The sequence below is a fragment of the Paraburkholderia sp. BL21I4N1 genome, assembly GCF_002973525.1.
Taxonomy (GTDB): Bacteria; Pseudomonadota; Gammaproteobacteria; order Burkholderiales; family Burkholderiaceae; genus Paraburkholderia.
On the sequence record NZ_PVEN01000011.1, the window covers coordinates 1 to 56,604 of the forward strand.

Annotated in this window: 54 protein-coding genes (1 of these 54 only partly in view); 27 read left to right on the forward strand and 27 right to left on the reverse strand. The window is 63.1% G+C overall.

The window, feature by feature from the left end; translation table 11 throughout:
* The coding region (locus B0G83_RS38920; protein WP_219849045.1) for a hypothetical protein at window positions 1-238 on the forward strand (238 nt) is incomplete at its 5' end.
* A gap of 120 nt (window positions 239-358) precedes the next feature.
* On the opposite strand, the gene B0G83_RS24565 is transcribed toward B0G83_RS38920, so the two are convergent.
* Window positions 359-1,630, reverse strand: coding sequence for an SGNH/GDSL hydrolase family protein (locus tag B0G83_RS24565; protein ID WP_105510008.1), 1,272 nt, complete (start codon window positions 1,628-1,630; stop codon window positions 359-361).
* A 183-nt stretch (window positions 1,631-1,813) separates the two neighbouring features.
* A complete protein-coding gene (locus tag B0G83_RS24570; RefSeq protein WP_105510009.1) occupies window positions 1,814-3,427 on the reverse strand; it encodes an NAD(P)/FAD-dependent oxidoreductase in 1,614 nt (537 codons plus the stop codon).
* Between the two features lie 216 nt (window positions 3,428-3,643).
* Between B0G83_RS24570 and paaA the strand changes: the two genes are divergently transcribed.
* From paaA to B0G83_RS24610, 8 genes are all read left to right on the forward strand, one after another.
* Window positions 3,644-4,642 carry a 1,2-phenylacetyl-CoA epoxidase subunit PaaA gene (gene paaA, locus B0G83_RS24575; protein WP_105510010.1) on the forward strand — a complete coding sequence of 333 codons (999 nt, stop codon included), beginning with the start codon at window positions 3,644-3,646 and terminating at the stop codon, window positions 4,640-4,642.
* A gap of 39 nt (window positions 4,643-4,681) precedes the next feature.
* Window positions 4,682-4,966, forward strand: a complete 285-nt coding sequence (gene paaB, locus B0G83_RS24580; RefSeq protein ID WP_105510011.1) for a 1,2-phenylacetyl-CoA epoxidase subunit PaaB — start codon at window positions 4,682-4,684, stop codon at window positions 4,964-4,966.
* Between the two features lie 8 nt (window positions 4,967-4,974).
* A complete protein-coding gene (paaC, locus tag B0G83_RS24585) occupies window positions 4,975-5,778 on the forward strand; it encodes a 1,2-phenylacetyl-CoA epoxidase subunit PaaC (protein ID WP_105510012.1) in 804 nt (267 codons plus the stop codon).
* Between the two features lie 42 nt (window positions 5,779-5,820).
* Window positions 5,821-6,363 (forward strand): 1,2-phenylacetyl-CoA epoxidase subunit PaaD, encoded by a 543-nt coding sequence (paaD, locus tag B0G83_RS24590; protein WP_105510013.1) that lies wholly within the window; start codon window positions 5,821-5,823, stop codon window positions 6,361-6,363.
* 1 nt (window position 6,364) lies between these two features.
* Window positions 6,365-7,453, forward strand: a complete 1,089-nt coding sequence (gene paaE, locus B0G83_RS24595; protein WP_105510014.1) for a 1,2-phenylacetyl-CoA epoxidase subunit PaaE — start codon at window positions 6,365-6,367, stop codon at window positions 7,451-7,453.
* A gap of 144 nt (window positions 7,454-7,597) precedes the next feature.
* The gene (locus B0G83_RS24600; RefSeq protein WP_105510015.1) at window positions 7,598-8,410 is read left to right on the forward strand and encodes a DUF1835 domain-containing protein; all 813 of its coding nucleotides are present in this window, start codon (window positions 7,598-7,600) and stop codon (window positions 8,408-8,410) included.
* 14 nt (window positions 8,411-8,424) lie between these two features.
* Window positions 8,425-9,033, forward strand: coding sequence for a TetR/AcrR family transcriptional regulator (locus B0G83_RS24605; RefSeq protein ID WP_105510016.1), 609 nt, complete (start codon window positions 8,425-8,427; stop codon window positions 9,031-9,033).
* 241 nt (window positions 9,034-9,274) lie between these two features.
* Window positions 9,275-9,943, forward strand: coding sequence for a GNAT family N-acetyltransferase (locus tag B0G83_RS24610; RefSeq protein ID WP_105510017.1), 669 nt, complete (start codon window positions 9,275-9,277; stop codon window positions 9,941-9,943).
* Between the two features lie 120 nt (window positions 9,944-10,063).
* Here B0G83_RS24610 and B0G83_RS24615 read toward each other — a convergent pair whose 3' ends face one another.
* Window positions 10,064-10,561 (reverse strand): Lrp/AsnC family transcriptional regulator, encoded by a 498-nt coding sequence (locus B0G83_RS24615; RefSeq protein ID WP_105510018.1) that lies wholly within the window; start codon window positions 10,559-10,561, stop codon window positions 10,064-10,066.
* 178 nt (window positions 10,562-10,739) lie between these two features.
* Here B0G83_RS24615 and hppD point away from each other — a divergent pair, with 178 nt between their 5' ends.
* On the forward strand, window positions 10,740-11,837 hold the full coding sequence (gene hppD, locus B0G83_RS24620) for a 4-hydroxyphenylpyruvate dioxygenase (protein ID WP_105510019.1): 1,098 nt from the start codon (window positions 10,740-10,742) through the stop codon (window positions 11,835-11,837).
* Window positions 11,838-12,001: 164 nt separating this feature from the next.
* Here hppD and B0G83_RS24625 read toward each other — a convergent pair whose 3' ends face one another.
* Window positions 12,002-12,199 (reverse strand): hypothetical protein, encoded by a 198-nt coding sequence (locus tag B0G83_RS24625; protein WP_105510020.1) that lies wholly within the window; start codon window positions 12,197-12,199, stop codon window positions 12,002-12,004.
* A 357-nt stretch (window positions 12,200-12,556) separates the two neighbouring features.
* On the opposite strand from B0G83_RS24625, the gene B0G83_RS24630 reads away from it, so the two are divergent.
* Complete coding sequence (locus B0G83_RS24630; protein ID WP_105510021.1) at window positions 12,557-16,156, forward strand: indolepyruvate ferredoxin oxidoreductase family protein; 3,600 nt, start codon at window positions 12,557-12,559, stop codon at window positions 16,154-16,156.
* A 79-nt stretch (window positions 16,157-16,235) separates the two neighbouring features.
* Here the strand turns inward: B0G83_RS24630 and B0G83_RS24635 are convergent, their stop codons facing one another.
* Both B0G83_RS24635 and B0G83_RS24640 read right to left on the reverse strand, forming a co-directional pair.
* Window positions 16,236-18,518 (reverse strand): NADP-dependent malic enzyme, encoded by a 2,283-nt coding sequence (locus B0G83_RS24635; RefSeq protein ID WP_105510022.1) that lies wholly within the window; start codon window positions 18,516-18,518, stop codon window positions 16,236-16,238.
* A 290-nt stretch (window positions 18,519-18,808) separates the two neighbouring features.
* A complete protein-coding gene (locus tag B0G83_RS24640) occupies window positions 18,809-20,050 on the reverse strand; it encodes an MFS transporter (RefSeq protein ID WP_105510210.1) in 1,242 nt (413 codons plus the stop codon).
* 421 nt (window positions 20,051-20,471) lie between these two features.
* Here B0G83_RS24640 and B0G83_RS24645 point away from each other — a divergent pair, with 421 nt between their 5' ends.
* Entirely contained in the window at window positions 20,472-21,158 is a 687-nt protein-coding gene (locus B0G83_RS24645) for an orotate phosphoribosyltransferase (RefSeq protein ID WP_105510023.1), read from the forward strand.
* Window positions 21,159-21,279: 121 nt separating this feature from the next.
* Here the strand turns inward: B0G83_RS24645 and B0G83_RS24650 are convergent, their stop codons facing one another.
* Window positions 21,280-21,969 carry a response regulator gene (locus tag B0G83_RS24650; protein WP_105510024.1) on the reverse strand — a complete coding sequence of 230 codons (690 nt, stop codon included), beginning with the start codon at window positions 21,967-21,969 and terminating at the stop codon, window positions 21,280-21,282.
* 264 nt (window positions 21,970-22,233) lie between these two features.
* On the opposite strand from B0G83_RS24650, the gene B0G83_RS24655 reads away from it, so the two are divergent.
* The 6 genes from B0G83_RS24655 (at window position 22,234) to B0G83_RS24680 (ending at window position 29,117) form a co-directional block, all read left to right on the forward strand.
* Window positions 22,234-22,836, forward strand: coding sequence for a YbhB/YbcL family Raf kinase inhibitor-like protein (locus B0G83_RS24655; RefSeq protein WP_105510025.1), 603 nt, complete (start codon window positions 22,234-22,236; stop codon window positions 22,834-22,836).
* A gap of 290 nt (window positions 22,837-23,126) precedes the next feature.
* Window positions 23,127-23,702, forward strand: coding sequence for a flavodoxin family protein (locus tag B0G83_RS24660; protein ID WP_105510026.1), 576 nt, complete (start codon window positions 23,127-23,129; stop codon window positions 23,700-23,702).
* A gap of 281 nt (window positions 23,703-23,983) precedes the next feature.
* Window positions 23,984-24,931, forward strand: a complete 948-nt coding sequence (gene argC / locus B0G83_RS24665; protein ID WP_105510027.1) for an N-acetyl-gamma-glutamyl-phosphate reductase — start codon at window positions 23,984-23,986, stop codon at window positions 24,929-24,931.
* Between the two features lie 497 nt (window positions 24,932-25,428).
* Complete coding sequence (locus B0G83_RS24670) at window positions 25,429-26,781, forward strand: DUF2957 domain-containing protein (RefSeq protein WP_105510028.1); 1,353 nt, start codon at window positions 25,429-25,431, stop codon at window positions 26,779-26,781.
* 94 nt (window positions 26,782-26,875) lie between these two features.
* On the forward strand, window positions 26,876-28,120 hold the full coding sequence (locus B0G83_RS24675; protein ID WP_105510029.1) for a DUF2957 domain-containing protein: 1,245 nt from the start codon (window positions 26,876-26,878) through the stop codon (window positions 28,118-28,120).
* A gap of 172 nt (window positions 28,121-28,292) precedes the next feature.
* Window positions 28,293-29,117 (forward strand): OmpW family protein, encoded by an 825-nt coding sequence (locus B0G83_RS24680; protein ID WP_105510030.1) that lies wholly within the window; start codon window positions 28,293-28,295, stop codon window positions 29,115-29,117.
* Window positions 29,118-29,399: 282 nt separating this feature from the next.
* Here B0G83_RS24680 and B0G83_RS24685 read toward each other — a convergent pair whose 3' ends face one another.
* Window positions 29,400-30,035: a LysE family translocator gene (locus B0G83_RS24685; RefSeq protein ID WP_105510031.1), complete on the reverse strand. Its 636-nt coding sequence runs from the start codon at window positions 30,033-30,035 to the stop codon at window positions 29,400-29,402.
* A 143-nt stretch (window positions 30,036-30,178) separates the two neighbouring features.
* Window positions 30,179-31,048, reverse strand: a complete 870-nt coding sequence (locus tag B0G83_RS24690; protein WP_105510032.1) for an NAD(P)-dependent oxidoreductase — start codon at window positions 31,046-31,048, stop codon at window positions 30,179-30,181.
* Between the two features lie 94 nt (window positions 31,049-31,142).
* Here B0G83_RS24690 and B0G83_RS24695 point away from each other — a divergent pair, with 94 nt between their 5' ends.
* Together B0G83_RS24695 and B0G83_RS24700 are read left to right on the forward strand one after the other, a co-directional pair.
* Window positions 31,143-31,898 carry a Mut7-C RNAse domain-containing protein gene (locus tag B0G83_RS24695; protein WP_105510033.1) on the forward strand — a complete coding sequence of 252 codons (756 nt, stop codon included), beginning with the start codon at window positions 31,143-31,145 and terminating at the stop codon, window positions 31,896-31,898.
* 114 nt (window positions 31,899-32,012) lie between these two features.
* The gene (locus B0G83_RS24700) at window positions 32,013-32,291 is read left to right on the forward strand and encodes a hypothetical protein (protein WP_105510034.1); all 279 of its coding nucleotides are present in this window, start codon (window positions 32,013-32,015) and stop codon (window positions 32,289-32,291) included.
* Window positions 32,292-32,460: 169 nt separating this feature from the next.
* On the opposite strand, the gene B0G83_RS24705 is transcribed toward B0G83_RS24700, so the two are convergent.
* From B0G83_RS24705 to B0G83_RS24720, 4 genes are all read right to left on the reverse strand, one after another.
* Window positions 32,461-32,673: a hypothetical protein gene (locus B0G83_RS24705; RefSeq protein WP_035554660.1), complete on the reverse strand. Its 213-nt coding sequence runs from the start codon at window positions 32,671-32,673 to the stop codon at window positions 32,461-32,463.
* A 224-nt stretch (window positions 32,674-32,897) separates the two neighbouring features.
* A complete protein-coding gene (locus B0G83_RS24710) occupies window positions 32,898-33,650 on the reverse strand; it encodes an IclR family transcriptional regulator C-terminal domain-containing protein (protein WP_105510035.1) in 753 nt (250 codons plus the stop codon).
* Window positions 33,651-33,808: 158 nt separating this feature from the next.
* The gene (locus B0G83_RS24715; RefSeq protein WP_105510036.1) at window positions 33,809-34,987 is read right to left on the reverse strand and encodes an SDR family oxidoreductase; all 1,179 of its coding nucleotides are present in this window, start codon (window positions 34,985-34,987) and stop codon (window positions 33,809-33,811) included.
* A 66-nt stretch (window positions 34,988-35,053) separates the two neighbouring features.
* On the reverse strand, window positions 35,054-35,827 hold the full coding sequence (locus tag B0G83_RS24720; protein WP_258168196.1) for a MipA/OmpV family protein: 774 nt from the start codon (window positions 35,825-35,827) through the stop codon (window positions 35,054-35,056).
* A 173-nt stretch (window positions 35,828-36,000) separates the two neighbouring features.
* On the opposite strand from B0G83_RS24720, the gene B0G83_RS24725 reads away from it, so the two are divergent.
* The 3 genes from B0G83_RS24725 to B0G83_RS24735 all read left to right on the forward strand — a co-directional run bounded on the left by B0G83_RS24725 (window position 36,001) and on the right by B0G83_RS24735 (window position 39,091).
* On the forward strand, window positions 36,001-36,726 hold the full coding sequence (locus B0G83_RS24725; protein WP_105510037.1) for a response regulator: 726 nt from the start codon (window positions 36,001-36,003) through the stop codon (window positions 36,724-36,726).
* Window positions 36,727-38,073 (forward strand): ATP-binding protein, encoded by a 1,347-nt coding sequence (locus tag B0G83_RS24730; protein ID WP_105510038.1) that lies wholly within the window; start codon window positions 36,727-36,729, stop codon window positions 38,071-38,073.
* Between the two features lie 85 nt (window positions 38,074-38,158).
* On the forward strand, window positions 38,159-39,091 hold the full coding sequence (locus tag B0G83_RS24735) for a DMT family transporter (RefSeq protein WP_105510212.1): 933 nt from the start codon (window positions 38,159-38,161) through the stop codon (window positions 39,089-39,091).
* A 6-nt stretch (window positions 39,092-39,097) separates the two neighbouring features.
* On the opposite strand, the gene B0G83_RS24740 is transcribed toward B0G83_RS24735, so the two are convergent.
* The 6 genes from B0G83_RS24740 to B0G83_RS24770 all read right to left on the reverse strand — a co-directional run bounded on the left by B0G83_RS24740 (window position 39,098) and on the right by B0G83_RS24770 (window position 45,534).
* On the reverse strand, window positions 39,098-39,355 hold the full coding sequence (locus B0G83_RS24740) for a hypothetical protein (protein WP_105510039.1): 258 nt from the start codon (window positions 39,353-39,355) through the stop codon (window positions 39,098-39,100).
* 839 nt (window positions 39,356-40,194) lie between these two features.
* Complete coding sequence (locus B0G83_RS24750) at window positions 40,195-40,893, reverse strand: DUF2242 domain-containing protein (RefSeq protein ID WP_105510041.1); 699 nt, start codon at window positions 40,891-40,893, stop codon at window positions 40,195-40,197.
* A gap of 235 nt (window positions 40,894-41,128) precedes the next feature.
* Window positions 41,129-41,749 carry a lytic transglycosylase domain-containing protein gene (locus B0G83_RS24755; RefSeq protein ID WP_105510042.1) on the reverse strand — a complete coding sequence of 207 codons (621 nt, stop codon included), beginning with the start codon at window positions 41,747-41,749 and terminating at the stop codon, window positions 41,129-41,131.
* A 114-nt stretch (window positions 41,750-41,863) separates the two neighbouring features.
* Entirely contained in the window at window positions 41,864-43,168 is a 1,305-nt protein-coding gene (locus B0G83_RS24760; RefSeq protein WP_258168198.1) for a cytochrome-c peroxidase, read from the reverse strand.
* 23 nt (window positions 43,169-43,191) lie between these two features.
* On the reverse strand, window positions 43,192-44,421 hold the full coding sequence (locus tag B0G83_RS24765) for an alkaline phosphatase family protein (protein WP_258168199.1): 1,230 nt from the start codon (window positions 44,419-44,421) through the stop codon (window positions 43,192-43,194).
* Window positions 44,422-44,568: 147 nt separating this feature from the next.
* A complete protein-coding gene (locus B0G83_RS24770; protein WP_105510043.1) occupies window positions 44,569-45,534 on the reverse strand; it encodes a YafY family protein in 966 nt (321 codons plus the stop codon).
* Between the two features lie 121 nt (window positions 45,535-45,655).
* Here B0G83_RS24770 and B0G83_RS24775 point away from each other — a divergent pair, with 121 nt between their 5' ends.
* Together B0G83_RS24775 and B0G83_RS24780 are read left to right on the forward strand one after the other, a co-directional pair.
* Window positions 45,656-46,303, forward strand: coding sequence for a glutathione S-transferase family protein (locus B0G83_RS24775; RefSeq protein WP_105510044.1), 648 nt, complete (start codon window positions 45,656-45,658; stop codon window positions 46,301-46,303).
* A 155-nt stretch (window positions 46,304-46,458) separates the two neighbouring features.
* The gene (locus B0G83_RS24780) at window positions 46,459-46,719 is read left to right on the forward strand and encodes a DUF6723 family protein (RefSeq protein WP_105510045.1); all 261 of its coding nucleotides are present in this window, start codon (window positions 46,459-46,461) and stop codon (window positions 46,717-46,719) included.
* A gap of 179 nt (window positions 46,720-46,898) precedes the next feature.
* On the opposite strand, the gene glmS is transcribed toward B0G83_RS24780, so the two are convergent.
* From glmS to B0G83_RS24805, 5 genes are all read right to left on the reverse strand, one after another.
* Window positions 46,899-48,716: a glutamine--fructose-6-phosphate transaminase (isomerizing) gene (gene glmS / locus B0G83_RS24785; protein ID WP_105510046.1), complete on the reverse strand. Its 1,818-nt coding sequence runs from the start codon at window positions 48,714-48,716 to the stop codon at window positions 46,899-46,901.
* A 60-nt stretch (window positions 48,717-48,776) separates the two neighbouring features.
* Window positions 48,777-50,138 (reverse strand): bifunctional UDP-N-acetylglucosamine diphosphorylase/glucosamine-1-phosphate N-acetyltransferase GlmU, encoded by a 1,362-nt coding sequence (gene glmU, locus B0G83_RS24790; RefSeq protein WP_105510047.1) that lies wholly within the window; start codon window positions 50,136-50,138, stop codon window positions 48,777-48,779.
* A gap of 114 nt (window positions 50,139-50,252) precedes the next feature.
* Window positions 50,253-51,227: a tRNA 2-thiocytidine(32) synthetase TtcA gene (gene ttcA / locus B0G83_RS24795; protein ID WP_105510048.1), complete on the reverse strand. Its 975-nt coding sequence runs from the start codon at window positions 51,225-51,227 to the stop codon at window positions 50,253-50,255.
* 2 nt (window positions 51,228-51,229) lie between these two features.
* On the reverse strand, window positions 51,230-51,625 hold the full coding sequence (locus B0G83_RS24800; RefSeq protein WP_035554606.1) for a dihydroneopterin aldolase: 396 nt from the start codon (window positions 51,623-51,625) through the stop codon (window positions 51,230-51,232).
* A 45-nt stretch (window positions 51,626-51,670) separates the two neighbouring features.
* Window positions 51,671-52,489, reverse strand: a complete 819-nt coding sequence (locus tag B0G83_RS24805) for an SDR family oxidoreductase (protein WP_105510049.1) — start codon at window positions 52,487-52,489, stop codon at window positions 51,671-51,673.
* Window positions 52,490-52,502: 13 nt separating this feature from the next.
* Here B0G83_RS24805 and B0G83_RS24810 point away from each other — a divergent pair, with 13 nt between their 5' ends.
* Entirely contained in the window at window positions 52,503-53,708 is a 1,206-nt protein-coding gene (locus B0G83_RS24810) for a class I SAM-dependent methyltransferase (protein WP_105510050.1), read from the forward strand.
* Window positions 53,709-53,739: 31 nt separating this feature from the next.
* Window positions 53,740-53,934 (forward strand): DUF2905 domain-containing protein, encoded by a 195-nt coding sequence (locus B0G83_RS24815; RefSeq protein WP_105510051.1) that lies wholly within the window; start codon window positions 53,740-53,742, stop codon window positions 53,932-53,934.
* A gap of 10 nt (window positions 53,935-53,944) precedes the next feature.
* Here B0G83_RS24815 and B0G83_RS24820 read toward each other — a convergent pair whose 3' ends face one another.
* The 3 genes in view from B0G83_RS24820 to B0G83_RS24830 are tightly spaced (at most 29 nt apart) and all read right to left on the reverse strand, a layout consistent with a single transcriptional unit that may run on beyond the window.
* Window positions 53,945-55,177, reverse strand: coding sequence for a multifunctional CCA addition/repair protein (locus B0G83_RS24820; RefSeq protein WP_105510215.1), 1,233 nt, complete (start codon window positions 55,175-55,177; stop codon window positions 53,945-53,947).
* The gene (locus B0G83_RS24825; protein WP_105510052.1) at window positions 55,174-55,827 is read right to left on the reverse strand and encodes a glutathione S-transferase family protein; all 654 of its coding nucleotides are present in this window, start codon (window positions 55,825-55,827) and stop codon (window positions 55,174-55,176) included. Before B0G83_RS24825 ends, B0G83_RS24820 begins: the two co-directional genes overlap by 4 nt.
* A gap of 29 nt (window positions 55,828-55,856) precedes the next feature.
* A protein-coding gene (locus B0G83_RS24830) for a complex I NDUFA9 subunit family protein (RefSeq protein WP_105510053.1) crosses the window boundary here: on the reverse strand, window positions 55,857-56,604 show its 3' portion. The gene runs 206 nt beyond the window's last position; 748 of the gene's 954 nt are visible here — the last part of the coding sequence; its start codon lies beyond the right edge, outside the window; it ends in the stop codon at window positions 55,857-55,859.

Sequence of the window (56,604 nt, forward strand, 5' to 3'; positions counted from 1 at the left end):
CTTTCGCTTTGCGGCAGATCCCGAAAGATCCGCCTCGCGTCTCGCATCAAGCGCCCACACTTATCGGCTGTTAATTTTTAAAGATCGATTACGCACTCACTACCGGAGCCGCACCCGCGTCGTCAACCTCACAACTACCGGCACTGCTTCGTTCTGCGTCGCTGCATCTGCAGCAGAGAAACGAGATTATGAAGGCTCTTTTTCGTTTCGTCAACAACATTTTTTCGCTTTCGCTTAAAACCTTGTCGACGCTACGGCCGCTGGTTTCTACCGCGGCGCTCGTTCACAAACGAGGAGGCGAATCTTAGGTGAATCTTCGCCATATGACAAGGGCTCGGTGGAAATATTTTCCCGCAGCTCATTTGCGCGTGGAATTTACTACTGCGTCCATCGGCACGGCGTCCGCCATTGCTGCATAGCCAGCGTCACTGGGATGGATGTGGTCGCCACTGTCGAAATTGCGCCGCAAGCGATCCGGCTGCGCCGGATCACGCAATGCGGCGTCAAAATCCACGACACCGTCGAAAGCGTGGCTGGTCCGGATCCATTGGTTGACGGCGAGTCGGATGCTCTCCCGCTGCGCCGGCAGCGATGCCGGCGTCAATGTCGCGCCAAACACCTTCACGCCAGCGTGCCGCGCCGCGGCAATCACCCGCTGGTACCCCGCGATCAGATCGGCTGCGGTCACCGAGGTGTGCGGGAAATCGCAGTCGAGGCCGCTGCGGGCCGGCATCGAGGCGAAATTGATGTCGTTGATGCCAATCAGCAGGATAGCCGTCTTGACGCCCGGCCGCCCGAGCACATCGCGCTCGAAGCGTCTGGCGAGCGCATCCCCGTAGCAAGGCGAATCGCTCAGCAGCCGATTGCCGCTGATACCGAGATTGACGATCGCCGTCGACCGGTCGCCGCTGCCGGCCAGCCGGCGCGCCAATGCGTCCGGCCAGCGATGATTCTGGTTCAGGCTGGAGCGCATGCCGTCGGTGATCGAGTCGCCGATGGCGGCGACCGCGGCCGATGACGGCGCTGCTTCCACCGACAACCCCGTCACCCACACATACTGGGTGAACCGGCCACGAAACGCTTCGGCGGAAGCCTCGGCTGCGTGATTGCCCGGCGTGGAAACGTAATTGACCTGACTCGATACGCGATGCCACGCCACGATCCGCTGCTCCGGCCCCATAAACGCACTGATCGCGTACGGCGCACCTTCGACAACGTCGATCGTGACCGGATCGCTATCCAGTTCACCGCCAGCCGGGATGCTCACCGTAGATTTCCCGCCGAAGGTCACACGCGCGCCATCACTTGCAACGGCCGCCGCGCCGCCTGCCGAGCGGGCGATACGCAAGTCTTCGATCACGAGCGGTGTCTTGCCGTACTCGTTGCTCAGGTGGATTCGCGCGACGCGTCCCGACAGCGTCGGATACACGATCTGGCGCACCGTGCGCCCGGCGACTTCCGGTGCACGATACAAAGGTGGCAAGTCCGCACCTTGAGGAATCGGCTGCAGCGCGGTCGCCCAGGCGGCGACCCAGTGCGCGGAAGCATCGGCGGCGGAAACGGGGGAGGAAACAGCGAATTGGGCAAGCAGCGCCGCGCCGCATGCGGCAGCCAGAGTGCGAAGGGTCATTCGGATGGTCGGTTCGAGACGAAACGCCTATTGTGCCCGAACGCCCGGCCAATCGCGGCGGGCCGTGAGCGCACTGGGTGCCGGGCGTCGGGCCTCGTGCCCCAAACGCCTACTGCCTCTCCCATCCCGCGACCAACTCGCCGTCAGCGTCCCCTCGCCCGCGATATCAGCCCCGCCCTCCCCTCAAACCCCCGCCATCTTCAGCGCCACCGCCTCAGCCACCTCGATCCCATCGATAGCGGCCGAATAGATCCCGCCGGCATACCCCGCCCCCTCGCCCGCCGGATACAAGCCCTCGACGTTCATGCTCTGATAATCATCCCGTCGACGCACCCGGATCGGCGACGACGTTCTCGTCTCCACCCCCGTCAGCACGGCGTCATGCATTGCAAAGCCGGCGATCTTCTTGTCCATCTGCGGCAACGCTTCGCGAATGGCTTCGATCACATAGTCAGGCAAAGCGGTACTGAGGTCCGTGGGATGCACGCCCGGCTTGTACGACGGCACGACCGAACCCAACGACGTAGACGGCCGCCCGGCGATGAAATCGCCGACCAGTTGACCCGGCGCCATATAGTTACGGCCGCCGAGCTCGAACGCCCGCTCTTCCCACTTACGCTGGAAAGCGATGCCGGCGAGCGGCCCGCCCGGATAGTCCTCCGGCGTGATGCCGACGACAATCCCCGCGTTCGCATTGCGCTCCGCCCGCGAATACTGGCTCATACCGTTGGTCACTACGCGCCCCGGCTCTGAAGTGGCAGCCACCACCGTGCCGCCCGGGCACATGCAGAAGCTGTACACCGCGCGCCCGTTGCTGCTGTGATGCACGACCTTATAGTCGGCGGCACCCAGCTGCTTATGGCCGGCGAACTTGCCGAACCGGCTGCGATCGATCAGCCCCTGCGGATGCTCGATCCGGAACCCGAGCGAAAACGGCTTCGCTTCTATATAGACGCCACGGTCGTTCAGCATCTGGAAGGTATCGCGCGCGCTGTGCCCAACGGCCAGCACCACGTGGTCGCAACGCAGCGTCTCGCCGGTCGACAGTTTCAGCGCGCGCACCTTGCCCTGATCGATCTCGATATCGTCGACGCGAGTCTCGAACCGTACTTCGCCGCCGAGTTCGTGAATGGTGGCGCGCATCTTTTCGACCATGCTGACAAGCCGGAACGTGCCGATATGCGGCCGGCTCAGAAACAGAATGTCTTCCGGCGCGCCAGCCTTGACGAATTCGTCGAGCACCTTGCGGCCGTAATGCTTCGGGTCCTTGATCTGGCTGTATAACTTGCCGTCCGAGAAGGTGCCGGCGCCGCCCTCGCCGAACTGCACGTTCGACTCCGGATTGAGCACCGACTTGCGCCACAGCCCGAACGTGTCTTTGGTGCGCTCGCGCACGGCCTTGCCGCGCTCGAGAATAATCGGCCGGAAGCCCATTTGCGCGAGGATCAGCCCGGCGAACAGCCCGCACGGCCCCATGCCGATCACCACCGGCCGCGGCACGCTCAGTTGCGCCGGCGCCTTGGCGACGAACCGGTACGCCATGTCGGGCGTGACGCCGCAATGCGGCACGTCGGCGAGCCGCTTGAGCGCGGCGGCTTCATCCGTCACCTCGACGTCGACGATGTAGGTGAGCTTGATGTCGGCGCGTTTGCGCGCGTCGTGCGCGCGGCGAAACACGGTGTAGCGGACGAGCCCGTCAGCGCCCACACCGAGTTCCGCAAGGCGCGCGCGGACGGCGGCTTCGAGGTCGCTTTCGGGGTGATCGAGCGGGAGTTTGATTTCGCTTAGACGTAACATAAATACCGGGGGATGCAGGAAGGCCGCAAATCGCGGCCAATTCGCAATTTTATAGGTTAAGTGTCGGCACGGGGCATCGGCTCCGTCGAAACGCCATCCGTCATGGAAATCTTGCCCCCTATCAACACTGTCAGTCCGTCTCAAAAAATTTATTAACCGACCGGTCGGTTGGCTTATACTGTGCGGACACAGACAACTTCCGCAGAGAGCGTCCCCATGTACACGCAATCCCTGGATATTCCCGGCAATGTCGCCCCGCTGGATGCGGGCGCGAGTTCGCCCGAACAGGTGCAATTCGATGCGGTCATGGCCGCCGACGGCAAGATCGAGGCACAAGACTGGATGCCCGAGGCTTACCGCAAAACGCTGGTGCGGCAGATATCGCAGCACGCGCATTCGGAAATCGTCGGCATGCTGCCGGAAGGCAACTGGATCACGCGCGCGCCCAGCCTGAAGCGCAAGGCGATTCTGCTCGCCAAGGTACAGGACGAAGCCGGCCACGGTCTGTATCTCTATAGCGCGGCGGAAACGCTCGGTGTCTCCCGCGATCAGTTGATCGCGGCGCTGCACTCGGGCAAAGCCAAATATTCGAGCATCTTCAATTACCCGACGCCCACTTGGGCGGACGTCGGCGTGATCGGCTGGCTGGTGGACGGCGCCGCGATCATGAACCAGATTCCGCTTTGCCGCTGCACGTACGGTCCGTACGCCCGCGCAATGATCCGCATCTGCAAGGAGGAGTCATTCCATCAGCGCCAGGGTTTCGACGCGTTGATGTCGATGATGGCCGGCACGCAAGCGCAGCGCGAACTGGTTCAGCAGGCGGTGAACCGTTGGTGGTGGCCGGTGCTGATGATGTTCGGCCCGAGCGACAAGGACTCGATCCACAGCAATCAGTCGTCGAAATGGGGCATCAAGCGGATTTCGAACGACGATCTGCGGCAAAAATTCGTCGACGCCACCGTCGACCAGGCCAAGGTACTCGGCGTCACACTGCCGGACCCGGACCTGAAGTGGAACGAAGCGCGCGGCCAGCACGACTACGGCGACATCGACTGGGAAGAATTCTGGCGCGTCGTCAACGGCGACGGCCCGTGCAACCGTGAGCGTCTCGCCACCCGCGTCAAAGCCCACGATGACGGCGCATGGGTCCGCGAAGCCGCCCTCGCCCACGCCGAAAAACAGCGCCAACGCGCGCAACAGCACGCCGCCTGATTCGCGCGGCCCGCCAGACAAAGCATCAGGAGATCAGCAATGAACAAGGAATGGCCGATTTGGGAAGTCTTCGTGCGCAGCAAGCAGGGGCTCGACCATAAACACTGCGGCAGCCTGCACGCCGCCGACGCGCCGATGGCGCTGCGCATGGCGCGCGACGTCTACACGCGCCGCCAGGAAGGCGTGAGCATCTGGGTCGTGCCGTCTTCGGCGATCACGGCGTCTTCGCCGGCAGACAAGGCGGAGCTGTTCGAACCGGCCGGCGACAAGATTTACCGCCATCCGACGTTCTATACGCTCCCCGACGAAGTCAACCACATGTAAGCGCGGCCATGGACATCACGCCTCAACATCTCCAATACGTGCTGCGCCTCGCGGATACCGCGCTGATTCTCGGTCAGCGCAATACCGAGTGGTGCGGCCACGGCCCGATCCTCGAAGAGGACATCGCGCTGTCGAACATGAGCCTCGATCTGATCGGCCAGGCGCGTCTGTTGTACACGCACGCCGCGTCGCTCGAACAGCAACTCACCGGCAAGACCCGCACGGAAGACGACTACGCGTACTTCCGCGCCGAGCGCGAATTCGCCAACTACACGCTCGCCGAGCTGCCGCATGTCGGCCCGCTGTGCGGCACCGCGCAAGCCGAGAAGGATTACGCAGTCACGATCGTGCGCAATTTCCTGTACTCGACGCTGATGGCGCATTTGTGGACGGCGCTGACCGCGTCCCCGGACGAGCAACTGGCCGCGATCGCATCGAAGTCGATCAAGGAAACCAGCTACCACGTACATCATGCGCGCGAGTGGTTGATCCGTTTCGGCGACGGCACCGACGAATCGCACCGCCGCGCGCAAGCCGCTCTCGACTACCTGATGCCCTACACCCGCGAGTTTTTCAGCGCGGACGCCGTGGAGGAGACGATCTCGGCGGCCGGCATCGGCCCGTTGACGTCGGACCTCGCGGCCGCCTGGCTCGACGACGTGCGCGCCACGCTCGATGAAGCCACGCTAAGCCTGCCCGAAGCGGTCAAGCACATCACGACCGGCAAGCACGGCGAGCATTCCGAGCACATGGGATTCGTGCTGGCCGAAATGCAGAGCCTCGCGCGCCAGCATCCCGGCGGCACGTGGTAACGGGACATAACCCAAGCGTCTTAACCCAACGGTGAAGCGACGATGACGACCTCGACCGCCACGCACAGCGCCGACGCCACGCTCGAACACGCGTGGGCCGTGCTCGAAACGGTGCCCGATCCGGAAATCCCGGTGGTGTCGATCCGCGAACTCGGCATTCTGCGCGACGTGCGGCGTGCCGCCGACGGCACGCTCGAAGTCGTCATCACGCCGACCTATTCGGGCTGCCCCGCGATGTCGCAGATTGCCGAGGACGTCGCGCATGCGTTGGACGTCGCGGAACTGAAGCCGTACCGGATCGCCACCGTGCTCGCGCCGGCCTGGACCACCGACTGGATGACCGCCGACGCCCGCGAAAAACTGCGCGCCTACGGCATCGCGCCGCCCACCGGCAACTGCGGTTCAGCTGCGGCGCCGCAGGAAAAAGTCATGCGTTTCGTGCCGCGCGCGCTGCCCGCGCCGGCGTGTCCGCGCTGCGGCTCGGCGCATACGGAGCGTCTGGCGCAATTCGGCTCGACCGCCTGCAAAGCCCTATACCGCTGCATCGATTGCCGCGAACCCTTCGACTACTTCAAACCATACTGATATGGCCACCCCGCAATTTCATTCGCTGCGTATCCGCGAAGTACGGCCCGAAACCGCCGACGCGGTCTCGGTCGCCTTCGAAGTCCCCGTCGAACTGCGCGATCACTATCGCTTCACGCAGGGCCAGTTCGTCACGCTGAAAACGCATTTCGACGGTGAGGAAACGCGCCGCTCGTATTCGATCTGCGTCGGCGTCACCGATTACGACCGCGACGGCGAACTGCGCATCGGCATCAAGCGTGTACGGGGCGGACGTTTCTCGAACTTCGCGTTCGACACGCTTCAGCCCGGACATACGATCGACGTCATGACGCCGGACGGCCGTTTTTTCACGCATCTGAACGCGGATCAGGGCCAGCAGTACCTGGCATTTTCGGGCGGCTCGGGCATCACGCCCGTGCTGGCCATCATCAAGACGACGCTTGAAGTCGAGCCGCGCAGCACGTTCACGCTGGTGTACGGCAACCGCAGCGTCGATCAGATCATGTTCGCGGAAGAGCTCGAGGATCTGAAGAACCGCTTCATGAACCGCTTCGTGCTGTATCACGTGCTGTCCGACGATCTGCAGGACGTCGAGCTGTTCAACGGCGTGCTCGACCAGCAGAAGTGCGCGGCGTTCATCGAGAATCTGCTGCCCGCCGACGCGATCGACGAAGCCTTCATCTGCGGTCCCGCACCGATGATGGACGCCGCCGAAGCCGCCTTGAAAGCCGCCGGCGTGCCGCAGGAAAAGGTTCACGTGGAGCGCTTCGGTTCGCCGCTGCCGCAAGCGGGCGTAGCGGCGGTCGACATCACCGAAGACACACCGGCCGCCGACCTGGAGATCGTCCTCGACGGCAAACGGCGCAAGCTGCGTCTGCCGTACCAGGGCATCAGCGTGCTGGATGTCGGGTTGAAAGCCGGCCTCGCGCTGCCTTACGCGTGCAAGGGCGGCGTCTGCTGCACCTGCCGCGCCAAGGTGCTGGAAGGCGAAGTGAAGATGGACAAGAACTACACGCTCGAAGAGCAGGAAATCCGCGACGGTTTCGTGCTGACCTGCCAATGCCATCCGATCAGCGATCGCGTGGTGGTGAGCTACGACGAACGGTAAAGCGCGCACGGCACGCGGGCGAGCACGACGCCCGCAATCCTTTGAGCCGTTCCACGATCCGCTTACACTAGGGGCCGCTCACGATCGGACACCTGTTCCGGGCGTTGAGCGGCCCCTTTTTGTCCACTGCCGAAGCCACTGCCGATGAGCACGATCCACCTCACCAACGGCGACGTCGCCGCCGAGTCACTGCGCACCGCGCTGCAGCAAGCGGGGCGCGACGATCGCGTGCATGCGTTGCGCGACGATCTGGCGGTCGGCCCGCTACGCGGCATCGACGACACGCCCGACGTGCGCGCGGACTTCTGGGAACGGGTCAGCGCGGACACGAAGCGCGATTTTCTGCGCGAATTCCGCGAACAGGGTTCGGCGCTGGACGCGATTGCGCGCGGCGAAGCGAACCTGGTCGTCTGGCACGGCGACAGCGCCGCCGATCAGTTGATGCTGCGTCGCGTCTGCTATTACCTGCGCAATCATCCGCAGCGGCTGAACGAAGTGCGTCTGTCGATTCGCGACCTCACCGATCCGGGCGCATGGGCGCACAGCCGCAAGGATCATGCGACGTCCGTCGGCATGTTCGCGCCCGACGTACTGCAAGCGCGTCTCCCGGACGCGGCGCCGATTTCCGTGCTGCGTATCAGCCGACTCGCGCTCGAATGGCAGGAAGCCAAACACGCGAACGGCGAAACCCGGCGCTGGCGCGACAACACGTTCACGAGCGGCCATTTCGCCGATCTGGACGCGCTGATTCTCGAACACATCGCCGACGGCTGGCAGCCCGCCGCGCACGTCGCCGCCGAACTGATGGCCGCCGAACTGGGCTTTCTGGTCAGCGACAGCATGGTGCTGTGGCGCTTGCGCGAGTTGTCCGCGACCCGGCGCATCAGGCTGCGTGGCGATGCGAACACCTGGCGCACGCTGGAATTGTGCGCGGTGCTCACTCCCTGTCCACATTAATAAAACCAACGACCATGGCCCGCACCCGAGCCCCCGACCACGAAACCCAGCGCGAACAGATTCTCGAACTCGCTGCGGCGAAATTCGCCCAGACCAGCTATCCGAGCACGTCGATGGCGGATCTGGCCGCCGCGAGCGGCACGTCGAAAGCGCGCCTGTACCACTACTACGCGAGCAAGGAAGCGATCCTGTTCGATCTGCTCGACCGCTACACGAAGCGGCTGATGCTGATCATCGCCGAGGTGGAAGGCGCCAGCCAACGCCGCGGCCTGACGGAGCGGGAAACCTTCGCCGAACTGATTCGCGCGTTTCTGTCCGAATACGAAACTTCGCATAGCCGGCACGTGGCGCTGTTAAACGACGTGAAGTATCTGGTCGACACCCAGCGCGAGGTCGTCCTGAACCGCCAACGCGACGTGGTCGCGGCGTTTGCGCGGCAATTGGCACGCGCATACCCGGAGCGCGCCACGCGCGACAACCAGACCGCGCTGACGATGATGGTGTTCGGCATGATCAACTGGACCTTCACCTGGCTCAAGCCGGACGGCCGGATGGGCTACAGCGAATTCGCCGAGCAGGTGGTCAACATGGTGGACCACGGATTGAACTCGACACCGGCCTGATGCCGCAGAGCAACAATATTCATACGAAATAAAGACTCGGTCGTCGTGCCATTGCGACATTCCGTCACGAACGCTCGTTCATTTTATTTTTTGTTGTAAATCAATACCCTAAAATAGGGCGCAATATTTTTAGGCACTTAACTCAAAACGAAATACGGGTTTTCCCTAGTCCCAAGGTCGGCTTTCCGTTAAAATGATTTTTGCGGTGCACCACGCCGCTTGATCCAAGGAGAAACCGACCATGAACATGATTACACCCCGCGTTGCAGAGCCGATCGTTCCGCACGATCCGTTGTCGCAACCTGCCGGTCGTGCGCCTGCTCTGGTCCGTGAACTCACCGCAGTCGACCGCGAGCGGCTGCTGACCCACTTTCTCGCGCTCGGCGAAGACGACCGCCTGCTGCGCTTCGGCCAGATCGTGCCGAACCACGTGATCGAAAACTACGTCCGCGCGATCGACTTCACGCGCGACACGGTCTTCGGCGTGTTCAACAGCCAGTTGCAACTCACCGGCGTCGGCCATCTGGCGTATCTGCCGGCCGAAGGCGACAAGCGCACCGCCGAATTCGGCGTCTCGGTGCTGGAAAGCGTGCGCGGCCAGGGTATCGGCTCGAAGCTGTTCGAGCGCGCCGCCATTCGTAGCCGCAATACGCACGTCACCACGCTGTACATGCACTGTCTGTCGCGCAACTCGACCATGATGCACATCGCGAAAAAAGCCGGCATGAAGATCGAATACGCGTACGGCGAGGCCGACGCTTATCTGACGCTGACGCCGGCGGATCAATCGAGCATCATCGCCGAGATGCTGCAGGAACAGGCCGCCGTGTTCGACTACGCCATGAAGCGTCAAGCGCGTCAGGCGTCGAAACTGTTCGAGTCGTTTATGCCGACCGCCGCCGCGGCCTGAGCCGCAAACGCTTCGGCGCAATGACAGAGGGCAGCCCTACGGCTGCCCTTTTTGTTTGCCTGCGCCGTTCTCCGCGCACGGGCGACGGTACGGCGCCGTGCCGTGCTTACAACGCCGTGCTTACAAAATAGGCAGCGCCGTCGTCTCCTTGATCGTGTCGAGCGAGAAGCTCGTTTTCACGTCGATCACCGACGGATGGTGCAGCAGTTGATCCTGCATGAAGCGGGAAAAGTGCGCCATATCCGCCACCTGCACGCGCAGCAGATAGTCCATATCGCCTGTCATCGCGTGGCAGGCGACCACTTCAGGCCAGGTCTGCACGGCTGCACGAAACTGATCCGCGTGCGTGACGTCGCCACGTGGACGAGGCCCTGGCCCGCCGCGCTTCTCCAGCCGAACGTTCACGTACGCGAGCAGGTCTAGCCCGAGCCGCTGTGCATCCAGCAACGCGACATAGCCGCGGATCACGCCACACTCCTCCAGCCGGCGAATCCGCCGCAGACAAGGACTCGGCGACAGATTCACGCACTCGGCGATTTCCTGATTCGACAACCGGCCATTCTCCTGAAGGATTCCCAGAATGCGCCTGTCGATGGCGTCCATCTCAATATTGGCCATTTTCTGCCTTCTACGTCAGTTATTGCGCTAGAAAATAGCGCCAGCGTATCCACACCTGTTTTATTTCGCAAGTTTTCGCCGGGATGACGCCTTTACACTGACGTCATCCGAATCGCGCTCAAATCCCTTCCCCACTCGCACAACGCGCCGGCGCACTTCAGGAATCAGGAGACAGACCATGCAGGTTTCAACTTGGGACAATCCCGTCGGCACCGACGGCTTCGAATTCATCGAATACACCGCCCCGGATCCGGTCGCGCTCGGCAAGCTGTTCGAACAGATGGGCTTCACCGCCGTCGCGCGGCATCGCCATAAAAACGTGACGCTGTATCGCCAGGGCGAGATCAACTTTATCGTCAACGGTGAACAGGGTTCGTTCGCGCAACGCTTCACACGCCTGCACGGTCCGTCGATCTGCGCGATCGCGTTCCGTGTTCAGGACGCCGCCCAGGCCTACCAGCAGGCGCTCGAAAAAGGCGCCTGGGGTTTCGACAACAAGACCGGTCCGATGGAACTGAATATTCCGGCGATCAAGGGTATCGGCGACTCGCTGATCTATTTCGTCGACCGTTGGCGCGGCAAGAACGGCGCGGAAGCGGGCAGCATCGGCAACATCGATATTTACGACGTCGACTTCGAACCGATTCCGGGCGCGAACCCGAATCCGGTCGGTCACGGCCTCACCTACATCGACCACCTGACGCACAACGTCCATCGCGGCCGCATGCAGGAATGGGCGGAGTTCTACGAGCGCCTATTCAACTTCCGCGAAGTGCGTTACTTCGACATCGAAGGCAAGGTGACGGGCGTGAAGTCGAAGGCAATGACGTCGCCGTGCGGCAAGATCCGGATTCCGATCAACGAGGAAGGCTCGGAAACGGCCGGTCAGATTCAGGAATATCTCGACGCGTATCGCGGTGAAGGCATTCAGCACATCGCGCTCGGCAGCAATGACATCTACCGCACGGTGGATGGTCTGCGCGCCGCGAACATCTCGCTGCTCGACACGATCGACACGTACTACGAGCTGGTCAATCGCCGCGTGCCGAACCACGGCGAACCGCTCGACGAACTGCGCAAGCGCAAGATACTGATCGACGGCGCGCCGGACGACCTGCTGCTGCAGATTTTCACCGAAAACCAGATCGGCCCGATCTTCTTCGAGATCATTCAGCGCAAGGGCAACCAGGGCTTCGGCGAAGGCAACTTCAAGGCACTGTTTGAATCGATCGAGCTGGATCAGATTCGCCGCGGCGTGGTGCAGGACAAGGTCTGACAGCCAAGTTGGGCTTGATGTGAGCCAGCGCGCAAGCCGCGCGCGGCCGACAAATTAGAAAGGGCGGGGATCTTGCGATCCCCGCCCTTTTTATCTGCACCGTCGTCTTAACTCGAACAACGGCTAGTTATCCAACGACATCGACACACCGCCCAGGCGGTGCATCACGAATTCTGGTCTTCCTCGTCGTCCTTGGCGCGCGTAACGCGTTCCATGGCGATGCTCGCGGGCGCCACTTGCGTCGTACGGGTCACCGCGTTCGACAACGCCCCCGCACTGCCCGTGCTCGAGCGGACCGGCGCGCTCATGGCAAAAAAAGCAGCCGATACCATCAGGAAGGTCTGGATGTTTCTCGTGTTCATGCGTACTCCTTTTCTAACTGCCCTGCTGTCGTGAAGCTCCACCGAATGTGGAGCGTTGCGCTGACATTACTCGCAGGTGGGGTGTTAGACAGGCATTTCAACTACGGTTCCGCGAATTTGTAGCTTTTACAGCTTGTTACATGGCTGGCGTCAAAGATTGCCACGCGTCGCAATGCCCAACGCATCAAAGCGCTGAATTCCTTGCAGCGCAGCATTTTTGGCGCACTGCGGCGGGTTTTCACCAGTGCTACCATCACTTAAAACACGTCAATATGGCGACCCCGGGCACAAGCATTCAAAAGATGCCGAGGCCCAAAAAGTTTTGGTGATCCCAAACTGGTTGGAGGAGTACACATAATGAATGCCCCGCTAGACGCAGGTCAGCGAGCCTCGCTCGAAGCTGCCTTGTCTTCCGTCACGCTCGACGACAAATACACCCTCGAACGCGGCCGCGCGTATATGAGCGGCATCCAGGCGCTGGTGCGTCTGCCGATGCTGCAGCAGGAACGCGACCGCGCAGCCGGACTCAATACAGCCGGTTTCATCTCCGGCTACCGTGGATCGCCGCTCGGCGGACTCGACCAATCCCTGTGGAAAGCGAAGCAACATCTCGCCGCGCATCAGGTCGTTTTCCAGCCCGGCGTCAACGAAGACCTCGCGGCGACCGCCGTCTGGGGTTCGCAGCAGGTCAATCTGTATCCCAGCGCCAAATACGACGGCGTGTTCTCGATGTGGTACGGCAAGGGCCCCGGCGTCGACCGTTCCGGCGACGTCTTCAAGCACGGCAATTCGGCCGGCTCCGCGCAGCACGGCGGTGTGCTGGTGCTGGCCGGCGACGACCACGCCGCCAAGTCCTCCACCCTCGCGCACCAGTCCGAACATATCTTCAAGGCTTGCGGCCTGCCGGTGCTGTTCCCGTCGAACGTGCAGGAATATCTCGACTTCGGGCTGCACGGCTGGGCAATGAGCCGCTACTCGGGCCTGTGGGTCGCGATGAAGTGCGTGACCGACGTGGTCGAATCGTCGGCGTCGGTCGATATCGATCCGCACCGCACCAAAATCATCCTGCCGGAAGACTTCGCGATGCCCGAAGGCGGCCTGAATATCCGCTGGCCGGATTCGCCGCTGGTGCAGGAAGCGCGTCTGCTTGACTACAAGTGGTACGCGGCGCTCGCCTACGTGCGCGCGAACAAACTGGACCGCGTCGAAATCGATTCGCCGCATGCGCGCTTCGGCATCATGACCGGCGGCAAGGCGTATCTGGACGTGCGTCAGGCGCTGACCGACCTCGGTCTCGACGACGAAACCTGCTCGCGCATCGGCATCCGGCTTTATAAGGTCGGCTGCGTGTGGCCGCTCGAGGCGCAAGGCGCGCACGCCTTCGCGAAGGGTCTCGACGAAATTCTGGTGGTCGAGGAAAAGCGCCAGATTCTCGAATACGCGATCAAGGAAGAACTGTACAACTGGCCGGATGCCCAGCGTCCGCGGGTGTTCGGCAAGTTCGACGAGAAAGACGGCGCCGGCGGCGAATGGTCGGTGCCGATGGGCAACTGGCTGCTGCCCGCGCATTACGAACTGTCGCCCGCGATCATCGCCAAGGCGATCGCCACGCGGCTGGACAAGTTCGATCTGCCGTCGGACGTGCGCGCGCGCATCGCGTCGCGCATCGCGGTGATCGAAGCGAAGGAAAAAGCGCTGGCCCGTCCGCGCGTCGAAGCCGAACGCAAGCCGTGGTTCTGCTCGGGCTGCCCGCACAACACGTCGACCAATGTGCCGGAAGGTTCGCGCGCCATGGCCGGTATCGGCTGCCATTACATGACGGTCTGGATGGACCGCAGCACCAGCACCTTCAGCCAGATGGGCGGCGAAGGCGTGGCGTGGGTCGGTCAGTCGCCCTTCACGAACGACAAGCACGTGTTCGCCAATCTCGGCGACGGCACCTACTTCCACTCGGGGCTGCTGGCAATTCGCGCGGCGATCGCGTCGAAGGTGAACATCACCTACAAGATTCTCTATAACGACGCAGTGGCCATGACTGGCGGCCAGCCGGTAGACGGCGTACTGACCGTGCCGCAGATCACGCACCAACTCGCCGCCGAGGGCGCGACCAAGATCGTGATCGTCACCGACGAGCCGGAGAAGTATTCGGCCAACGTCGGTCTGGCGCCGGGTATCGACATTCATCATCGCGACAAGCTCGATGAAATCCAGCGTCAGTTGCGCGAAGTGTCGGGCACCACGATCCTGATCTACGACCAGACCTGCGCGACCGAAAAGCGCCGCCGCCGCAAACGCGGCACGTATCCGGATCCGGCCCGCCGCGTGGTGATCAACGACGCCGTCTGCGAAGGCTGCGGCGATTGTTCGGTGAAGTCGAACTGCCTGTCGGTCGAACCGCTCGACACCGAATTCGGTACCAAGCGCCAGATCAACCAGTCGACCTGCAACAAAGACTTCTCGTGCGTGAACGGCTTCTGCCCGAGCTTCGTTTCCGTGGAAGGCGGTCAGTTGCGCAAGCCGAAGGCCGCCTCGGGCGCCACCGGCGACACCATGCCGCCGGTGCCGGAACCCGAACTGCCGTCCACGGAACGTCCGTACGGCGTGCTGGTGACGGGCGTCGGCGGGACGGGCGTGGTCACGATCGGCGCGTTGCTCGGCATGGCCGCGCATCTGGAGAACAAGGGCGTCACGGTGCTTGACGTTACCGGCCTCGCGCAGAAGGGCGGTGCCGTCATGAGCCACGTGCAGATCGCGAAGCATCCGGCCGACATCCACGCCACTCGCATCGCGATGGGCGAAGCGAGTCTCGTGATCGGCTGCGACGCGATCGTCACGGCCAGCGACGAATGCGTGTCGCGCATGCAGGTGGGCCGCACGCGCGTCGTGCTGAACAGCGCACACACGCCGACCGCCGACCTGATCAAGAACCCGAACTGGCGCTTCCCGGGCAGCAGCACGGAAGCCGACGTGCGCGCCGGTGCGGGCGAAGACGGTGTCGATACGGTCGACGCGAATCACTTCGCGCTCGCGCTGCTCGGCGACGCGATTTACACGAACCCGTTCGTGCTCGGCTATGCATGGCAACGCGGCTGGGTGCCGTTGACGTATCAGTCGCTGATGCGCGCCATCGAACTCAACAACGTGCAGGTCGACAAGAACCGCGCGGCTTTCGAGTGGGGCCGTCGCGCCGCGCACGATCTGGCTGCCGTGCGTAAGCTCGTGCAGGCGCAAGGCAACGGCGCGAAGGCGGAAACGGCGAGCAGCAAGATCATCTCGCTGCACACGCCGAAGGCGCTCGACACGCTGATCGACAAGCGCGCCGATTACCTCGCGGCATGGCAGAACGCCGCGTATGCGGACCGTTATCGCGCGCTGGTGTCACAGGTGCGGGTGGCGGAATCCGCGCTCGATTCGATCGACAGCCAGTTGCCGTTGACCGAAGCCGTCGCGAAGAACCTGCACAAGCTGATGGCCTACAAGGACGAGTACGAAGTCGCGCGTCTTTATAGCGACCCGGCGTTCATCGAGAAGCTGAAGGCGAATTTCGAAGGTGACTGGAAGCTGCATATTCACCTCGCGCCGCCAACCTTCTCGAAGAAAGACGCGCACGGCCATCTGGTGAAGAAGAAGTACGGTCCGTGGGTGTTCAGCGCCATGCACGTGCTGGCCAAATTCAAGTTCCTGCGCGGCACCGCGTTCGACGTGTTCGGCAAGACCGAAGAGCGTCGCACCGAACGGGCGTTGATCGGCGAGTACGAAGCGCTGGTGCGTGAGCTGATCGGCGGCCTGACCACGCAGAAGCGTGAACTCGCGGTGGAGCTGGCGAATCTGCCGGACGGCATCCGTGGCTATGGTCACGTGAAGGAAAACAACCTGAAGGGCGTGCGCATCAAGTGGAACGAATTGCTGGCGCGCTGGCGTTCGCCTGCAACCGGCAAGACGCAACACGCGGCTTGAATGGCTTGATCTAGCGGGTTCCAAATAAAAAGGCGGCGGTCCTCACGGACCACCGCCTTTTCTCATTTCAACGCCTGGATTACTGCGCGTTCACCGGCTTGCGCGCGTTGGCCGACGCCACCGCCGTCATGTTGATGATCCGGCGCACGGTCGCGGCCGGCGTCAGGATATGCACCGGCTTTTCCGCGCCCAGCAGGAACGGACCGACCGTCACGCCTTCGCCGCCGATCATTTTCAGCAGGTTGTACGTGATGTTCGCCGCTTCCACGTTCGGCATGATCAGCAGGTTGGCTTCGCCGCTCAGCGTCGTGCCCGGGAACGCCGCCTTGCGCACCGCTTCCGACAACGCGGCGTCGCCGTGCATTTCACCGTCGATTTCCAGCGCCGGCGCACGTTCCGCGATCAGCTTGCGAGCCGCCGCCATGCGTTGCGACGACGACGACGGTGCGCTACCGAAGTTCGAGTTCGACAGCAACGCCACCTTTGGCGTGATACCGAACTTCTCGATTTCGCGCGCGGCCAGCATGGTCATGTCGGCGAGTTGCTCGGCGGTCGGCGTTTCGTTCACATACGTGTCGCAGATGAACAGATTGCGGCCCGGCAGCATCAGCAGATTCATGGCGGCGAAGTTCTGCACGTCTTCCGCCTTGCCCAGCACCTGCTCGATGAAGTTCAGATGCGCGTGGTACTGGCCGATCATGCCGCAGATCATGCCGTCCGCTTCGCCGAGGCGCACGAGGATCGCGCCGATCAGCGTGTTGAACTTGCGCATCGCGGCCTTTGCGACGTCCGGCGTGACGCCTTCGCGCGCGCCGACTTCGTGATAGGCCTGCCAGCATTGCTGGTAGCGCGGATCGTCTTCCGGATCGACGATCTCGAAGTCTTCGCCACACTTCAGCTTCGAGCCCATCTTCTTCAGACGCATCTCGATCACCGACGGACGGCCGACCAGAATCGGCTTGGCGATCTTTTCCAGCAGCACGAATTGCGCGGCGCGCAGCACGCGCTCGTCTTCACCTTCGGCGAACACGATGCGCGCCGGCTCCGACTTGGCGGCCTGGAACACCGGGCGCATCACCATGCCGGTGCGGTACACGGTCGTGCCGAGTTCTTCGCGGTACGCGTCCATGTCTTTGATCGGACGGGTCGCGACACCCGAGTCCATGGCCGCTTGCGCGACGGCCGGTGCGATCTTGATGATGAGGCGCGGATCGAACGGCTTCGGAATCAGGTATTCCGGACCGAAGTCGAGCGAGTGGCCTTCGTACGCCTTCGCAACTTCGTCGCCCTGGTCGGTTTCTTCGGCCAGTTCGGCGATGGCGCGCACGCACGCGAGCTTCATTTCTTCCGTGATCGTGGTTGCGCCGACATCCAGCGCGCCACGGAAGATGAACGGGAAGCACAGCACGTTGTTGACCTGGTTCGGGTAGTCCGAACGGCCGGTCGCGATAATGCAGTCCGGACGCACCTTCTTCGCTTCTTCCGGGCGGATTTCCGGTTCCGGATTGGCCAGCGCGAGAATCAGCGGCTGGGTGCCCATCTCGACGACCATTTCCGGCTTCAGCACGCCCGCGCTCGAGCAGCCGAGGAACACGTCGGCGCCGCGGATCGCGTCAGCCAGCGTGCGTGCTTCGGTGTTCGCCGCGTAGCGTTCCTTCGACGGATCCAGGTTGCCGCGACCTTCGTAGATCACGCCCTTCGAATCCGTGACGAGCACGTTCTTCTTCGACAGGCCGAGGTTCACCAGCAGATCCAGACATGCGATCGCCGCGGCGCCCGCGCCGGAGCACACCAGCTTCACTTCGTCGAGCTTCTTGCCGACTACTTTCAGGCCGTTCAGGATCGCCGCCGACGCGATGATTGCCGTGCCGTGCTGGTCGTCGTGGAAAACCGGAATCTTCATGCGCTCGCGCAGCTTCTTTTCAATGTAGAAGCATTCCGGCGCCTTGATGTCTTCGAGGTTGATGCCGCCGAGCGTGGGCTCGAGCATGGCGATCGCTTCGACCAGCTTGTCCGGATCGGACTCGGAGAGTTCGATGTCGAACACGTCGATGCCGGCGAACTTCTTGAACAGACAGCCCTTGCCTTCCATGACCGGCTTCGCGGCGAGCGGGCCGATGTTGCCGAGGCCGAGCACGGCCGTACCGTTCGTGATCACGCCGACCAGGTTGCCGCGCGAGGTGTACTTCTGCGCGTCGAGCGGGTCTTCGTAGATCGCCATACAGGCCGCGGCGACGCCCGGCGAGTACGCGAGCGACAGGTCGAGCTGGTTCGACAGCGGCTTGGTGGGCGTAACCGAGATCTTGCCGGGTTTCGGAAACTGGTGGTATGCGAGAGCGCTTTGCTTAAGTTGTTCGTCCATTTTTTGGCCTGCGAGACGTAAGTAATTGGGCCCGGCATACCGCACCGCTGACGACGCTTCCATCTATCGAATGGATGATCGACTGAGGCTGCTAACACGTGCGCCGGTTAGGCGCGGCGTCGAACCTCAGCGGAGGACAAGACGGTGCGGAGTGCTACGCGGGTCGGTTAGTGTACACCCCGAATGAGTCGGTGCACTGAGTGGTTAACGCGGCTCACCATCGGCGAAACAATGGTGCAGCGCCGCATCCGGCGGGCGTTTGACGGGGGTTATGCGCACGCCGTTCGAGCTTATTCGAGCTCGGCGCCGCGTCGTTCGGCAATCAGGAAAAGTGTCGCGAAGATGTCAAGCAGATAGATCGACGCGAGTAAAGCCAGCGCCGCGCCGAACGAATAGCGCGCGGCCAGCGCGCCCACCGCCACCGGCCCGAAACCGCCCACCGCCCGGCCGATGTTGAACAGCACGTTCTGCGCGGTGGCGCGCGCCTCGGTCGGATAGAGCTCGGAGATCAACGCGCCATACCCGCCTATCATTCCGTTGACGAACACGCCCATCGCCGCGCCGCCGATCAGCAACGCCGACGGCGTGGTGAGATGTGCATAGACGAACACCATCACGACCGCCCCGGCCTGGTAGAACAGAAATGTCGGCTTGCGGCCGAAGCGGTCGGCGGCAACACCGAACAGCCAGATGCCGGCCGCCATGCCGAGCACGGTCACCGCGGTCCACACGCCGGATCGGGTGAGCGAATAGCCGAAGGTCTTCGACAGATAGCTCGGCAGCCAGATCATCAGCCCGTAATAGCCGAAGTTCTGCACCGAACAGAGAATGACGACGCCGATGCTGGCGCGCGTGGTGCGGCCATCGGCAACCAGCAGCTTCAGCGGCAGCTTGCGCGCGGCGAACGTGCTTCGTGCGACGCGCTCGGTGAACAGCGCGGGCTCCTCGACACGGCGGCGCACGAAAAACGACACGACCGCGGGCAGCAACCCCAATGCGAACATGCCGCGCCAGCCGATCACGGGCAACAGCAGCGGGGTCAGCAACGCGGCCGCCAGCACGCCGAGCTGCCAGCCCAGACCGACATACGAAGAGACGCGCGCCCGCTGCGACGCCGGCCACGCTTCGGCCACCAGCGTCATGCCAATGCCGAACTCGCCGCCGAGCCCGATTCCCGCGATGGTCCGGTAGGCCAGCAGATCGGTATAGCCTTGCGCCAGCGCGCACAGGCCGGTGAACACGGCGAAGATCAGGATCGTCCACGTCAACATTCGCACGCGGCCGAAATAGTCGCTCAATACGCCGAAGATCAATCCGCCGGCGACGGCGCCGATCAGCGTCCACGTCACGAGCGAGCCCGCCTGCGCGGAACTCAGATGCAGGTCGGCGGCGATTACCGGCAGCATGAAGCCGAGGATCAGCAGATCGAAACCGTCCATCGCGTAACCGAGCACCGAGGCAATCAGCGCGCGCCCGGCATAGCCTTGTTTAGCCGATGCGCGGGTATCGGTGGCGGGGGTGGCGGCTGTCATCGAAAGCATTCCGTAGGTCGAGGGGCGTTGACGGGATCAGCCGCCCGGGAAATTCGCGTGAGTGTAAAGGCGGCTTCCGTCGCTCACAAGCCAGCGCAACAAGGCGCCGCTTGCGTCGCTGTCCATCACGCCGCAAGCCGGCGAAACACATGCGGCGGGTGAGCCGCGTCGAAGCCGGCCACGCCCGGCCAGCCGCGCCGTGATGACCGGCATTCGGCGCCGCGCTGCACAACGGCCTCCTCGAAAGAGCCCGTTTCGGGTAAAATGTCGGGCTACGCGCGCAGCAAAAACCGGCCTGCACTCCACGGGTCGGCAGCGTATTCGCCTATCAAGGCGCCGCCCGTCAGGGCGGACATACTCCACTTGCTGCGCCACCGGGCCCCGCGCCCGCTTCTCCCCGCTCACACCCAAGGATCCGCCCATGACAGGCTTCGATCGCCAGACGATCTCCGACACGACCGCCAAGATGCTGCTGGAAGTTCAGGCAGTGCACTTCAACGCGGAGAAACCGTACATTTTCACGTCCGGCTGGGCGAGCCCGGTTTACATCGACTGCCGCAAGCTGATCTCGTATCCGCGCGTGCGCCGTGGCCTGATGGAAATGGCTGAAAGCACCATTCTGCGCGACGTCGGCTATGAGCAGATTGACGCGGTCGCTGGTGGCGAAACCGCCGGCATCCCGTTCGCGGCCTGGCTGTCCGACCGCCTGATGGTGCCGATGCAGTACGTGCGCAAGAAGCCGAAGGGTTTCGGCCGTAACGCGCAGATCGAAGGCCTGCTGACCGAAGGTCAACGCGTGCTGCTGGTCGAAGACCTGACCACCGACAGCCGCAGCAAGATCAATTTCATCAACGCGCTGCGCACCGCCGGCGCCACGGTGAACCACTGCTTCGTGCTGTTCCACTACAACATTTTCAAGGAAAGCGTGTCGGTGCTGAAAGACATCGACGTCGATCTGCACGCGCTTGCCACGTGGTGGGACGTGCTGCGCGTCGCCAAAGAAAACAAGTACTTCGACACGAAGACGCTCGACGAAGTGGAAAAATTCCTGCACGCACCGGCTGAATGGTCGGCCGCGCACGGCGGCGCCAACGCCGCGCCGCAGTAAGTACCTCAGTTAAGCGCCACGGTCCCAGGCGGACCGGTTAAGCGGGCTCAATTGCAAAAGGGCTGCCTGTCGACACGACAGGCAGCCCTTTTTTCGTTCTACGACGGCTCTTCGTACCGACCTAAGGCGCCTTGCCGGTATCTTCCACCGAGCTCGACGACAGATTCAACAACCCATTGCTTTGCGCGTACTGGAACAATTCGGAATCACGCTCGATACCGAGTTTGCGCATGGCCGTGTTCTTCTGCGTGCTGATCGTCTTGATGCTGCGGTTGAGCTGCTCCGAGATTTCCTTGATCGTCATGCCGGACACGAAGCGGCGCACCACCTCGAGTTCGCGCCGCGACAGCATCACCTCGTCGGTCTTGCCGCCGGCGTTCATGCGCAGCGCATCGAGCGAAGCTTTGACGGACGGACTCATGTACTCGAGCTTGCGGCTAACGTGCTGCACCGCAAGACCGATGTGACTGAGATCGTCCGACTTGTTGACGACCGACGTCACGCCAAGCTCGCTCAGCCGCTTCAGCAACGCGGCGTTCTCCAGCATGGTTAGCACGACGATAGGAAGGTTAGGGAAATTGCGGCGCAAATATCCGATGAGCGGCAGCCCGTCGCCGTACTGGCCGCCCGGCATGGCGAGATCGGTGACGAGCACGTCGCAGGCCACCGTTTGCAGCACTTTGATCAATTCCGTGGATTGCCGCGCACGCGCGACGACCTGCAGACCGGGAAACTTGAGCAAAGCCTGCTCGGCGCCGAACAGAATTACCGGATGGTCGTCGGCGACCACGACCCTGACTGGATCTTGCATTGCCCTCCCCTCGACGGATAAGACTCTCTCCAGAACGTCTGACATGCTTTTCTATTGTAGGTATTGAATTGGATGAAAACGCGGTCGATGCTGACGCGGATAATTCCTCCGACTATAGCCGATATTCCATCCGCAAATTCCAGCCAACCACAACAATGATGTATCGCACAGCTAATGTTAGACATGATTCGACCTAACGGCACAAAATAGGGACAATGATGATGCGAGGACAACCGCCTCGCGCCCTGACAGGAGAACCGGCACATGCGCTCGCGTTGCCTGGTTGTTTCGCTTGCTTCGCCGTTCCGTCGTACGCCGTCCTTCCTCTGCGCCGCGCTGGGTGTCGCGCTGTTCGCGACGCATAGCCCGCTCGCGTTCTCCGAGAATGCATTTACGCTAAGCAGCACGAGCTTCCACGCGGGCGGCTCGGTGGCGGACGCCCAGGTTTTCAATCAGGACGACTGCAAAGGCGGCAATCGCTCGCCGCAACTCACATGGCGCGACGCGCCACCCGGAACGCGCAGCTTCGCCGTCACGATGTACGACGAAGACGCGCCCGGCCGCGGCTGGTGGCATTGGGCGGTGGCCGGCATTCCGGCCAGCGTGCAGAGCTTGCCGGAGAATGCGAGCTTTTCCGGCTTCCTCAGCAAACTAGGGGCGGTCGAAGCGCGCAACGATTTCGACGTCGACGGTTATGGCGGCCCATGTCCGCCGGCGGGCAAACCGCATCGGTATATCGTCACCGTGTATGCGCTGAGCACCGCGGATCTGCGCCTCGCGCAAGGCCGTCCCGCGCTGATGTTCGATCACGAGATCGGCACCGCCACGCTCGGCAGCGCGCGGATGGTGGTGAACTACGGGCGGTGACGCGAGCGGCGCCCGGACCACCGCGTTGGGCACGATAAGCCGCACGGCGGGCGGCAGCATCGCGATACCCCAGGCAAACGAACGCGCTTCAACCTCCGTTCATAAGCGGCACGAACTTCACGCTGGCCTGCGGCTTGCATCGGATTGCCGTCCGCGTGGAATTTCTGTCATCCGCGCACGCTAATGTGCCGGGGAACGCTTTGCACGATGCCTGGGCGTTGCCACATTGCCCGGTGCGCGCACCATTGCCGTGCCTCATCCCATCCTGTTTGCCTTTGCCGGAGAGTGCCATGTCGAAGATCGTCATCGTTTATCACAGCGGCTACGGCCATACGAAGAAAGTCGCCGAAGCCGTGCTGGCGGGCACCCTCGAAGCCGGCGCCGACGCGCGCTTGCTGCCGGTCGGCGAGATCGACGACGCCGGCTGGGCGGAACTGGCCACAGCCGACGCGATTATTTTCGGCGCGCCGACCTACATGGGCGGCCCGTCCGCCGACTTCAAGAAATTCGCCGATGCGAGTTCCAAACCGTGGTTCGGCCAAACATGGAAGGACAAGATCGCCGCGGGCTTCACCAACTCGGCAACCATGAACGGCGACAAGTTCTCGACCATCCAGTATTTCGTCACGCTGGCCATGCAGCACAGCATGATCTGGGCAGGCACCGGCATGATGCCGTCGAACACCAAGGCGGCCACCCGAAACGACCTGAACTACGTGGGCGGCTTCACCGGTCTGCTGACGCAGTCGCCGGCGGATGCGTCGGCGGAAGAAGCCCCGCCCGCCGGCGATCTCGAAACCGCGCGGATGTTCGGCGCGCGCATTGCCGGCGTCACGGCGCGCTGGCTGGTGGGCGCTCCGCGCTAATTCACTACGCTAACTCGCGGCGCACGGACACGCCGCACTACGGCACGGACGCCGCCGCGCCGACGCGCCACGACACGGCTGCCGCCGTCCCGCCAGCGCGCCGCTCTGCCGCGAACCAACCGGCATCGGCGTGCATCTAGGCTGTAACGGGTCACGCCGATGTCACTTTCAGCGCGCATCGTGCTTTTTTCACCCGTTTTTCCCGCCCGCGACCGTCCGGTCTTAAAATAGCGTTCCGGCGCCAAGTCGCGCCCTGTTTCCAGCAAGCCAGTGAGATCGAGATGAGCACGAAAGTTTTTGTCGACGGACAGGAAGGTACGACCGGCCTGAAGATTTTTGAATACCTGTCGCAACGCGCCGATGTGGAGATCCTGCGTATCGAAGAAGCGAAGCGCAAGGATATCGAAGAGCGCCGTCGTCTCATCAACGCGTCGGACGTCACGTTCCTGTGCCTGCCGGACGTCGCTTCGCGCGAATCCGCGTCGCTGGTCGACAACCAGCACACCGTGCTGATCGACGCGAGCACCGCGTTCCGCACCTCCGCCGATTGGGCGTACGGGTTGCCGGAACTGGCCCGTTCGCAGCGCGAACGCCTGCGCAGCGCGAAACGCATCGCCGTGCCGGGCTGCCATGCGTCGGCCTTCGTGCTGGCCATGCGTCCGCTGGTCGAAGCCGGCGTGGTGCCGGCCGATTTCGCCGCGCACGCCTATTCGATCACCGGCTACAGCGGCGGCGGCAAGAAAATGATCGCCGACTACGAAGCCGGCGGTAACGACAAACTCAAGAGCCCGCGTCCGTACGCGCTCGGTCTGACGCACAAGCATCTGCCGGAAATGGCCGCGCACACGGGTCTGAAGTCGGCGCCGGTGTTCACGCCGATCGTCGGCGATTTCTACAAGGGTCTGGCGGTCACCACGTTCTTCTCGCCGAACCAACTGGCCAAGAAGACGACGCCGCAAGACGTGCAGGCGCTGTTCGCCGAGTACTACGCGGGCGAGGCCTTCGTGCACGTCGCGCCGTTCGACGCGGCGGCGAACCTGGACGACGGCTTCTTCGACGTGCAGGCGAACAACGACACCAACCGCGTCGACCTGTTCGTGTTCGGCAACGAGGAACGCTTCGTCACCGTCGCGCGTCTGGACAACCTGGGCAAGGGCGCCTCCGGCGCGGCGATCCAGTGTATGAACCTGGCAATCGGCACCGCGGAAGAAAGCGGTCTGAAACGCTAAACGGATTCAAGGAGACGGCGGTTGTTTCGCCGTTAATCCAGCGCCCCGAAAAGCCGGTCTTCATAGACCGGCTTTTTTGTTTTAAAAAAACATGCGTTTTGAATCCCACTTATCGAGTTAATGAGTAGTAGCCCGTATTACTTAAAAAATCAAAATCGGATTACTTACCGCCGAACGGTAATTCATTCCTGAAAATGACCCGCGTCGCATAGTTTTCCGCATAGGGAAACTCCGGATTTTTTCTCGAACGGTCGTTCGAAGATGATAGGAGCATTTTGCTGAAACGCAGGCCTGGTAAGGCGCGTGCGGGGAGGCATCAAGACCCTTATACAGCTCGAATTTATTTTTTGTTTAAAAGGGCCCTCCGCGTCCACGCTGTCTGCCTCGGGCAAAAACCGCGCTGTTTGAATCGAGCTTTTTAGACGGCTCATTCAATTGACAGGCATTAAGCGCGCAGCGAAATTAGTTCGCACAATTACAGGAAGGGAGACAGCAGCATGGCGCACGCCATTACTCGAGGCCTGACAATGGCATTTGTCACGGCCCCACTGCTCATCGCATGCGGCGGCGGCAAAGCCAGCGATCCGGGCGTGGTCAACGCCCCGCAATGCTCGGGCGCGAGCTGTGGCGTGCAAGGTCCGCCGGCCTCGGGCACCTCGGCGTCGCTGTGTCCGGCGACCGCCGACATCGGCAACTCCACCTTCCTCGGTGGCGCCGGTAGTGGCGAAGTGGTTCAGTTGAACATCAACGCCACGGCCATGACGTACACGCTCAAATGGCTCGAGTCGCCGATTCCGTTGCGCACGGGCACGGTCACGCCCACGCGCGCGGGCACCCAAATCACCGGCGCGGTGATTCATCCGCCGACCGGCGCGTTGCCGACCGCCGAACAGATCCGCTGCGCGTTCATTCTCGGCGCGGGCACCGGCACCGCGTCGGACGGCTCCGCCTACACGACGCCCGACTTCGTCAACAACCCGAACCCGCCGATGATTCTGGTCGGCCAAGGCGTGGCCGGCGGCGGCATTCCCGGCGCGACAGTGCAATACGCGGGGATTTTGGGCATCGGCGCGGTGAACCAGCGGCACTTCGATTTCTATCCGTTCCTCGGTTTCGCCAGCACGACAACCGATATCACCAAGCTGCCCGGCACCTACAACGGCTTGCTGTATCACCTGTCGCCGACCGCGAACTACGAGACCGTCGCGACCAATTCCGTCGAAACCTTCGACGCCAGCGGCAACTGCACGTCGCCGAGTTCGAGCGGCTGTCTGTCGACCGGAAACGCGCTCACGCTCAATAGCAACGGCTACTTCGACAGCAGCAACCCGCCGCAGATCGTGCCGAGCGGCGGCAGTCCGGCGCCGCTACGAACCGGCAACTTCGGCACCGCGCACATGATCCTCGGTCAGGTCAACGGCGCCACGGTGCCGCTGGTGGTGCGGACCGGTTCGGTCAACACGAACACGCTGCAGATCGACGACGAATCCGGCATTGCCATGCTCGCCGCGGCCACGCCGCTCGCCTCGGGCGGTTTCGACGGCGGTTATGTCGGCGCGGATTCGAACTTCAAGTACACCGCCACGTTGATCCAGGGTGCGGTCGGCACGTTCATCAACCCGAGCACGTCGGGGGCGGAAAGCGGGTTCGGTCTCGGTTACGGCTTGCCAAGCCCGGGGCTGGTCGGCGTACAGGACACCAACGGCAAGACCGGCATGGCGATCGCATCGGGCGGCTTGTACGCGATCGTGATTCAGGGCGCGGAGAACGGTGGCATCACGTCGACCTCGGCTAACTCGGACACGCCGAGCACGCCGTACTTCGGCATCGGTGCGCAGATCAGCAAGTAAGCATCAGCAGCGCGAGCGGTACGCAACACCACTAAAGCAAAAGGTGGCCGGACTGAGAGCCGGCCACACACAACGAGAAAATTCTGGAGGCGGTATGAATTGGAGATTCCTTTCGGTGCTCGCTCTTGCAGCACCGTTGCTCGGGGCGTGCGGCGGCGGCGGGGGCGGCGACGGGCCGGTAACGGAAGTGCGTCTGTGCCCCGCTTCGCTCGACTACACCACCACGTTCACGGGCGGCGGCGGTGACGGCGAACTGGTCAAGCTGCAGCTCGACACGACCAAGATGACGTGGCAGGTCAATTACGTCGAGTCGCCGATCCCGGCGACCACCGGCACCGTCGTGCCGACGCGCGCAGGCCAGACCGCCAGCGGCACGCTGACCCAGGAAACCCTGCTACCGACCAACAAGCTCAATCAGTGCGCGTTCCGCCTGAACGGCGCGAGTCTCGACCCGACGCGTCCGGCGCGGATTTTCGTCGGCGAAGGCGTGGCGGGCGGCACGATTCCCGGCGCGGAAATCTCGTTCGGCGGCATTCTGGGCGTCGGCGCCGTGCCGGATACAACATTCCCGTATTACCCGTTCATCGGTTTTTCGTCGATTGAAACGAATCTCGCGAACGTGGCCGGCACCTACAACCAGCTCGGTTATCACCAGGTGCCGTCGCAGAACTTCCCGCCGGTCGCGGTCGATTCCAAGATCACGATCAACGCGGACGGCACGTGGACCGAGTGCGACAACTCCGGCATCAACGCCGGCAAATGTCAGCAGCCCGGCGGCAACTTCGCACCGGCCGCGGACGGCAGCGGCGCGTTCCAGACCAACAACTTCCTCGGTCAGGCGAAGCCGACGCTCGCCGCCACGCCGGAAGCACGCGGCTACATGATCGTCGGCAAGCTGCGCGGTCAACTGGTGCCGATTCTGGTGCGCACCGGCGCGGCGAACTCGTCGGTGACCGTGCCGCAAAACGGTGCGCTCGGGCCGTACGCGGACGACGAATCGGGCATCTCGATTCTGTCGCCGCAAACCTCGGTGGCGTCGGGCTCGCAGAACGGCGAGTACATCGGCGTGGATAGCCAGTTCGACTATCGGACCACCGCGCTTGAAGGGGCTCAGGCCACACTGCTCGATCCGTTTAACGCTTCGCAGGCATCGCTCGCGACGGCGCTGAATCTGGACTTTACGCAGACCGTGCCGGGCGTGGTCACGACGACGCAAGTGAACGCCAGCACCGGTACCACGCCGACCGGCAAGATGATTTTCACGGGTGGCGTGTTCGGCTACCTGGATCTGACCAACGCGGCCTCGCCGTACTTCACGATCGGCGCCTTCGTCCAGTAATGGACGTGACCCGCGCCGCCAACCCGCAACGAGGCGTTCACGCCCCGGCCGCCGCGCCCGATCAGCGCGCGGCAGCCGGTGTCCACCGACTATCCAGCGCAACGGCCGGGCCGCCAACCCGCCGCCGCTCGACGCGTGCGATAGATGCAACGAGCGCCAGAGGAGAAACAACATGAAAAAAATCTGTCTCGCGATACTGACTGCCTGCCTGTCGGTCAGTGCCTACGCCCAGCATGCGGGCGACAACGTCGCCGTGCTCGGCTGGTTTCACGTGATGCCGCAGGATTCGAGCACGCCGCTCACCACCAATGTCGCGCCGACACCGATCAACACGCCGCTGCGTCTGCCGAGCTCGTTCACGTCGTCGGGCACGGGCTTGTCGACGGGAAGCGCCGATACGGTCGGCCTGGTGTTCAGCCATTACCTCACCGATCATATCGCCGTGACGACGGTGGCCGGGGTGCCGCCGGTGTTCAAGATCTACGGTCACGGCACGATCAAGCCGCCGGGACCGGCGGGCGCGCTGGGTCAGCAGGATCTGGGCGACCCGCAGTCCAATCCGATCGTGAAGAGCGTGCGTCAGTGGAGCCCGGCGCTGCTGTTCCAGTACTACTTCAACGAACCGACGGCTAAGTTCCGGCCGTTCGTTGGGATCGGCGTGTCGTACAACTTCTTCTCGGATATTCAACTGAGCCCGAACTTCGTCACGTCGACGCAGAACAACCTCGGCGCCGTGCTGGCCGCCGGTGCCGGCAAGCCGGGCACGACGCAGGTGTCGGCGAAAGCGTCGTCGTCATGGCAGCCCGTGTTCAATGCGGGCCTGGCGTACAACATCACCGATCACTGGGGCCTGGTGGCATCGGTCACGTACATTCCGCTGAAGACGACCTCGTCTGTCATCATCAAGGCGGCGGATGGCACCGAACTCGGCGTCTCCAAGGCGGACCTGAAAGCGGACCCGATCATTTCGTTCCTGGCGGTCTCGTACAAGTTCTAAGCCAGACGGCGCTCTGGCACACGGCCAGACAGATCTGCGAATCGCAAACGACAAAGCCGGCGGCCCTGCGAAGGGGCCAGCCGGCTTTGTCGTTTCTGCAGCGCCCGGGAAATTCTGGGCAAAAAAAAGCCCGCCTAGTTTGGCGGGCTGAATCCATATCAGAGGAGACATGGAGGAGACAAGACGAACTATAGCAAATGGTTTGGTGCGGCGCAACATTGCAATTAGGGTTGACCCTCAAATTTGTGTTCGTGCGACACGGCGCGAGGGCGCGGCCAGCGCCTAGTGCCGCACCAGCGCCATCATCGCGCCGAAGCCGACGAATACGCCGCCCGTGAGTCGATTGAACATTTTCGCGACGCTGCGGCTCTTCAGCTTCGTGCCGATACGCGTGCCGAAGCCCGCGTACACCAGATACCAGCTCACCTCGATCACGGCGAACGTGGCGACCAGCACGCCGAACTGCGGCAGCTTCGGTTGCGCGGCGTCGATGAACTGCGGCAGCAAGGCGGCGGCGAACAGAATGGCTTTCGGATTGCTGCCGGCCACCAGGAAGCCGTTGCGAAAAAGCGCGACGCGCGAGCGCGCAGGCTTGGCGGCGAGCGCGTCGGCCTGGTCGGCGGCGGCTTCGTCGGCCGGCGCACGCCAGGCCTTGATGCCTAGATAGATGAGGTAGGCCGCACCGATCAGGCGCAGCGCGTTGAACATGGCCGGCCACGCGGCCAGCACCACGCCGAGCCCCGCCGCCGACACCGCCAGCATTAGCACCAGCGCCGACAGGCAACCCGCCATCGTCGCACTGGAGCGGCGCAGGCCATGCTGGGCGCCATGCGTCATGACGAGCAGCATGTTCGGACCGGGAATTGCGGATACGACGAAAACTGTGGCGACGAACAGCCACCAGGTGTGCAGAGTCATGGCAATCACGGTGCATAAGGAACGGGCAGCCATTATGCCCGTCCGCGCGAATCCGCGACGTGGCGCGCGGGAGTGCGGACTTTGGCAGACTGTGGCACGCGGGATTCAACCCTCGCACCTGCGCTTGCCTCTCGCCGTTGCCCTTAACGCCCAGCGCGCCGCGCCGCCACTTGCCCCAGCACCGCGAAATCCTTCTCGCCGTCACCGTGCGCCACCGCTTCGAGCAAACTGTCACGCACCACGCTTGCGATCGGCAGCGGCGTCGTTACCGCGTCGGCGGCGGCTAGCGCGAGACGAATATCCTTCAAGCCGAGACGTGCCTTGAACAGCGCCGGCTCGTACTGCTGCTCGGCGATCAGCTTGCCGTAGCCCGCGTAGACCGGCCCCGGGAACAGGCCGCTTGTGATGACGTCGAGGAAATCCTGCATGGCGAGACCGTGACCGGTCACCAGCGTGGCCGCTTCGCCGAGCGTCTCGACCGCCGCGCCCAGCATGAAGTTGGCCGCCAGCTTCATCACGTTCGCCTGCTGCGGCAGTGAACCGATGCGCCACGTCTTCTGGCCGATCACGTCGAAAATCGGCTGCACCCGGTCGATCGACTCCGCCGGGCCACCGGCGACGATCGTCAGCTTCGCCGCCGCCGCGACGTCCGGCCGACCCAGCACCGGCGCGGCCACGTAGTGAACCCCGCGCGACGCGTGGGCCGTTGCCAGTTCCTCGGCCAGCGCCACCGAGATCGTCGCCATATTCACGTGGATCAGGCCGCGCGGCGCGTGTTCCAGCAGCGACGCGGTGATCACTTCACGCAGCGCGGCATCGTCGGCGAGCATCGAGAACACGGCGTCGCCCGCAAACGCTTCGGCCGGTGTCGCGACGATGCGCGCCCCAGCGTCAGCGAGCGCTCGCGCCCGTTCCGGCGAGCGGTTCCACACCCGCACCTGATGCCCGGCTTTCAAAATGTTTGCAACCATCGCGGCGCCCATCTCGCCGAGACCGATAAAACCGATGTCCATCACTCGCTCCGTCTTCTAAAGAACTGGCAGTAAAGCACACTCATGCGACACCCGCAGGGCAGCACGCAACAGGAGGCGGTGCCATACTGCAGAAATGGTGACCGCGACCTTCCGCTTCTATGAGGAGCTGAACGATTTTCTCGCCCGGCCGCTGCGTCGGCGCGCGTTCAGCTACGCCTGCGCGCCCGGCGCCACCACCAAGCACATGATCGAAGTACTCGGCGTGCCGCATACCGAAGTCGAGCTGATTCTGGTGAACGGCGAGTCGGTCGGTTTCAATCATCCCCTCGCGGACGGCGACCGCATCGCCGTGTATCCCAAGTTTGAAGCGCTCGACATCCAGCCGCTCCTGCGCGTACGCGAACGGCCGCTGCGCGTGGTGCGATTTATCGCCGACGCGCATCTCGGCGGCCTCGCGCCGCTGCTGCGGCTCGCCGGCTTCGACACGCTGTACGACAACCACTACCCGGACGCCGATATCGAAGCGCTCGCCGCCGCGCAACAGCGCGTGGTGCTGACACGCGACCGCGAGTTATTGAAACGCCGCAGCATCACGCATGGCTGCTACGTTCGCACGCTAAAACCGCGCGAGCAACTGCGCGAAGTGTTTGAACGGCTCGATCTGGCCGGCAGCGCGACGCCGTTCCGTCTATGCCTGATGTGCAACGCGCCGCTGCGGCGCATTGCCAAAGAAGAAGTGGGCAGCCGTGCGCCCGACGGCGTGCTGCAACGGCATAACCAGTTTGTCACCTGCGACGTGTGCCTGCGGGTCTTCTGGGAAGGCACGCACTGGCAACGAATGCGCGCGCTGATGGACAGCATGGCCGCAGCGCCGGACCCATCCGGCTGAGTGCTGCTCGGCTTGCGTAACCCGCACTCGCCCCGTCGCTGAATCCCGCCGCTCGCTCGACGCCCGGCGCGATGCGTACAATGCGGGGTTTACTTATCTGCAGAGGCCTTCCAAATGGCGATGAAAAAAACCGACCTTGAAAAGAACAAGGCACTCAAGCTGAACAACGCAATGAAGCTCTCCACCGCCGATCGCTTCGGCAAAGCCGCCGCGGCCGACCCGAAGCTCGATCGCCGCGAACAGCGCAAGCTGGATCAGGCGCAAGGCCTTGTCGCTTTCGCGTGCAAGCTGAACGGCGAACTGGTCGAGGAGCTCAAGACGCGCGCGGCCTCGCATCCCGACGGCATGAGCGGCCTGCTCAACGAAGTCATCAAGCGCGGCCTCGCAGGCTAAGTGCCGCGAAGCCCGGCGCGCGCGGAGCGCGCCCTGAAATGAAAAAAAGGCCAGAGCATAAGCTCTGGCCTTTTTGCTGGCGATGCCATTGATCGAACCACCCTGCACTGACCGGCTAGCGACGCAATGCGGCGGCCCAACCTGGCTCGCCCAGCAAACCGGAGACAGCTTAGTTTGCCGTGCCCTTGTCGTTCGTGCCAGCGGCCGAAGCTGCTGCAGCGACCGGAGCGCGCTTGCCGTGCGTCTTCAGCTTCTTGACGTGGTGCTTCTTCGGCGCGCTTGCTGCTGCAGCCGGTGCTGCTGCGTCCGATGCCTGTGCGAAAGCTTGAACGGAAACCAGTGCGATCGAAGCTGCTGCGAGCGAGACGATAACTTTTTTCATGTGTTGTTCCCCAAACCTGGACGACTGAGTCAATGTGAATGAAATAGCTGCACGGTGAAGCAGACAGGGCTTGAGGCGCCTTCCCGCTCCCCGCGGGAGAGTATTACCCAGTGTAGGCGGTTTGTCATGCCCAAAACTCGATATGTATTTTCCGGGAGACAGCTTGCTTTCGAGACGCTTTCACTCGTTAAGCAGCCCATACCAGGGGGATTACTTAGTCCCGGTCAAACGAGGTTGCGCAACAGGCTGGCAGTCTCCTGCAAGGTCGGCAAAACCCGATGCAGCGCGGCATTCGCCGATTCCTGGCCGATCGGCATGCTGACGCTGATCGCGGCGACCACCGAACCATGCCGGTCGCGCAACGGCACCGCGACACCGCGCACGCCGAGCTCGAGTTGCTGATCGGTGACGACATAGCCATTGCGGCGAATTTCGCCGAGCACTTCGCGCAGGCGCTCGATCGTGGCATAGGTGTGCGGCGTGAACACCTTGATCGGATACGTGGCGAGCCATTGCTCGATGCTTTCCGGCGCCTGGAACGCCAGCAGGACCAGCCCCGCCGACGACAACGGCGCCGGCACCCGCGAACCGAGCACGAAGCCGACCGCCATTGCCCGGTTCACGCCGTTGCGCGCCACGTACACCACGTCGTGTTCGTCGAGGATCGCGACCAGCGCGGTTTCCTGCAGGGTCGCGGTGATGCGCTGGAGAAACGGCTGCACGGTACGCGGCAGACGCGCCGAATCCAGATACGACTGGCCGAGCCGCAGCACACGCGGCGCCAGCCAGAAAAGCTTGCCGTCGGTGTGCACGTAACCGAGTTCGCCCAGCGTCAGCAGATAGCGGCGCGCCGCCGTGCGCGACAGACCCGCGCGGCTGGCCACCATGGTCGGCGTCATGCGCGCATGTTCCTCGTCGAATGCCTCGATGATGGCCAACGCTTTCGCCGCGCCGGCAATCCAGTCTTTCTCGTCCATTGAACTTGCCTGAAAAACAACCGGCCTGCCGGTGGGTCGTGTCGTCGGCCGCTCGGTCGTTGCGCGATTATCGCGCGACTCGGTGCCGGGATCGGCGTTGAGAGGAGTGAGGGAGTCGGTCGCGGGGCGAGCGATCTCCGAGTTGATAGGCCACTGTGTCATTTGAAATCCCAACGCATTTGTTCAACGATGCCCACACCGCGCGACGTCCGCACACATTCGCTAACGTAGTCGGTGAACGGCAGGGGTTCGAATCCGATTTCGTCACGCAGACGCCGGTTGTCGAACGCATAGTCCAGCTCGGCGAAGCCCGCATATAACCGCAGTGCATGTTCAATCAGCCGGCCGCTGCCGCTGCGGTCGCGGCCCACCACTTCACGCGCGATCTTGCCGAAGTCGCGCACGCGGCACATCGAGTAGCGGCGGCCCGAGGTGCCGGTTGCTTCATCCATCGCGCTGATGATCTGGCCGACGGTCGGCGCCTCCGTGCCCGCCGACACGTGATACGTGTCGAACGCCAGCGTCGGCTTCACCGCCAGCAAAGCAATCGCGCGTGCGCAGTCGTCGGCGGAGACCACGTCGAGACGGTTCATCGCGCGCGCGGTGAAGCGTCGCGCGCCGTGCACCACGCGAAACACCCAGAAAAGACTCGCCGACGGCAGCGTGCCGAGCACCGTATGACCGACCACGATCGACGGCCTCACCACCACCAGCGGCAGGCGTGGATACGTGGTGCGCAACAACCGTTCGACTTCACGTTTGCTGCGCGTGTACGGCACGATGTGGTTCGTTTCGCCATAGCCGAACGGCGACTCCTGCACGTTCGCGCCGCATTGCGTGCCGCACGCCATCGCCGTGCTCACGTGCAGAAAACGCCGCAACATCTTGCTGCCGTTAAAGCGCGACACGAAGCGCAAGGTGTCGCGCACATTGGTATCGAGCACTTGCGGGTTAGTCGAAAACGACGCCAGCGCAGCGCAGTTGATTACGTGCGAGACCTTCGCGAGACGCGCCAGATCGACTTCCGAAAACGCGCCGCCGAGTTCGCCGACCATCACGTTGACCTCGGTGATACGGTGCGCGCGGTTGTGAGACAGACCGCAACGCACCGCCGACGCCCGCAGCCGCGCCAGCGCATCGGCCACACTCACGCCGCGCACGAGACACACCAGACGCCCGGCGAGACCGGCGTTGATCAGGGTCACCAGCAGATTGCCGCCGATAAACCCGGTCGCGCCAGTGAGCAACACACTGTCGACGCCCAGCGCCTCGCCGCGCACCGGTGAAACAAGACTGTCCTGCCACGCGCTGGACAGCGGGGTCTGCCATGCAAACATCGCAAGCTCCTTGATATGACGTCGGATCGGCGCGCCGGGGTCCGGCTCATCGGTCCACGGACGGAATCAGTAGCGGTAGCTGATCGCCGTGATCGCGAAGTAGTTGTTCTTCGACTGCACGATCGGGCTGTTCGCCGAGGCGCCCAGCAGACGCGTCACGCCGCCTTCGGTATGCACCGACCAGCGCGGCGAAAACATGTAGGTCCAGCCGAGCGACACCTTCGCGCTGTCGAAACCGCCCTTCACCGAATACGGCCGGAAACCGCTCGCGAGCGATTGCGCGTCGGTGACGCCGAAGAAGGTCTGCGTGTAGCGGCCGCTACCGGCATGCAGCGAGCCGCTGACGTTGATGATGTTGTCGGCCGTTTGCAGCACCGGCACCACCACGTCGAAGTGCCCGCTGGTGCCGTGGCTCGTGTGGGTGAGCGGCTGATCGAGCGTGACGCTGACGGTGGACGCGCCAAACACGTGTGCGCCGACGGTGAACGACATCATCACGGAGCCGGGAATCCGTCCCATGCCGCGAAGGTAATCGGAGCCCGGCAGGTCGGCGCGATTGCGGTCGGTGCGGCCGAAGTCGTAGCTGAGCGCCGCCGATGCGAACATCCCGTTGGCAAAGTCGTGCTTGTAGCCGAGCCCTTCGAGCGGGCTCAGGAAGATGCCGTTGCTGAACTCCGCGGCAATCAGCGGCGCCACGAACGGACGGTAATCGCGGCTGCCCTGATAGCGTGGTCCCACGCCGCCCGCCAGAGAAAACGTATAAAAGTTCTCGGCGTACGTCAGCGACGAGCAGGTCAGGCCAAAGAGCGGAATACACAGAGTCAGCAGGCGTTTGAGCACGGTCAGATCTTTTTATTGAGACGGAGACCGCAGTCTAGGGACGCCGCCCCGCCCCGTCTGTCCTGAAGTTGGGGGAATGTGTGCGCAATTGTGTTCAAGTGTTCGAGAGTGTTCGCGACGTATCCCGCTCAGGCGGGCGCGGATAGAATCAGCGCCTGCTAGTGGAGACCTCTATGAACGACGCCCCCCTCAAGACCAGCGTGCTGCTGATCGAGGACGACGATCGGCTCGCGCAGTTGATCGGGGAATATCTGAACGGCTACGAATTCGACGTGACGATCGTGCGGCGAGGCGATACGGCGGTGGCTGCCGTGCATGAACACAAACCGGCGCTGGTGATCCTCGATCTGATGCTGCCCAATCTGGACGGAATGGAGGTCTGCCGTCGGATTCGCAGCTTTTCGCGTGTGCCGGTGCTGATCCTGACGGCACGCGTCGACGTGTACGACCAGATCGCCGGTCTGGAAACGGGCGCCGACGACTATGTCCTCAAACCGATCGAGCCGCGCGTGCTGGTCGCGCGAGCGCGAGCCCTGCTGCGGCGCGCGCAGCCCGCGGAAAGCACGGCGTCGTGCACGCAGGGCGACACGCTCAGCTTCGGCGAACTCGTGATCTCGCCGCCCGATCGCGCGGTGAGCTGGCGCGGTCAGCCGGTCGAACTGAAAACCGCCGAATACAACCTGCTGCTGATCCTCGCGCGCGCCGCCGGCACGGTGCTGAGCCGCGACGACATTCTCAAGCAACTGCGCGGAATCGAATTCGACGGTATCGATCGCACTGTCGACGCCGGCATCTCGCGGCTGCGCCGCCGTTTCGAAGACGCGTCGCCCGAGCCGCACAAGATCAAGACGATCTGGGGACGCGGCTATCTGTTCAGCCCGTCGGCGTGGGAGGAATAAATGCTGCGCTCACTCATACGCCTTTATCTGGTGGTGCTGATCGCCGGCGCCATTGCAATCGTCTTCATCAATCAATCGTTCGGGAAGCTGTTCCATGGCCGCGTCACGACGCTGGAGCGCAACGTGAACAACGTCTACGCGTTCGTGCTCGACGATTATCTGCAGCGGCATCCAGGCGCGGAGCGCGGGGCGGCGCTGGCGGAATTGCAAAAACACGGCCGCAACGGCTTCACGTTGACGAACCTGGCCGACGTCAAGGCCGAACTGAACGAAGAACGGTGGCGCGAACTGCGCGACGGCAATCTGGTGCTCGACGACAACGCCACCAGCTATTACCTGCCGCTGCCCGACGGCATCGTCATTCATGCGCGGCGCGGCGAAGTGTCGAATCCCGACGTGGAGGCGCTCGCTTATGGCTTGTTCGCGCTCGCCATTCTGTTGTCGGTGATTCTGTGGGTGCACTACCACTGGCGCGATCTGCGTAAGCTCGAAGCGGCCGCGCGCGCATTCGGTTCCGGCAATCTGTCGACGCGCGCGCAGTTGTCGCGCAAGTCGAACATCTACGAGTTATCGCAGCAATTCAACGAAATGGCGCGGCAGATCGAAGCGTCGATCCTGCATCAGCGCGACATGATGCACGGCATCTCGCACGAGTTGAAGACGCCGCTCGCGCGGCTCGAATTCGGCCTCGCGTTGCTGCAATCGCCCGAGTCGCCGGATCGGCAGCGCGAACGTCAGATGGCGCTGCGCCAGGACGTGCGTGAGCTGGACGAACTCGTCAACGAACTACTGACCTTGAGCCGCCTGGAACAGGGTGAAGATCATCTGGTCCTGATGCGGGTTTCGGTGGATGAGCTGCTCGATAGCGTGGCCGCGAGCATGGCCGACGATGTGGCGGATCGGTCGTTGGTGTTGTCGGTGTCGGCGGCCGGGAGGATTCAGGGTGAGCAGACATATCATGTCTGCGATCCAAAACTGGTCGCTCGGGCATTGCTGAATCTGATTCGCAACAGCACGCGCTATGCACGGCAGGCCATCTCGCTGCGCGCTGAAATCGGCGCGGCGGACGCACTGATACTGACGGTCGACGACGACGGCCCCGGCATTCCGCTCGCCGATCGCGCGCGCGTATTCGAACCGTTCCATCGGCTCGACTCGAGCCGCGACCGGCATACCGGCGGCTTCGGCCTCGGCCTCGCGATCGTGCGTCGCGTGGCGCTGGTTCATGGCGGCGAGGTGCGGCTGGAATCGGCGGCGTCGGGGGGCGCGAGGTTCGTGATGACGCTGCCCGCGTTGCCATTGCCGGTTGCGGTTGCGGTTTCGGTGAAAGACGCCGCATCGTCGTAAAGGACAATGCGGGATGTCGGGCCGCATTGTCCCTCAATCAGCTTCGGCCGCCTTGCTGCTGCATCAACCCTTCGAAAGACCCGCTTTGAAAACCGACACCCGCCAACACCTCCGCGCCAATCTGCTGATGCTGGTCGCCTCAATCATCTGGGGCTCCGCGTTCGTCGCGCAACGCCTGAGTCTCGATGCGATCGGCCCGTTCCTGTTTACCGGCCTGCGTTTCCTGCTCGGCGCGCTGGTGGTGCTGTGCCTGATCGCATGCATACGACGTCCCGCGCTCGCCGAATTGACGAAGCGCGGGCCCGGCGGCTCTCGCGAACTGCTCGGCGCCGGAATGCTGCTCGGTCTCGTGGTAGCCGCGTCGATCTCGTTACAGCAGATCGGGCTGCAATACACGAAGATCGCCAACGCCGGTTTCATCAGCTCGCTCTATGTCGTGATCGTGCCGCTGCTGGGCGTTCTGTTCCGGCATCGCACGGGGGTCGGCACCTGGCTCGGCGCCACGCTCGCTGCCATCGGCATGTATTTCCTGAGTGTCGACGAGCATTTTTCGATGCTGTACGGCGACTGGTATCAACTCGGCGGAGCGCTCGTCATTTCCGTACAGATGATGCTGGTCGGACGTTTCGCGCTACGGCACGACACCTTGATGCTGGCGCTCGTACAGTTCGTGACGTGCGGGGTGGCGTGTCTCGCGGTTGGCCTCGTCGTCGAGCCGGTCAGTCTCGCGGTGATCGCACGCGCCGCGCCGACGATCCTGTACGGCGGAGCGTTGTCGGTCGGCGTCGCGTACACGATTCAGGTGGTCGCGGCAAAGCATGCGGCGCCGTCGCATGCCGCGGTGATCTTCAGTATGGAAGGGGTATTCGCCGCGCTGGCCGGCTGGCTGGTGCTCGGTGAAACGCTGTCGACGCGCGCGCTATTCGGATGCGCGCTGATGCTGGCGGGGTTGATTGTGTGTCAGGTGATGCCGGTCGCGAGGCGCGGGCGGGAGCGTTTGCCTCGCGCGTCTTCGTGATCGCCGTCAGGCCGCTCGCGGATGCGCGAACAGACTGGGCGTATCCGCCGTCGGCGGAAATACGCACCAACAGCCGTCGTCGTGACGAAAGAAGAATAGACCGCGCACGTTCGATACCGCATCGAGCGATGTCTCCACGCGCACATAGCGCCGGCCGCCCAAGCGCGTGCGGCTGAATTCGGTCACGTGAACCGATTCCGTCGACGCCGGCGCCAGCCACTTTTCAACCAGAAAACGCAGTGATCGCTCGCTCGCGGTTCTCATGATCCGCTCCGGATCGGCTTGTCCCGATGGGCGTCGCGCGTGGCTTCGGCGTTGTCGTCGGTGTCGTCGCGACTCGCGGCGTCCGCGTCGTGTTCCGCGGCGGCAAGGGCCATGGCCCGGTTGGTGGCTGCCGCCCGCAGCGTGCTGCAATGGGCGGCATGTCGAAGATCCGAAAGAAGATGAACGAGCTGTCGTGCTGTTCTGCGTTTCATTACTCACCCCCGCACTGCACCAATAACCTCAGAAACTACTTTAACTCTATGCCTGGATCGGCGTTGCCGAAATGATTTCGACGAAATAGCAACAGTCGCGCTTGCAAAAACAGACACGCAATCTTCGTACCGTCCAGCTTCAGAGTGCGCGTGCGGGGCGTGACGGTATGTACGCTGGCGAGCGCTGGGGAGGGATGAAAAGCGGCTTGCCCGGAGAATGAAAATTGGGCTGCGCATCAGAGTTATCCACAATTGCCTATGAATAACTTCGGGATAGCGCATGGAACAGCCTGTGTGCGGATTCTTGATAAGACGGTCCGACAGGCCAGCCCCATCAAAGTTATCCCCGTTTTGTAGTTTTTCTACAGAGGTGTTCCGCAGGGTTTGAAAGTTTGCATGACCTTGATGTGACAGAACATTTGAGAGTTATCCACAGAAGGGGTTAACCCTTGTTAACTATTACTACATATGTATACGAAAGAAGTAAAAGACATAGGATAAGTGCCACATCGCGATGAGATCGAAGGCTGACCAGCGCTTGATCAGCCTTCGGCGTTACGGACGTAACAGCGTCTATGCGTCAAGGCCGTTACGTTTACCTACGCACATCGATTGCGGTTAATGCGCTCAAGGCGCGGCGCTCGCTCCGCTCGCCGGTTGTACGGCGGCGGCCTTGTTGATCGCATCGAGCAGATCGGGAACCGGCGGCGGTGTTGGTGTCGGCGTGGTGACTTCGACGGGCATCGGCAACAGCCGCGTTTCGATACGGTTGCTGACCACCGGCTGCGTACGCACGACCGTCTGCAGATAATGATCGACCAGACCGAAGAAGCGATCGTAAAACTTGCCCGACGGAATGGTCTCGCTTGAAATCTTGACCATTGCGTCGCTGTTCGAGCGGATGGGCAGCGACAGCGAGCCCAGCACGCTCAACCCGACGCTCGCCGAGGTGTCGCTTTTCTTCAGCGCAAAACCGTTCTGCACGGCGTTGACGTAAACAATGCTCGTATCGCTCGCCTCTTCACCCGGCGTACAGACCACATGAAACTCGACGACGATGTGGGTATCGCCCGTCGGCTGAAAATTCTTCGTGCCGTCGACGGTATCGGTGCGCGTCATCGTCGTCAGATAGCCCTGGCTCAACAAGGCGCGACGGGCAGCTTCACAGCTGTCGGTGGTGCTCGAATTGAAATTGCGTGCGTACGGACTCGCGCCGGTTTCGAATAATTCCTGCTGGAATTTCGGCTGCGGTGTGGTGTTGCAAGCGGCAAGGGTCAGCAGACCGAGCAGTGCGGCGGCGGTGGTTCTGGAAAACGAGGTCAGCATGGTCGTTCGGAAGGGTGGCGCTGCACGAGCGCGAATGGGAAAGCATTGTAGAGCGGTTGCCTGACGTGCGTAAAAAGCACGCAGCGCACGGCCGGCGTCGGCTCGTTTGCCGCTAGAGAATCACTCGCCGAGGCGGATTGCCGTCAAGCGAGGAAGAGAAGAGAAAGAGAGAGGTCGGCGCGTGGCGCCAGGGTCGCTCAGGTCCGCGAACAACGAACGCGGCCAGGAAGAAATTTCAATTCGACGTTGCCGCCGCGCCGCTGCCGCCAATCGCGCTCGCTGCCGGCACGGTAAACGCATTGACCCAATTGTCCGGCGTCGCGCAGCGATCCGCTTCGCACATACCGCTCGGCGCGCCCGGGTGCGCCGCGGCGTCTTGTGGCGGAGCGACCGCGGCGAAGTCTTCCACGCGCAAGCTGACCTTTTGCGCATAGGCTTTCGATCCGCCATAGCTCTTCAGCGCCGCGTTCAGGTCGCCGTTCGCGGAGCGCATGTAGCCGTACAGAATCGCCGAGCCCACTTCGATGTTCGCGGTGGGTTCGGTGAGGTCTTTGACGTTACGCAGCAAGCCGCGATGCGCGCCCGGCACGACCTGCATCAGCCCGGTTGCGCCGTTGGCGCCCTTGGCTTTTTCCTTGAAGCGGGATTCGATCGAGATGATAGCCAGCAGCAAGGCCGGCGGGAGGGAGTACTTCGACGCGGCGGACTGCACCGCGTCGGAAATCTTTTGTGCTTTTTCCGTTGCGAGACCGAATTTCTGCGTTAGATACGCGGATATGCGGTCGCTGTTTTCGTCAGCCGTTGCGGTCTGCACCAGGCCGAGCGAAAGCACGATCAGACAAAGTAATCGGCTCATAACGGTTGACGGAAAGGGAAAAGGATTCGCGCATTATAGCTCTGCCCCCAAATGAGGCCGTCAAACACCGAAATTCGTCTTAAGAATCACGGGCGTTTGAGCGGCAGGCGCGATTCATTTCGACCGTTTGAGTGCCGGCACGTAGCCGTCATTGAGTGTGGCGAGGAATGCGGCGACGTCGTCGATATCGCGTTCGGACCAGACCGGGCGTTCGCCGGCCTTGCGGGTCAACGGTTCGTCCGTCGTATCGACGTTGACGCGCAATGCGGCCGGCAGATCGTTGAATTTGTCGACCTTGCCGTGCGCGTCCTTCGGATACCACTTCGCTGGATTCGTATCGCGCTGTACGTAGAAGCGAAGGGCATCTTTCAGCGTGTGGAACCGGCCGTTGTGGAAGAACACCTGGCGCGTCGCCGTGTTTCGCAGCGATACCGACTTGAAGAGTCCACAGTTGCTTTTGTCGCTCGCCTGGTCGGTGCGCAGCGGCCCGCATAAGCCCATGTCGAAGTACATCGGATCTGCATTGACACGCAACTCAGCATTACGCGGCACGCCCAGTGCCTGAAAATTGAAGTCCGTGAACAGCGGATGCGAGCCGTCGACCCCCACCTGGTCGATATGGCAGGAGGCGCAATTCCCTCCCGTCGGACTGTCGAACAGCTTTTTGCCTCTTAATTCTTGTGCCGTTAGTTGCGATTTACCGTCCAGGTAGTAGTCGAACTTGCTGGTGTACGGATGAAAACTCGGGTCTTCGAGTTCGAAGCGCTCGATCGCATACATGGCCTGCGTGAACGCTTTAGTGCGATCCGCGAAGATGTTCTGGCCGAAGACTTCCTTGAATCGAGCCGCGTAGGGCGTCTGTTCAAGCTTCGCGAGCACCGTCGCCGGATCCTTGTTGGCCATTTCGTCCGGATTGAACAGCGGGAAGCTGGCCTGATCGTGCAGATGGTTGAAGCGTCCATCCCAACCGAAGCCACCCACCGGCGCGTTGTCCGTTTCGCTGAGCCGCTCGGACAGGCTGGCCGCCTGAGCGTGACTCCAGATCGGCGTGCGGTTCAGCACGTAGCGCAGGCTCGGCACGGCCCGCGTACCTTGTGAGCGCATGTCGGGGCCACCCAACTGTGCGGCGAGGCCGTTAGGCGGTCCATAGGCGTGCGACGGGCTATGACAACTCGCGCACGACATCTTGCCCGAGGCCGATAACGACGCATCGAAGAACATCAGCTTACCGAGCGCGGCGGCGTCGCTGTAGACGGGCTTCGCAACGGCCGAAGCCGACTGCGGCGCTGACGGTGCCGGCGCGTTGCCTGCAACGGCCGTCGACACCGACGCCGCCACCGCCGCACAAGGCGGCAGCGCGACACTCATCAACCCGGCAAGCGCCGCCCATCGCGCGGCAGCGCGCACCGTGAATCGCATGACAGAAAACCGCATCGCGTCGCTTACAGGTTCGTGAAGATATCGCTGCCGAAGCCGACGAGACCCGCCTGCCCTGCATAACCGAGATAGCCCAACTGGAAGATGTCCTCGATGCTCTTGAGCATCGAATAGTGGTTGTACTGCACCGTCGACACCGTGCCCGGCTTGATGAACTTCGAGATCATGACCGCGCCGGTCTGGTCGCCGCCAAAGCTCTGCTTGGTCAGGTTGATCGTCAAGCCCTTGTAGGTCAGCGACGAAGTCTGCGGGAACGGTGCCAGATTCGGCCCGGGCTGCTGGCTGCAGCAGGTCGCGCCGGAGAAGATCAGATCCTCGCTCGACGCGGTCTGCGTCACGGTGGCGTAGCTGCTTTCGTCGAAGTTGATGATGAGCAGGCCGTCCTGCTGGAACGCCGGTGACGCCGTAATAATCGGCACCCACTTCTGCAGGAACGTGTTGGCGCTCGTCAGGCCGCCCGGTTGACCGTTCACGCACGGCGAGTCGTGACCGTCGTCGCACAGGCTCGGCGTGATCAGGTTGAAGTTGGCCGTGGTCGAGACGGATTGCAGGTCGGTCGTGAGCTTGTTCAGATTCACGACGTTCTGCCCGCAGTCCGCCGAATCGATGATCGAGTGGAAGTACATGAACGGGTTGTGGCGCGTCGCGTACTGATCGCCCAGCGGCACCGCCGCGCTCGGCGCTTCCGCCGTCTGCGTCAGATCGGTCGTGTTGAGCGTCGGGTGGCCGCAGGTGGCGGCTTCGCGCGTCGGGTCGTTGCCCATGTCGCCTTCATAGCCCTTCCACGTGAAGCCGGCTGCCCTCAACTGGTCCGGCAGCGTTTTGATACTGGCCGGATACACGCAGCCCGAACCGATCGCCTGGCCGTCCGGCGTCATGCCGGTGAGCTTGTAGTCTTCGTAGGTGACGCAGTCGTTGTCCGTGTCCGGCGTCGGCGCCTGGCCGCTTATCATCGAAATGTAGTTGTCGAGACTGACGTGGCCAGTGCCGTAGTACTGCTGCACCATCGCGCCTTGCGAGGCCAGCGTTTGCGCCAGATACGGCGCCTTGCTGTTGGCACCGAAGGTGGTCGCGTAGTTTTCGTTTTCGAGCGTAATGACGAAAACGTGCTTGATCTGCTGCTGTCCGGCCGCTTTGATCGACGACGACGACGAGCCGCACGCCGCGACGATCATCCCGATCAAGGCCGCGCAAACGACCATGAATAAAGCACGCAGGCTGCTGCGTTGTGACATGTTTTTTGCCCCTGAGTATTGCCGTTTTGGTGGGGGCAAACTCTAGGCGGCGCGCATGACTTCGGCGTGACGATTGCCGCAATTTCGTCATATAGAGGACATATAACGCGACGTATGGGCATGCCTGAAACGCACCGCCCAGCGTGATCACGAAGCGTAACGGCGATGCAGCGCCGCCACGACTTCAGCGATCTTCTCGCGCAATTCCAGCGGCGCCAGCACTTCCGCCTCGCTGCCAAAGCTCAGGAATTCCGCGCACGCCTGTCTCGTCGAACCGACGGGCAACGTCACGGTGCGCCAGCCATCCACGGGATCGGGTTCGCCGATTGTGGCGGCCGCACGCGCGAACGGCGACGTGAACGCTTCGAGCATCTGCACGCCCCACGGCGAAAGGCGCAAGGTGGCTTCGTTCGCGTACAACTCCTCGGACAAACGGCGCGTGCTGTCCTGCCAGTAGGTGGCGAGATCGAACGTGAGCGGCCGCTCGAAAGTCTCGTCCAGCAGGCTCAGTTCGAGAATGCGCGCGATCCGGTAGATGCGAACGTCCGCGTCGACGCGTCCGACCACATACCAGGCGCCGCTTTTCAGCACGACGCCGAGCGGCTCGATCCGCCGAAACTTTTCGGCCTTCCAGCTTTGATAGCGAATCTGCAGCGGGCGCTGTTCCCACACCGCCCGCGCGATCAACGGCAGATGCGCCGGCTGATCCGCGTCGGAGAACCATGCCGGCGCGTCGAGGTGAAAGCGCGAACGCATGCGCTCGGCGGTGGAGCGCAACTCGACCGGCAGCGCGGCAAGCAGCTTGGTTTGTGCCCCGGCCATCACGGCGCCCAGACCGAGCGCCTGCACCGGCCCGGGCAAACCTGACAGAAACAGCGACTCCGCTTCCTGCGACGACAGTCCGTTCAAGCGCGTGCGATAACCGTCGAGCAGGCGATAACCGCCTTCCGCGCCGCGCTCGCTATGAACCGGCACGCCCGCGGCACTCAACGCGTCGATATCGCGATAGATGGTGCGCAGCGAGACCGCGCATTCGTCGGCAAGCGACTGCGCGGTGACACGCCCGCGTGCCTGCAGCGTCATCAGAATGGAAAGAAGGCGGCTGGCTCTCATTCGTTCAAGTGTAGTCATACCTGACAGAAACTGACAGGTATGGCGGCTTAGGATGATTGCAGTCCGGCGCTGAGCATGTCCCGCCGGTTCTCACATAACGCTCATCCGGAGGCGCCTCGTCATGACCACAGACCGCACGATCACCCTGTTCCATTCGCCGCAATGCCGCTCCGTCAGCGCGCTCACGCTGCTCGAGGAACTCGGCGCGCCGTATCAACTGAAGGTGCTGAACATGAAGGCCGGCGAGCACCGCAAAGCGCCGTATCTCGCCATCAATCCGCTCGGCAAGGTGCCGGCGATTCTTCACGGCGACGCGCTGGTCACCGAGCAGGTGGCCATCTTCATCTATCTGGCGGATCTGTTCCCCGAGGCGGCCCTCGCGCCGAAGCTCGACGATCCGCGCCGCGGTCCGTACCTGCGCTGGCTCGTGTACTACGCGGCGTGCTACGAACCGGCGCTGGTCGACAAGGCGATGAAGCGCGAACCGGCGCCGCTCGCCACGTCGCCCTACGGCGATTTCGATTCGATGATAGGCACGCTGGCGGAGCAGTTGCAGGCGTCGCCGTATCTGCTGGGAGCGACGCTGTCCGCGGCCGACATTCTGTGGGGCATCGCGTTGCACTGGGGAATGATGTTCAAGCTGGTGCCGGAAACGCCGGTTCTGCTCGACTACGTCGGGCGTATTTGTTCCCGGCCGAGTTTCGTCGGGGTGAATGAGCGCGATATCGCGCTGGCGGCCGACCATGCGGCGGCGGTGAGCGGAGGATGAAGGGGCAGGCGGCGCTTGCGCATGTCGGTCGGCCGACCAGGTCCCCCGGGATTTGAGACAATGCAGGCCGCCGGTGAATGTCTTGCCGGGACAACTGGGCGCGGTTCGGCCTTCCGCGCAGACGCCGCCCCCTTGAACAAGAGATGTTTTCAGGTATGAGCAAGACCGCCTTTATTCCCAGCGTGCCCGCGAAGTCGGAAGACGAGTTCGACGTATCGGCCACGTCCAGACTGGCCGGCTACCGGCGTTTCTTCGGCGTGTTGAAAGTGGTTCGAACCACCGACGGCCGCGTGCTGTTCCCGTTCGACGGCGCGCCGGAGTTGGGCCCCTATGCGACCAAGCTCGAAGCGGTCGCGGCGGCGCAGGTTTATGGCGAACATATTGTGGCTAGTGATCTGGCGCGACCTGAGCTTTGATGCCTGTCGACGGCGAAACGACGCACAACCGCCAACGACCGTGGCAAACAAAAAGGGCGCTGAAAACGGCTTCAGCGCCCTTTGACACACAGTTCCGCTTACGCCGCGCAACGCTGCGCGACATTAGCGATCGCCGAGGTCCGTGAGAAAAACCCTCTACACAGACGCCGGCCCTACCCTCATTCCACCGTCACCGATTTCGCCAGATTCCGCGGCTTATCCACGTCGGTACCCCGTGCACACGCCGTGTGATACGCCAGCAACTGCAACGGCACCACGTGCAGGATAGGCGACAGCAACCCATAGTGCTCGGGCATCCGGATTACATGCAGGCCTTCGTCGTTGACGATCCTGGTATCCGCGTCCGCAAACACATACAACTGACCGCCCCGCGCGCGCACTTCCTGAATATTCGACTTCAGCTTTTCCAGCAGCGCGTCATTCGGCGCCACCGTCACCACCGGCATTGCCTCGGTCACGAGCGCCAACGGCCCGTGCTTCAACTCGCCGGCCGGATAGGCCTCAGCGTGAATGTACGAAATCTCCTTGAGTTTCAGCGCGCCTTCGAGCGCGATCGGGTAATGCAGGCCACGCCCGAGGAACAACGCATGTTCCTTGCGCGAGAACTCTTCCGACCACGCGATGATCTGCGGCTCCAGCGCCAGCACGCTATTCAGTGCAGCCGGCAGGTGACGCAACTGCTTCAGATATTCGGCTTCCTGCGCTTCGCTCACACGGCCGCGCAACTTCGCCAGCGTCGCGGCGAGCACGAACAGCGCGACCAGTTGCGTGGTGAATGCCTTGGTCGATGCGACACCGATCTCGCGGCCGGCATGCGTGAGGAACGACAGTTCGGTTTGACGCACCATTGCGCTCGTACCGACATTGCAGATGGCCAGCGTGTGCGTATGTCCCAGCGATTGCGCATGCTTCAGCGCCGCCAGCGTGTCCGCCGTCTCGCCTGACTGCGAGATCACCACGACCAGCGCTTTCGGATTCGGCACCGACTCGCGGTAGCGATACTCGCTGGCAATTTCCACCTGCGTTGGAATCTTCGCGATCGATTCGAGCCAGTACTTCGCCGTCAGCCCCGAGTAGTAGCTCGTGCCGCAAGCGAGAATCAGCAGACTGTCGATGTCCGCGAACACTTTGTCCGCGCCTTCGCCGAACAGCGACGCGTCGAACGAATCCGCTTGCGGAATCGTGTCGGAGATCGCGCGCGGTTGCTCGAAGATTTCTTTCTGCATGAAGTGACGGTACGGGCCGAGTTCGACCGCGCCGCCGTATGCCGCGACCTGTCGCACGTCGCGCTGCGCTTCATTGCCGTCGCGGTCGGCGATACGCACGCCTTCCAGCGACAGTTCGCACACGTCGCCTTCTTCGAGGAAGATGAAGCGTTCGGTGCTGCCCGCGAGCGCAAGTGCGTCTGACGCGAGGAAGTTCTCGCCGTTGCCGAGCCCGACCACCAGCGGCGAACCCTGACGCGCGCCGACCACGGTATGCGGCTGATCCTTGTGCAGGACCGCGATCGCATAGGCGCCGTGCAACTGCGCAACCGCTTCACGCACCGCCGCGAACAGATCGCCGCGATACAGGCTGTGAACCAGGTGAGCGATAACCTCGGTGTCGGTCTGCGAGACGAACGTGTAACCCTTGCCGCGCAACATCTCCCGCAGCGATTCGTAGTTTTCGATGATGCCGTTGTGTACCAACGCGAGCGCATCTTTCGAGAAGATCGGGTGCGCGTTGTCCGTGACCGGCGCGCCATGCGTGGCCCAGCGCGTATGCGCGATACCGGTGATGCCTTCCAGATGGTTCTCGCGAACCTGCTCGTCGAGATCGGCGACGCGCGCCACGCTGCGAGCGCGACGCGGACCGTCGGCGCCGAGCACGGCCACGCCGCACGAGTCGTAGCCGCGATACTCGAGGCGACGCAGTCCTTCGATCAGGACGGGAACGATGTTACGTTGCGCAACCGCGCCAACAATGCCACACATGGCTTATTCCTTTTCAGTGCTGGATTGCAAGGAGCGCGCCCGAAGCGCGCGTCATGTTCATCAGCTCTTCTTCTTGGTCGGGCGGACGTAGCCCGTCTTGCTGGTTTGCGTCTTGTCGTTCAACACCAGCGTCTCGGCTTCGACGTCTTTCCACACCGTGGTGCCCGCCGCGATCGTCACACCGCGCCCGACGCGCACCGGCGCGACCAGCTGCGTGTCCGACCCGACGAAAACGTCGTCTTCGATAATAGTGCGGAATTTGTTCGCGCCGTCGTAATTGCAGGTGATGGTGCCCGCGCCGATATTCACGCGCGCCCCGATGTCCGCGTCGCCGATATACGTGAGGTGGTTCGCTTTGGAGCCGCGGCCGAGCACCGCGTTCTTCACTTCGACGAAGTTGCCGACATGCGATTCATCCGCCAGCAACGCACCGGGCCGCAGCCGCGCATACGGTCCGAGCACGACGTTCGCGCCGACTTCGGCGCCTTCGATATGCGTGAAGGCGTCGACACGCGTACCGGCGCCGATCGTTGCATTGCGGATCACACAGTTCGGCCCGATGGCGACGTTGTCGGCCAGCGTGACGCGGCCTTCGAACACGCAGTTCACGTCGATCGAGACATCGCGGCCGCATTCGAGCGTGCCGCGGACGTCCAGACGCGCCGGGTCGGCCAGCGTCACGCCCGCCACCAGCAATGCTTCCGCCAGTTCGCCCTGATAGATTCGCTCGAGTTCAGCAAGCTGCTGCTTGCTGTTCACGCCTAGCGTTTCCCACTCTTCGTGCGGCTGCGTGGTCACGACTTCGAGGCCAGCCTCGATCGCCATCTCGACCGCGTCGGTGAGATAGAACTCGCCTTGCGCATTGTCGTTTTTCAAGGCCGCGAGCCAGCCGGCGAGACGCCCGGTCGGCGCCACGATGATGCCCGTGTTGATTTCGGCGATCTTGAGTTGCTCGGGCGTTGCGTCTTTCTGCTCGACGATACGCGATACCTTGCCCCGCGCATCACGCACGATGCGGCCGTAGCCGCTCGGGTCCGCGAGCGTAACGGTGAGCACACCGTAGCCGCCCTCGCCCGCCCGGTCGGTCAGCGCGCGCAACGTGCTGGCGCGCGTGAGCGGCACGTCGCCGTAAAGCACCAGCGTGGGCGCGTTCGGGTCGAGCAGCGGCAACGCCTGCTGCACCGCGTGCCCCGTGCCGAGTTGCTGTTCCTGCACGGCGAACTGAACGTCCGGCGCCGCAACCGCCTGGCGCACGGCTTCGGCGCCATGACCGATCACCACGACGAGACGCGCGGGATTCAGCGCACGTGCGGTGTCGATGACATGAGCGAGGAGTGGCCGGCCGGCCAGCGGATGGAGCACCTTGGGCAGCGCGGACCGCATGCGCTTGCCGGTGCCTGCCGCCAAAATAACGATGTTCATGGCGTCGGCGAGTAGACGAGTTTGGAGCCGCCGATTCTATCATGCAGCCCACCGCCAACGCCGTTGTGAAACACGCTATAACCGGCTGAAATGCCCGTAGTTCGGGCGTTTTCGTCAAAGATCGTCGAACTGGACGATCGAAATCGGTTTCAATGCGTTAGGCATTGCAACGTCGTTCGAGCCGGTCGAGCACGGCTCTTCGTCGAACGCAATGTCGCCTTGCGGATCGGCCTCGCCGGTGGCGCGCAAGCCCGCGAACGGGAACAGCTGGTGATCCATCAAATGCGACGGCACGACGTTCGACAATGCATTGAACATATTCTCGATGCGCCCCGGGAAACGCTTTTCCCAATCGCGGACCAGCGCCTTCATTTCCGCGCGCTTCAGGTTAGGCTGGCTGCCGCACAGGTTGCACGGAATGATCGGGAATTCGCGCAGTTCCGCGTATTTCTCGAGATCGGTTTCCTTCACATAGGCGAGCGGGCGGATCACGATGTTCTTGCCGTCGTCGGATTGCAGCTTGGGCGGCATGCCCTTCAGCTTGCCGCCGTAAAACATGTTCAGCAGCAGCGTTTGCAGAATGTCGTCGCGATGATGGCCGAGCGCGATCTTGGTCGCGCCGAGTTCACCCGCGACGCGGTACAGAATGCCGCGACGCAGCCGCGAGCACAGCGAGCAGGTGGTCTTGCCCTCCGGCACCAGCCGCTTGACGATGCTGTACGTGTCCTGGTTCTCGATGTGAAACGGAATGTCGAGTTGCTTCAGGTATTCGGGCAGCACGTGCTCCGGAAAGCCCGGCTGCTTCTGGTCGAGGTTGACCGCGACGATCTCGAAGTTGATCGGCGCGCGCTCGCGCAGCCGCATCAGCAGTTCGAGCATCGCGTAGCTGTCTTTGCCGCCCGACAGGCAGACCATCACCTTGTCGCCTTCCTCGATCATGTTGAAGTCGACGATCGCCTCGCCGACCTGGCGCGCGAGCCGCTTGAACAGCTTGTTGTTCTCGTACGCTTCTTTCTGCTCGCGGCGCGTGAGCGGCATCTTCGTCGGCGCGGCGGCCTCGGCCTGGTTCAGGATGTCGGGCGTGGCCATGCTCAATCCTCCTTGACGCGGAAGACTTCGACGCCCACCGCGTCACAGTCGGGATAGACGTCCGGCTTCTCGGTCGACACGCGCGCGGCCCGCACCAGCGGATGCTCGAGCATGGTCTTGACGAGGTCGTCGCAGAGCGTTTCCTGCAAATGAATGTGGCCTTGTTCGACGCGACGCGCGATGGTCGAGCGCATGAAGTCGTAATCGACGACCTCATTCAGCTTGTCCGCCACCGGTGTGGACAGCGCAAGCGGCACGAACAGTTCGACGTTGATCACGACGCGCTGTTCGCCGCGCTTTTCGAAATCGTGCACGCCGATGTTGATGTGCACTTCGTAATTGCGCAGAAAGAGCCGGCGGCAATCGGCGAGCCGGGGATGCGAAAGAGCGGCAAACATGTTCGTTCCAGTCGAAAAAAGCGTGCGGAGCACGCAAAGGGCGTTTCAGGCGCCCGTCAAAAACATAACGTCGCGCGGCAGGGGCACCAGGTGCTGCCCGCCGTCGACCACCAGCGTCGTTCCGGTGACGCCCGCTGCATCGGCGAGATACAGCGCGGCGGCGACAATATCCTCGGGCCGCGACGCGCGACCCAAAGGCGTAGTACGGTGAGCGGCAGCGAAACCGTCCGGCGTTTGATCGCCCGATTGCATCGTCAGGCCGGGCGCGAGCCCGACCACCCGCACTTTCGGCGCCAAAGCCTGCGCCAGCGCGACCGTGGCTGTCTGCAACGCCGCCTTCGACAGCGTGTACGACAGGTAATCCGGATTCATGTTGTACAGCTTCTGATCCAGCACGTTGATCACGACGCCGCGCTGGCTTTCGTCGCCGCGCGCGGCCTCCGGCGTGGCTTCGTAGAGCATACGCGCGAGCACCAGCGGCGCGCCGACGTTCATCGCGGTCAGCTTGAGCAACAACTCGTAGCCGACATTCAGCGCCGTATCTTCTTCGAAACGCGACGCGTTGTTGACGATGCACGCCGGCCGCCCAAGCGCCGCGATACAGGCCGGCAAAAGCCGTTCGACCTGCGCCTCGTCGCCCAATTCGGCCTGCAGCGCGATTGCCCGGCGGCCCAGCGCGACGATTTCGGCGACCACCTGGTCGGCTGCTTCGCGTGATTCGCCGTAATGTACCGCCACGTCCCAGCCCCGCGCGGCAAAGCCGAGCGCGAGCGCCCGCCCGATGCGGCGGGCGGCGCCGGTAATCAGCACGATTCGCGGCGCGTCAGGCGCGCGGGCAGCAGCGGTATCCAGAGAGGCGGTCATTTACAATGCGGGGATGAATCCGAAAGCTCACCAACCCGATAGTTTACCTGCTCCTGGCCCGAGCGCGCTCGCGCAGTCGGAAGCGCTGGTCGCGCAACTGCGCGCGGAGCTCGGCGACGCCGGCGGCTGGCTGCCGTTCGACCGTTACATGGAGCGCGCGTTATACGCGCCGGGACTCGGTTATTACAGCGGCGGCGCCCGCAAATTCGGCCTGCGCGGCGACGACGGCAGCGACTTCGTCACCGCGCCGGAATTGTCACCGCTGTTTGCCACGACACTGGCGCGACCGCTCGCCGAAGCGCTGCAGGCAAGCGGCACGCGCAACGTCATGGAATTCGGCGCCGGCACGGGCAAACTGGCCGCGGGCTTACTCAGCGCGCTCGACGCGCTGGGCGCGGAATTCGACAGTTACGCGATCGTGGATTTATCGGGCGAACTACGCGAGCGCCAACGCGAAACGATCGAAGCAGCCGCGCCCACGCTCGCCGCCAAAGTACGCTGGCTGGACATGTTGCCGGAGCATTTCGAAGGCGTGGTGATCGGCAATGAAGTGCTGGACGCAATGCCGGTGCGGCTATTCGCCTTCCATGCCGGCGCGTGGCACGAACGCGGTGTCGTTTCGCGCGACGGTGCGTTTGCGTTCGAAGACCGTGCGGTCTCAGCCGCCGACGACCTTGCGCTGCTGGCTGAAATCGACACCGACACCGCTGACACCGCCAGCGACGGCTACGTGACCGAAACGCACGAAGCCGCGCGCGCTTTCACGCGAACCATCTGCACGATGCTCGTGCGCGGCGCGGCATTTTTTATCGACTACGGTTTCCCGCGTCACGAGTACTACCACGCGCAACGCGCGCAGGGCACGCTGATGTGCCACTACCGGCATCGCGCGCACGGTGACCCATTTCTGTATCCCGGTTTGCAGGACATCACCGCGCACGTGGAATTCACCGGCATCGCCGAAGCGGGCGTCGAGACGGGCGCCGATCTGCTCGGCTTCACATCGCAAGCGCGGTTTCTGTTAAACGCCGGGATTACCGAGGCACTATCGGCAATCGATCCGTCCGACACCAAGCGCTTTTTGCCCGCGGCGAATGCGGTGCAGAAGTTGTTGTCCGAGGCGGAGATGGGCGAACTGTTCAAGGTGATCGCGTTTTCGCGCGGTCTGGACGACACGTTGCAGGCGTTTTCGAGCGGCGACCGCTCGCATACGCTCTGATTTTTTGCCTGATCCGGCTCGGGAACGCGCGATGATCCGCTGGCTGTTGACAACGTTCGTAGCGGTGGCCGTGCTGTCGGCCTGCTGGCCATGGCTGAGGAAAATCGGCATTGGACGCATGCCCGGCGACGTGACCTTGCGGCTGTTCGGCCGCGAGTATCCGTTTCCGTTCATGTCGACGCTGGTGCTCTCGATGCTGTTGTCGTTGCTCGCCAGGCTGTTGTAGCCGTGCCTTATCAACCCATCGCCGCTTCCACCGCCCGAATCCGTTCCTTGTGCACCGCTTCCTTGATTCCGGCGGGCGCATCGGCCAGCCGCTTCGCCACCGCACCGGCATCGACACCACGCGCCGCGACGAGCGCCACCCTCAGCCGCTCGGCCTGCGGATAATCGCGCGCCTCGAACCCCAGGCGCCCACGCGCATCCGATTCACACGCCTGCAACGCTTCCGCGAAGCGCGCAGGCTTGCGAATCGCGTCGCTGCGCTCGAGCAGTCTCACCAGCGCGGCCGCACCCATTTCCATCACGCGATGAATGTTGCCGTGCTCCCGCGCCACCAGAAGCGCAAGGTCGCGGCACTCGTTCGGCACGCGCAGGCGCTCGCATAACGGCTTCAGCAGATTCACGCTGCGCTCTTCATGACCGATATGCCGGGGCAACACGTCTGCCGGCGTGGTCGCCTTGCCGAGGTCGTGCGTCAACGCGGCAAAGCGAACCGGCAACGCGTAACCCTGGTGCGCGGCGTGGTCGACCACCATCATCACGTGAACGCCCGTGTCCACTTCCGGGTGATAGTCGGCGCGCTGCGGCACACCGTACAGCGCGTCGACTTCCGGCAGAATCCGCGCCAGTGCGCCGCATTCGCGCAGCACCTCGAACATGCGCGAAGGCTTCTTCTCCATCAGGCCGCGCGACACTTCCTGCCAGACGCGTTCGGCGACCAGCGCGTCCACTTCGCCGTCAGCCACCATCTTGCGCATCAGCGCCAGCGTTTCCGGCTCGACGGTGAAATCCACGAACCGGGCGGCGAACCGCGCGATCCGCAAGATCCGCACGGGGTCTTCGAGAAACGCATCGCTCACATGACGGAAGAGCCGCGCCTGCAAGTCGCCTTGGCCATTGAACGGGTCGATCACCGGACCGGTCAATTCACCGTCCGGACGCACTTCGCGCGCCATCGCGTTGATGGTCAGGTCGCGGCGCGCCAGGTCTTCCTCCAGCGTCACGTCCGGCGCATAGAAAAACTGGAAGCCGTGATAGCCCGCCGCCGTCTTGCGCTCGGTGCGCGCGAGCGCGTACTCCTCATGCGTTTGCGGATGCAGAAACACCGGAAAATCCTTGCCCACCGGACGGTAACCCTGCGCCACCATCTGCTCCGGCGTCGCGCCGACCACGACGTAATCGCGGTCCTGCACCGGCACGCCCAGCAGTTCGTCGCGAACCGCGCCGCCTACCACGTAGAGTTTCATGGGCATACGTCTTGATCGGGAAGCGCGTGGGTTTCGCGCTGCGAATCGTCGATCCACGCCTGCACGGCCGGCAATGCGGTCACTCGGCGAACGTAGGCCGAAGCCGTTTCAGACAACGCCGGCTGCCAGGTGTTGAAGCGCATCACCACCGGCGCATACATGGCGTCGGCAATGCTGAACTCGCCGAACAGGAATGGGCCGCCGTACGTATCGAGACAATCGCACCAGAGCGTGTCGATTCGCGCGATGTCGGCCAGCGCACCCGACGTCGCGTTCTTGCCGGGAAACGAGGCGCGAATGTTCATCCACATGTTCGAGCGCAGTTCACCGAAGCCCGAGTGCATCTCGGCGCTCACGCTACGCGCGTGGTTGCGCGCCGCGGCGTCGCGCGGCCACAGCGCGTGTTGCGGGAAGCGCTCGGCCAGCGTCTCGGCGATCGCCAGCGAATCCCACGTGATCTGTCCGTCGTCGCCGATCAGGCACGGCACCTTGCCGGGTCCGCGCGGCGCATGCGCCAGGATCGCGGCCGTCGTGCCGGGTTCGCGCAAATGGATCAGCACCTCTTCGAAGGGAATGCCGAAATGCTTCAGCAGCAGCCATGGACGCATCGACCATGACGAATAATTTTTGTCACCAATGAGCAGCTTCATGCTTTTTATAACGGGAGAAAAAAGTAAATTCAGCGTCCGGCGCTGGCACGGAACGTATCGAAGCGCGAACGCGTCGACGCGCCGGTCAGATAGACCGGCGCGATGGTTTCGATACTGGTCGGCTCAATACCGAGTTCAGGCGCCAACGGCCCGCTCAATACGTTGTCGACTTTCATCGAATCCAGATTGTCGCGCGAGATCACCGGCTCGCCGGGGGCCATTTCGAAGCTCAGCGCCTGCAAACGCGCGAACGCGTCCGGCAGACGAATGATGCGCGCGTGCTTGCCGATCACGTCGCCGCAATAGGCGACGAGGTCTTCGAGCGTGTAGACGGTCGGGCCGCCGAGTTCGTAGGTGCGGCCGCTGGCGGCGTCCATATCGAGCACGTTGATGATCGCTTTCGCCACGTCGTCCACATAAACCGGCTGGAATTTCGCATCCGGCATGGCGAGTGGAATCGCGGGAAACATCTTCTGCAGAAAGGCGAACTTGTTGAGGAACTGGTCCTCCTGCCCGAACACGACGGACGGACGGAAAATCGTCCACGCCAGATTGGCCGCGTGCACGGCCTTTTCGCCGTCGCCCTTGGAGCGCGTGTACATGCTCGGGCCGTTCGAATCGGCGCCCAGCGCGCTGATATGAATCAGACGATGCACACCCTTGCCCTCGCAAGCCGCGACAATTTTGGTCGGCAGTTCGACATGCATGCGCGCGAACTCCGGACCATACGGTTTGCCGCGTTTGCCGTGCAGCGTGGCCACGAGGTTGATCACGCAA

Coding starts and splice junctions, on each gene's coding strand:
- B0G83_RS24655 (WP_105510025.1), top strand. CDS start 22,234: ATGCGCTCGCGTTGCCTGGTTGTTTCGCTTGCTTCGCCGTTCCGTCGT.
- B0G83_RS24820 (WP_105510215.1), bottom strand. CDS start 55,177: ATGAAACTCTACGTGGTAGGCGGCGCGGTTCGCGACGAACTGCTGGGC.
- ttcA (WP_105510048.1), bottom strand. CDS start 51,227: ATGGCCACGCCCGACATCCTGAACCAGGCCGAGGCCGCCGCGCCGACG.
- B0G83_RS24780 (WP_105510045.1), top strand. CDS start 46,459: ATGAGCAAGACCGCCTTTATTCCCAGCGTGCCCGCGAAGTCGGAAGAC.
- B0G83_RS24715 (WP_105510036.1), bottom strand. CDS start 34,987: ATGTTTGCATGGCAGACCCCGCTGTCCAGCGCGTGGCAGGACAGTCTT.
- B0G83_RS24725 (WP_105510037.1), top strand. CDS start 36,001: ATGAACGACGCCCCCCTCAAGACCAGCGTGCTGCTGATCGAGGACGAC.
- B0G83_RS24565 (WP_105510008.1), bottom strand. CDS start 1,630: ATGACCCTTCGCACTCTGGCTGCCGCATGCGGCGCGGCGCTGCTTGCC.
- B0G83_RS24825 (WP_105510052.1), bottom strand. CDS start 55,827: ATGAAGCTGCTCATTGGTGACAAAAATTATTCGTCATGGTCGATGCGT.
- B0G83_RS24685 (WP_105510031.1), bottom strand. CDS start 30,035: ATGACTCTGCACACCTGGTGGCTGTTCGTCGCCACAGTTTTCGTCGTA.
- B0G83_RS24775 (WP_105510044.1), top strand. CDS start 45,656: ATGACCACAGACCGCACGATCACCCTGTTCCATTCGCCGCAATGCCGC.
- B0G83_RS24640 (WP_105510210.1), bottom strand. CDS start 20,050: ATGACAGCCGCCACCCCCGCCACCGATACCCGCGCATCGGCTAAACAA.
- paaC (WP_105510012.1), top strand. CDS start 4,975: ATGGACATCACGCCTCAACATCTCCAATACGTGCTGCGCCTCGCGGAT.
- B0G83_RS24800 (WP_035554606.1), bottom strand. CDS start 51,625: ATGTTTGCCGCTCTTTCGCATCCCCGGCTCGCCGATTGCCGCCGGCTC.
- paaB (WP_105510011.1), top strand. CDS start 4,682: ATGAACAAGGAATGGCCGATTTGGGAAGTCTTCGTGCGCAGCAAGCAG.
- argC (WP_105510027.1), top strand. CDS start 23,984: ATGAGCACGAAAGTTTTTGTCGACGGACAGGAAGGTACGACCGGCCTG.
- B0G83_RS24740 (WP_105510039.1), bottom strand. CDS start 39,355: ATGAGAACCGCGAGCGAGCGATCACTGCGTTTTCTGGTTGAAAAGTGG.
- hppD (WP_105510019.1), top strand. CDS start 10,740: ATGCAGGTTTCAACTTGGGACAATCCCGTCGGCACCGACGGCTTCGAA.
- B0G83_RS24750 (WP_105510041.1), bottom strand. CDS start 40,893: ATGCTGACCTCGTTTTCCAGAACCACCGCCGCCGCACTGCTCGGTCTG.
- B0G83_RS24675 (WP_105510029.1), top strand. CDS start 26,876: ATGAATTGGAGATTCCTTTCGGTGCTCGCTCTTGCAGCACCGTTGCTC.
- B0G83_RS24625 (WP_105510020.1), bottom strand. CDS start 12,199: ATGAACACGAGAAACATCCAGACCTTCCTGATGGTATCGGCTGCTTTT.
- B0G83_RS24805 (WP_105510049.1), bottom strand. CDS start 52,489: ATGACCGCCTCTCTGGATACCGCTGCTGCCCGCGCGCCTGACGCGCCG.
- B0G83_RS24815 (WP_105510051.1), top strand. CDS start 53,740: ATGATCCGCTGGCTGTTGACAACGTTCGTAGCGGTGGCCGTGCTGTCG.
- glmS (WP_105510046.1), bottom strand. CDS start 48,716: ATGTGTGGCATTGTTGGCGCGGTTGCGCAACGTAACATCGTTCCCGTC.
- B0G83_RS24630 (WP_105510021.1), top strand. CDS start 12,557: ATGAATGCCCCGCTAGACGCAGGTCAGCGAGCCTCGCTCGAAGCTGCC.
- B0G83_RS24600 (WP_105510015.1), top strand. CDS start 7,598: ATGAGCACGATCCACCTCACCAACGGCGACGTCGCCGCCGAGTCACTG.
- B0G83_RS24690 (WP_105510032.1), bottom strand. CDS start 31,048: ATGGACATCGGTTTTATCGGTCTCGGCGAGATGGGCGCCGCGATGGTT.
- B0G83_RS24770 (WP_105510043.1), bottom strand. CDS start 45,534: ATGAGAGCCAGCCGCCTTCTTTCCATTCTGATGACGCTGCAGGCACGC.
- B0G83_RS24660 (WP_105510026.1), top strand. CDS start 23,127: ATGTCGAAGATCGTCATCGTTTATCACAGCGGCTACGGCCATACGAAG.
- B0G83_RS24680 (WP_105510030.1), top strand. CDS start 28,293: ATGAAAAAAATCTGTCTCGCGATACTGACTGCCTGCCTGTCGGTCAGT.
- B0G83_RS24730 (WP_105510038.1), top strand. CDS start 36,727: ATGCTGCGCTCACTCATACGCCTTTATCTGGTGGTGCTGATCGCCGGC.
- B0G83_RS24670 (WP_105510028.1), top strand. CDS start 25,429: ATGGCGCACGCCATTACTCGAGGCCTGACAATGGCATTTGTCACGGCC.
- B0G83_RS24570 (WP_105510009.1), bottom strand. CDS start 3,427: ATGTTACGTCTAAGCGAAATCAAACTCCCGCTCGATCACCCCGAAAGC.
- B0G83_RS24635 (WP_105510022.1), bottom strand. CDS start 18,518: ATGGACGAACAACTTAAGCAAAGCGCTCTCGCATACCACCAGTTTCCG.
- glmU (WP_105510047.1), bottom strand. CDS start 50,138: ATGAACATCGTTATTTTGGCGGCAGGCACCGGCAAGCGCATGCGGTCC.
- B0G83_RS24645 (WP_105510023.1), top strand. CDS start 20,472: ATGACAGGCTTCGATCGCCAGACGATCTCCGACACGACCGCCAAGATG.
- B0G83_RS24705 (WP_035554660.1), bottom strand. CDS start 32,673: ATGAAAAAAGTTATCGTCTCGCTCGCAGCAGCTTCGATCGCACTGGTT.
- paaE (WP_105510014.1), top strand. CDS start 6,365: ATGGCCACCCCGCAATTTCATTCGCTGCGTATCCGCGAAGTACGGCCC.
- B0G83_RS24710 (WP_105510035.1), bottom strand. CDS start 33,650: ATGGACGAGAAAGACTGGATTGCCGGCGCGGCGAAAGCGTTGGCCATC.
- B0G83_RS24605 (WP_105510016.1), top strand. CDS start 8,425: ATGGCCCGCACCCGAGCCCCCGACCACGAAACCCAGCGCGAACAGATT.
- B0G83_RS24610 (WP_105510017.1), top strand. CDS start 9,275: ATGAACATGATTACACCCCGCGTTGCAGAGCCGATCGTTCCGCACGAT.
- B0G83_RS24695 (WP_105510033.1), top strand. CDS start 31,143: ATGGTGACCGCGACCTTCCGCTTCTATGAGGAGCTGAACGATTTTCTC.
- B0G83_RS24760 (WP_258168198.1), bottom strand. CDS start 43,168: ATGCGATTCACGGTGCGCGCTGCCGCGCGATGGGCGGCGCTTGCCGGG.
- paaD (WP_105510013.1), top strand. CDS start 5,821: ATGACGACCTCGACCGCCACGCACAGCGCCGACGCCACGCTCGAACAC.
- B0G83_RS24615 (WP_105510018.1), bottom strand. CDS start 10,561: ATGGCCAATATTGAGATGGACGCCATCGACAGGCGCATTCTGGGAATC.
- B0G83_RS24700 (WP_105510034.1), top strand. CDS start 32,013: ATGGCGATGAAAAAAACCGACCTTGAAAAGAACAAGGCACTCAAGCTG.
- B0G83_RS24650 (WP_105510024.1), bottom strand. CDS start 21,969: ATGCAAGATCCAGTCAGGGTCGTGGTCGCCGACGACCATCCGGTAATT.
- B0G83_RS24810 (WP_105510050.1), top strand. CDS start 52,503: ATGAATCCGAAAGCTCACCAACCCGATAGTTTACCTGCTCCTGGCCCG.
- paaA (WP_105510010.1), top strand. CDS start 3,644: ATGTACACGCAATCCCTGGATATTCCCGGCAATGTCGCCCCGCTGGAT.
- B0G83_RS24765 (WP_258168199.1), bottom strand. CDS start 44,421: ATGTCACAACGCAGCAGCCTGCGTGCTTTATTCATGGTCGTTTGCGCG.
- B0G83_RS24755 (WP_105510042.1), bottom strand. CDS start 41,749: ATGAGCCGATTACTTTGTCTGATCGTGCTTTCGCTCGGCCTGGTGCAG.